The 57,285-nt window shown below is 66.0% G+C and carries 49 protein-coding genes, 3 tRNA genes and 1 pseudogene (1 of these 53 cut by a window edge); 24 read left to right on the forward strand and 29 right to left on the reverse strand.

Annotated features, from left to right (window positions below; genetic code table 11):
- The 7 genes from lepB to folK all read right to left on the reverse strand — a co-directional run.
- Window positions 1-866, reverse strand: partial view of a signal peptidase I gene (gene lepB / locus ACW18C_RS09450; RefSeq protein ID WP_292148440.1) — the 5' portion only. It extends 100 nt beyond the left edge of the window; 866 of the gene's 966 nt are visible here — the first part of the coding sequence; the start codon lies at window positions 864-866; the stop codon falls past the left edge of the window.
- 58 nt (window positions 867-924) lie between these two features.
- Complete coding sequence (acpS, locus tag ACW18C_RS09455; RefSeq protein WP_154726192.1) at window positions 925-1,326, reverse strand: holo-ACP synthase; 402 nt, start codon at window positions 1,324-1,326, stop codon at window positions 925-927.
- On the reverse strand, window positions 1,323-2,063 hold the full coding sequence (locus ACW18C_RS09460; RefSeq protein ID WP_492070626.1) for a pyridoxine 5'-phosphate synthase: 741 nt from the start codon (window positions 2,061-2,063) through the stop codon (window positions 1,323-1,325). Before ACW18C_RS09460 ends, acpS begins: the two co-directional genes overlap by 4 nt.
- A gap of 24 nt (window positions 2,064-2,087) precedes the next feature.
- Window positions 2,088-2,672, reverse strand: coding sequence for an orotate phosphoribosyltransferase (gene pyrE, locus ACW18C_RS09465; protein WP_492070627.1), 585 nt, complete (start codon window positions 2,670-2,672; stop codon window positions 2,088-2,090).
- Window positions 2,673-2,710: 38 nt separating this feature from the next.
- A complete protein-coding gene (locus ACW18C_RS09470; RefSeq protein WP_492073997.1) occupies window positions 2,711-4,864 on the reverse strand; it encodes a RelA/SpoT family protein in 2,154 nt (717 codons plus the stop codon).
- Window positions 4,865-5,001: 137 nt separating this feature from the next.
- The gene (gene rpoZ, locus ACW18C_RS09475) at window positions 5,002-5,361 is read right to left on the reverse strand and encodes a DNA-directed RNA polymerase subunit omega (protein WP_008259724.1); all 360 of its coding nucleotides are present in this window, start codon (window positions 5,359-5,361) and stop codon (window positions 5,002-5,004) included.
- 84 nt (window positions 5,362-5,445) lie between these two features.
- A complete protein-coding gene (gene folK, locus ACW18C_RS09480; protein WP_492070628.1) occupies window positions 5,446-6,021 on the reverse strand; it encodes a 2-amino-4-hydroxy-6-hydroxymethyldihydropteridine diphosphokinase in 576 nt (191 codons plus the stop codon).
- On the opposite strand from folK, the gene ACW18C_RS09485 reads away from it, so the two are divergent.
- From ACW18C_RS09485 to ACW18C_RS09495, 3 genes are all read left to right on the forward strand, one after another.
- Complete coding sequence (locus ACW18C_RS09485; RefSeq protein WP_292148436.1) at window positions 6,020-6,562, forward strand: LabA-like NYN domain-containing protein; 543 nt, start codon at window positions 6,020-6,022, stop codon at window positions 6,560-6,562. The genes folK and ACW18C_RS09485 overlap by 2 nt on opposite strands.
- The gene (locus ACW18C_RS09490) at window positions 6,559-7,197 is read left to right on the forward strand and encodes a uracil-DNA glycosylase (protein WP_492070629.1); all 639 of its coding nucleotides are present in this window, start codon (window positions 6,559-6,561) and stop codon (window positions 7,195-7,197) included. The genes ACW18C_RS09485 and ACW18C_RS09490 overlap by 4 nt, the downstream gene beginning before the upstream one ends.
- 100 nt (window positions 7,198-7,297) lie before the next feature.
- Window positions 7,298-7,492: a hypothetical protein gene (locus ACW18C_RS09495; protein ID WP_492070631.1), complete on the forward strand. Its 195-nt coding sequence runs from the start codon at window positions 7,298-7,300 to the stop codon at window positions 7,490-7,492.
- 10 nt (window positions 7,493-7,502) lie between these two features.
- Here ACW18C_RS09495 and smpB read toward each other — a convergent pair whose 3' ends face one another.
- Both smpB and dapA read right to left on the reverse strand, forming a co-directional pair.
- Window positions 7,503-7,976, reverse strand: coding sequence for an SsrA-binding protein SmpB (gene smpB / locus ACW18C_RS09500; RefSeq protein WP_492070632.1), 474 nt, complete (start codon window positions 7,974-7,976; stop codon window positions 7,503-7,505).
- A complete protein-coding gene (gene dapA, locus ACW18C_RS09505; protein ID WP_008260157.1) occupies window positions 7,976-8,860 on the reverse strand; it encodes a 4-hydroxy-tetrahydrodipicolinate synthase in 885 nt (294 codons plus the stop codon). The genes smpB and dapA overlap by 1 nt, the downstream gene beginning before the upstream one ends.
- Before the next feature lie 125 nt (window positions 8,861-8,985).
- Between dapA and ACW18C_RS09510 the strand changes: the two genes are divergently transcribed.
- Entirely contained in the window at window positions 8,986-11,046 is a 2,061-nt protein-coding gene (locus ACW18C_RS09510; protein ID WP_492070633.1) for a lytic transglycosylase domain-containing protein, read from the forward strand.
- Here the strand turns inward: ACW18C_RS09510 and ACW18C_RS09515 are convergent.
- Genes ACW18C_RS09515 through ACW18C_RS09530 form a run of 4 tightly spaced genes read right to left on the reverse strand, consistent with a single transcriptional unit; the run spans window position 11,040 to window position 14,210 of the window.
- The gene (locus tag ACW18C_RS09515; protein ID WP_492070634.1) at window positions 11,040-11,795 is read right to left on the reverse strand and encodes an ABC transporter ATP-binding protein; all 756 of its coding nucleotides are present in this window, start codon (window positions 11,793-11,795) and stop codon (window positions 11,040-11,042) included. The two genes, ACW18C_RS09510 and ACW18C_RS09515, sit on opposite strands and share 7 nt — an antisense overlap.
- Window positions 11,792-12,781: a FecCD family ABC transporter permease gene (locus ACW18C_RS09520; RefSeq protein WP_492070636.1), complete on the reverse strand. Its 990-nt coding sequence runs from the start codon at window positions 12,779-12,781 to the stop codon at window positions 11,792-11,794. The genes ACW18C_RS09515 and ACW18C_RS09520 overlap by 4 nt, the downstream gene beginning before the upstream one ends.
- Complete coding sequence (locus tag ACW18C_RS09525) at window positions 12,778-13,584, reverse strand: ABC transporter substrate-binding protein (RefSeq protein ID WP_492070638.1); 807 nt, start codon at window positions 13,582-13,584, stop codon at window positions 12,778-12,780. The genes ACW18C_RS09520 and ACW18C_RS09525 overlap by 4 nt, the downstream gene beginning before the upstream one ends.
- Window positions 13,581-14,210 (reverse strand): TetR/AcrR family transcriptional regulator, encoded by a 630-nt coding sequence (locus ACW18C_RS09530; RefSeq protein ID WP_292148429.1) that lies wholly within the window; start codon window positions 14,208-14,210, stop codon window positions 13,581-13,583. Before ACW18C_RS09530 ends, ACW18C_RS09525 begins: the two co-directional genes overlap by 4 nt.
- A gap of 131 nt (window positions 14,211-14,341) precedes the next feature.
- On the opposite strand from ACW18C_RS09530, the gene ACW18C_RS09535 reads away from it, so the two are divergent.
- Genes ACW18C_RS09535 through ACW18C_RS09545 form a run of 3 tightly spaced genes read left to right on the forward strand, consistent with a single transcriptional unit; the run spans window position 14,342 to window position 17,463 of the window.
- Window positions 14,342-15,727, forward strand: coding sequence for a glycosyltransferase family 2 protein (locus ACW18C_RS09535; RefSeq protein WP_492070639.1), 1,386 nt, complete (start codon window positions 14,342-14,344; stop codon window positions 15,725-15,727).
- An 18-nt stretch (window positions 15,728-15,745) separates the two neighbouring features.
- Entirely contained in the window at window positions 15,746-16,657 is a 912-nt protein-coding gene (locus ACW18C_RS09540; RefSeq protein WP_492070641.1) for an RsmD family RNA methyltransferase, read from the forward strand.
- Entirely contained in the window at window positions 16,654-17,463 is an 810-nt protein-coding gene (locus ACW18C_RS09545; RefSeq protein WP_035309507.1) for a TrmH family RNA methyltransferase, read from the forward strand. Before ACW18C_RS09540 ends, ACW18C_RS09545 begins: the two co-directional genes overlap by 4 nt.
- Here the strand turns inward: ACW18C_RS09545 and ACW18C_RS09550 are convergent.
- On the reverse strand, window positions 17,460-18,746 hold the full coding sequence (locus ACW18C_RS09550; protein WP_492070643.1) for an MFS transporter: 1,287 nt from the start codon (window positions 18,744-18,746) through the stop codon (window positions 17,460-17,462). The two genes, ACW18C_RS09545 and ACW18C_RS09550, sit on opposite strands and share 4 nt — an antisense overlap.
- Before the next feature lie 63 nt (window positions 18,747-18,809).
- The gene (hrpB, locus tag ACW18C_RS09555; protein ID WP_492070644.1) at window positions 18,810-21,245 is read right to left on the reverse strand and encodes an ATP-dependent helicase HrpB; all 2,436 of its coding nucleotides are present in this window, start codon (window positions 21,243-21,245) and stop codon (window positions 18,810-18,812) included.
- A gap of 166 nt (window positions 21,246-21,411) precedes the next feature.
- Between hrpB and ACW18C_RS09560 the strand changes: the two genes are divergently transcribed.
- Window positions 21,412-23,022 (forward strand): amino acid permease, encoded by a 1,611-nt coding sequence (locus ACW18C_RS09560; protein WP_492070645.1) that lies wholly within the window; start codon window positions 21,412-21,414, stop codon window positions 23,020-23,022.
- Window positions 23,023-23,140: 118 nt separating this feature from the next.
- Here the strand turns inward: ACW18C_RS09560 and ACW18C_RS09565 are convergent.
- Window positions 23,141-23,225: transfer RNA gene (locus tag ACW18C_RS09565), tRNA-Leu, on the reverse strand.
- A gap of 153 nt (window positions 23,226-23,378) precedes the next feature.
- On the opposite strand from ACW18C_RS09565, the gene ACW18C_RS09570 reads away from it, so the two are divergent.
- Window positions 23,379-24,320, forward strand: a complete 942-nt coding sequence (locus ACW18C_RS09570; protein ID WP_492070646.1) for a helix-turn-helix domain-containing protein — start codon at window positions 23,379-23,381, stop codon at window positions 24,318-24,320.
- A gap of 1,114 nt (window positions 24,321-25,434) precedes the next feature.
- Here the strand turns inward: ACW18C_RS09570 and ACW18C_RS09575 are convergent.
- The gene (locus tag ACW18C_RS09575; RefSeq protein WP_492070647.1) at window positions 25,435-25,674 is read right to left on the reverse strand and encodes a hypothetical protein; all 240 of its coding nucleotides are present in this window, start codon (window positions 25,672-25,674) and stop codon (window positions 25,435-25,437) included.
- A 121-nt stretch (window positions 25,675-25,795) separates the two neighbouring features.
- Here ACW18C_RS09575 and ACW18C_RS09580 point away from each other — a divergent pair, with 121 nt between their 5' ends.
- The 3 genes and pseudogenes from ACW18C_RS09580 to ACW18C_RS09590 all read left to right on the forward strand — a co-directional run.
- The gene (locus tag ACW18C_RS09580; protein ID WP_492070649.1) at window positions 25,796-27,040 is read left to right on the forward strand and encodes a beta-barrel domain-containing protein; all 1,245 of its coding nucleotides are present in this window, start codon (window positions 25,796-25,798) and stop codon (window positions 27,038-27,040) included.
- Entirely contained in the window at window positions 26,998-29,163 is a 2,166-nt protein-coding gene (locus ACW18C_RS09585) for a peptidase domain-containing ABC transporter (RefSeq protein ID WP_492070651.1), read from the forward strand. Before ACW18C_RS09580 ends, ACW18C_RS09585 begins: the two co-directional genes overlap by 43 nt.
- 230 nt (window positions 29,164-29,393) lie before the next feature.
- A pseudogene (locus ACW18C_RS09590) lies at window positions 29,394-29,980 on the forward strand (transposase); the annotation flags it as partial.
- Between the two features lie 37 nt (window positions 29,981-30,017).
- On the opposite strand, the gene ACW18C_RS09595 reads toward ACW18C_RS09590, so the two are convergent.
- Together ACW18C_RS09595 and eruA are read right to left on the reverse strand one after the other, a co-directional pair.
- The gene (locus ACW18C_RS09595; RefSeq protein ID WP_492070652.1) at window positions 30,018-31,217 is read right to left on the reverse strand and encodes a DUF8612 domain-containing protein; all 1,200 of its coding nucleotides are present in this window, start codon (window positions 31,215-31,217) and stop codon (window positions 30,018-30,020) included.
- On the reverse strand, window positions 31,217-35,158 hold the full coding sequence (gene eruA, locus ACW18C_RS09600) for an NACHT domain-containing antiphage protein EruA (RefSeq protein ID WP_492070654.1): 3,942 nt from the start codon (window positions 35,156-35,158) through the stop codon (window positions 31,217-31,219). Before eruA ends, ACW18C_RS09595 begins: the two co-directional genes overlap by 1 nt.
- A 632-nt stretch (window positions 35,159-35,790) precedes the next feature.
- Between eruA and ACW18C_RS09605 the strand changes: the two genes are divergently transcribed.
- On the forward strand, window positions 35,791-36,486 hold the full coding sequence (locus ACW18C_RS09605) for a hypothetical protein (protein ID WP_492070656.1): 696 nt from the start codon (window positions 35,791-35,793) through the stop codon (window positions 36,484-36,486).
- 168 nt (window positions 36,487-36,654) lie between these two features.
- Window positions 36,655-37,749: a tyrosine-type recombinase/integrase gene (locus tag ACW18C_RS09610; protein WP_492070658.1), complete on the forward strand. Its 1,095-nt coding sequence runs from the start codon at window positions 36,655-36,657 to the stop codon at window positions 37,747-37,749.
- 105 nt (window positions 37,750-37,854) lie between these two features.
- Here the strand turns inward: ACW18C_RS09610 and ACW18C_RS09615 are convergent, their stop codons facing one another.
- Window positions 37,855-38,223: a hypothetical protein gene (locus tag ACW18C_RS09615; protein WP_008258840.1), complete on the reverse strand. Its 369-nt coding sequence runs from the start codon at window positions 38,221-38,223 to the stop codon at window positions 37,855-37,857.
- A gap of 82 nt (window positions 38,224-38,305) precedes the next feature.
- Complete coding sequence (locus ACW18C_RS09620) at window positions 38,306-38,821, reverse strand: Dps family protein (RefSeq protein ID WP_197019716.1); 516 nt, start codon at window positions 38,819-38,821, stop codon at window positions 38,306-38,308.
- A gap of 283 nt (window positions 38,822-39,104) precedes the next feature.
- Between ACW18C_RS09620 and ACW18C_RS09625 the strand changes: the two genes are divergently transcribed.
- The 6 genes from ACW18C_RS09625 to ACW18C_RS09650 all read left to right on the forward strand — a co-directional run bounded on the left by ACW18C_RS09625 (window position 39,105) and on the right by ACW18C_RS09650 (window position 45,523).
- Window positions 39,105-39,515: a chemotaxis protein CheD gene (locus ACW18C_RS09625; protein WP_492070660.1), complete on the forward strand. Its 411-nt coding sequence runs from the start codon at window positions 39,105-39,107 to the stop codon at window positions 39,513-39,515.
- A gap of 97 nt (window positions 39,516-39,612) precedes the next feature.
- Window positions 39,613-39,753: a hypothetical protein gene (locus ACW18C_RS09630; protein ID WP_492070662.1), complete on the forward strand. Its 141-nt coding sequence runs from the start codon at window positions 39,613-39,615 to the stop codon at window positions 39,751-39,753.
- A 46-nt stretch (window positions 39,754-39,799) separates the two neighbouring features.
- Window positions 39,800-40,408 (forward strand): RNA polymerase sigma factor, encoded by a 609-nt coding sequence (locus tag ACW18C_RS09635; RefSeq protein WP_492070664.1) that lies wholly within the window; start codon window positions 39,800-39,802, stop codon window positions 40,406-40,408.
- A complete protein-coding gene (locus ACW18C_RS09640; RefSeq protein WP_492070666.1) occupies window positions 40,408-41,358 on the forward strand; it encodes a FecR family protein in 951 nt (316 codons plus the stop codon). The genes ACW18C_RS09635 and ACW18C_RS09640 overlap by 1 nt, the downstream gene beginning before the upstream one ends.
- A gap of 89 nt (window positions 41,359-41,447) precedes the next feature.
- A complete protein-coding gene (locus tag ACW18C_RS09645; protein ID WP_492070668.1) occupies window positions 41,448-44,114 on the forward strand; it encodes a TonB-dependent receptor domain-containing protein in 2,667 nt (888 codons plus the stop codon).
- Between the two features lie 104 nt (window positions 44,115-44,218).
- On the forward strand, window positions 44,219-45,523 hold the full coding sequence (locus ACW18C_RS09650; RefSeq protein ID WP_492070670.1) for an aminotransferase class V-fold PLP-dependent enzyme: 1,305 nt from the start codon (window positions 44,219-44,221) through the stop codon (window positions 45,521-45,523).
- Window positions 45,524-45,583: 60 nt separating this feature from the next.
- On the opposite strand, the gene ACW18C_RS09655 is transcribed toward ACW18C_RS09650, so the two are convergent.
- The 5 genes from ACW18C_RS09655 to ACW18C_RS09675 all read right to left on the reverse strand — a co-directional run bounded on the left by ACW18C_RS09655 (window position 45,584) and on the right by ACW18C_RS09675 (window position 51,431).
- Window positions 45,584-46,321, reverse strand: coding sequence for an energy transducer TonB family protein (locus ACW18C_RS09655; protein WP_492070672.1), 738 nt, complete (start codon window positions 46,319-46,321; stop codon window positions 45,584-45,586).
- Complete coding sequence (locus ACW18C_RS09660; protein WP_492070674.1) at window positions 46,318-46,926, reverse strand: biliverdin-producing heme oxygenase; 609 nt, start codon at window positions 46,924-46,926, stop codon at window positions 46,318-46,320. The genes ACW18C_RS09655 and ACW18C_RS09660 overlap by 4 nt, the downstream gene beginning before the upstream one ends.
- Window positions 46,927-46,933: 7 nt before the next feature.
- Window positions 46,934-49,843, reverse strand: a complete 2,910-nt coding sequence (locus ACW18C_RS09665; protein WP_492073999.1) for a TonB-dependent receptor — start codon at window positions 49,841-49,843, stop codon at window positions 46,934-46,936.
- Between the two features lie 146 nt (window positions 49,844-49,989).
- Window positions 49,990-50,955, reverse strand: a complete 966-nt coding sequence (locus ACW18C_RS09670) for a FecR family protein (protein WP_492070676.1) — start codon at window positions 50,953-50,955, stop codon at window positions 49,990-49,992.
- The gene (locus ACW18C_RS09675; protein ID WP_492070678.1) at window positions 50,952-51,431 is read right to left on the reverse strand and encodes an RNA polymerase sigma factor; all 480 of its coding nucleotides are present in this window, start codon (window positions 51,429-51,431) and stop codon (window positions 50,952-50,954) included. Before ACW18C_RS09675 ends, ACW18C_RS09670 begins: the two co-directional genes overlap by 4 nt.
- A gap of 439 nt (window positions 51,432-51,870) precedes the next feature.
- Here ACW18C_RS09675 and ACW18C_RS09680 point away from each other — a divergent pair, with 439 nt between their 5' ends.
- A complete protein-coding gene (locus tag ACW18C_RS09680; RefSeq protein WP_492070680.1) occupies window positions 51,871-53,079 on the forward strand; it encodes an erythromycin esterase family protein in 1,209 nt (402 codons plus the stop codon).
- A gap of 221 nt (window positions 53,080-53,300) precedes the next feature.
- On the opposite strand, the gene ACW18C_RS09685 is transcribed toward ACW18C_RS09680, so the two are convergent.
- Window positions 53,301-53,374, reverse strand: a tRNA-Gln gene (locus ACW18C_RS09685).
- A 199-nt stretch (window positions 53,375-53,573) separates the two neighbouring features.
- Between ACW18C_RS09685 and ACW18C_RS09690 the strand changes: the two genes are divergently transcribed.
- Window positions 53,574-53,650: transfer RNA gene (locus ACW18C_RS09690), tRNA-Pro, on the forward strand.
- Between the two features lie 67 nt (window positions 53,651-53,717).
- Here ACW18C_RS09690 and ilvC read toward each other — a convergent pair.
- Entirely contained in the window at window positions 53,718-54,752 is a 1,035-nt protein-coding gene (ilvC, locus tag ACW18C_RS09695; protein ID WP_492070681.1) for a ketol-acid reductoisomerase, read from the reverse strand.
- Here ilvC and ACW18C_RS09700 point away from each other — a divergent pair.
- Window positions 54,751-55,293 (forward strand): DUF924 family protein, encoded by a 543-nt coding sequence (locus tag ACW18C_RS09700; RefSeq protein ID WP_492070682.1) that lies wholly within the window; start codon window positions 54,751-54,753, stop codon window positions 55,291-55,293. The genes ilvC and ACW18C_RS09700 overlap by 2 nt on opposite strands.
- Before the next feature lie 756 nt (window positions 55,294-56,049).
- A complete protein-coding gene (locus ACW18C_RS09705; RefSeq protein ID WP_008260443.1) occupies window positions 56,050-56,343 on the forward strand; it encodes a hypothetical protein in 294 nt (97 codons plus the stop codon).
- Here ACW18C_RS09705 and ACW18C_RS09710 read toward each other — a convergent pair.
- Window positions 56,327-57,127, reverse strand: a complete 801-nt coding sequence (locus ACW18C_RS09710) for a class I SAM-dependent methyltransferase (protein ID WP_292150105.1) — start codon at window positions 57,125-57,127, stop codon at window positions 56,327-56,329. The genes ACW18C_RS09705 and ACW18C_RS09710 overlap by 17 nt on opposite strands.
- Window positions 57,128-57,285 lie beyond the last annotated feature (158 nt).

Here is a 57,285-nt window from a genome sequence, read left to right on the forward strand (position 1 = left end):
GCCTTGCCGACCAGGTTCTCGGCCGGGACCATGCCCACGCCGCTGGACTGTTCGACACGGCTGTCGATGGAGTTGTCGCGGTTGTCGCCCATCATGAAGTAGTGGCCGACCGGCACCTCATAGACCGGGGTGTCGTCCAGGTCGTTGCCGGGGCCGAAGTCCTGGGTCATGAAGCTCTTTCCTTCCGGCAGGGTCTCGCGGACCTCGGCGATCGGGTGCGCGCCGAAGATGTCGTCGATCTCACCCTGGCTGACGACGACGTCCTGAACCGGCTTGTCGTTGATATACAGCTTGTTGGCGATCATCTGGATGCGGTCGCCCGGCAGGCCGATCACTCGCTTGATGAAGTCGGTCTTGTCGTCACGCGGCAGCTTGAACACCACGATATCGCCGCGCTTGGGCGCCGAACCCATGATGCGGCCGTCGAACAGCGGCGGGCTGAACGGGATCGAGTGTTTCGAATAGCCGTAGGACCATTTCGACACGACGATATAGTCGCCTTCGTACAGGTTCGGCTCCATCGAGGCCGACGGGATGGTGAAGGGCTGGAACAGGAAGATCCGCAGCACCATGGCGATCAGCAGGGCGAAGAAGATCGTCTTGACGATCTCGACCGTTTCGTCGCCGGCGCTCTGTTCGCCCTTGGCCTTCTTGGCGGACTTGCGCGCATAGACCGGAGTCGTCGGCTCGTCCTCGAACGGCGCATCCCCCTTGTCGCTCCAGACCGGGCGCTTTTCGGCGGCGGGATCCTTCACCGCCTCCACAGGCGCATCGGCCTCGGACGCGGCGAAGACTTCCTCCGGCGTGGCGTCGGTCGCGTTGGTCTGGGCAGCATCGGCGTCGTGCGGCTTCTGGTCTTCGCTCATGCGATCAAGCATCCCCTTGCCGCGTCTGCGCGGTCGTCCCGTGACGGGTATATCGCGATTACGACAGCGGCAAGGCTTCGATCACCACGAAGGCGAGTGCATAGGGGTGTTCATCGCTGAGGGTCAGGTGAATCCTCGCCTCATGACCCGCCGGCGTCAGTCGCGCCAGATGGTCGGCGGCGTGGCCCGTCAGGGCCAGGGTCGGCTGGCCGGAGCGCAGATTCACCACTCCCATGTCGCGCCAGTAGACATCGGCTCTCATCCCGGTGCCCAGGGCCTTGGCGCAGGCCTCCTTGGCGGCGAACCGCTTGGCGTAACTCCAGGCGGGATCGGGCTTGCGATCCGACCGCGTCCGCTCCAGATCGGTGAAACAGCGCTGTTTGAACCGCTCGCCGAACCGATCCAGCGAGGCCTGGATTCTCCGAATATCCGACAGGTCCGCGCCGACGCCCAGGATCACAAGGCGGCGTCCATCGCCGCCCGCATGCGGCGAATGGCGGAATCCAGGCCGACGAAGATGGATTCGCCGATCAGGAAATGGCCGATGTTCAGCTCGCGAATTTCGGGGATCGCCAGCATGCGCGGCGCCGTGTCGTAGTCCAGCCCGTGCCCGGCATGGACCTCGAGCCCCAGGATGTCGGCCTGGGCGGCGGCGGCGGCGATCCGTTCGAACTCGACCTCCCGCTCGCCGGGATCGGTCAGCAGGCAGTAGCGGCCCGTGTGGAACTCCACCACCTGGGCGCCGACGGCGGCGGCGGCCTCGACCTGGTCTTCCGACGGTTCGATGAACAGGGACACCCGGATGCCCGCCTCGGCCAGGGCCTGGGCGACAGGCGCGATCCGCGCCTCGTGCCCCGCGACGGCCAGACCGCCCTCGGTCGTGACCTCCTCGCGCCGTTCGGGCACCAGACAGGCGGCGTGGGGCCGATGGCGCAGGGCGATGGCCAGCATCTCCTCCGTCACCGCCATCTCGAAATTCAGGGGCTTGCCCGCCCGGGCGCACAGGGCGCTCAGAACATCGATGTCGGCGTCGGTGATATGGCGACGGTCCTCGCGCAGATGGGCCGTGATGCCGTCGGCGCCGGCGGCCAGCGCCGCCTCGGCGGCACGGGCCGGATCAGGATGCGTCCCGCCCCGCGCGTTCCGCACGGTGGCGACATGATCGATGTTGACGCCCAGCCTGACCCGTTCGCGCATCTCAGCTCCTCGCCAAACCGAATATCACTTCGAAAGTCTGCGGCTGCCCGGATCTTCGATCGGCAGAGCCGCCAATTCCGACGGCAAGGCGTCGGCCGGATAGGCCGGCACTTCCAGCGACGCCAGGGCGATCAGGGGCACGCCGACGTCCGCCTTGCCGCCCGACCGATCCACGATACAGGCGGCCGCGACCACTTCGCCTCCCGCAGCCTGGATGGCGGCGATACACTCGCGCGACGACAGGCCCGTGGTGACGATGTCCTCGACCATCACCACCTTCTGCCCCGGCTCGACCGAGAACCCGCGCCGCAGCTTGAACTGCCCGCCTTCCCGCTCGACATACATCGACGGCACGCCCAGGTGACGTGCGGTCTCATATCCCGGAATAATCCCGCCGACCGCCGGCGAAATGGCGACATCCACCGGCCCCACAGTCGCGACGATCTTGTCCGCCAGCGCCTTGCACAGGCGTTCGCAGCGGTCGGTCTGCATGAAGACCAGGTTCTTCTGCAGGAAGACCGGGCTGTGCAGGCCGGACGACAGGACGAAATGGCCTTCGCGCAGGGCGCCGGCGTCACGGAATTCGTTGAGGACGTCTTGGGTGTTCATGGCGCGGTCTTAGCGCCTGGAAGCGTCGTGTCAAAGGCTCAGCCTCGACCGCGATCGACGTTGTCGACGGATGGATTGGCCCGCAGCGCCGCCATGAGCATGGTCGCGTGTTTGGCGTCCTCGACCTCGACGTCGATGGTCACATCGAAGAAGTCCTGCTGGCGATAGGCCATCGACAGGTTGATGATATTGCCGCCCGCCTCGCCGATCAAGGTCGTCACCTGGCCCAACACGCCCGGCGCGTTGCGAATGGTCGCATTCAGACGAACCGCCGCCACGGCGTCGGTCTCGGCCTGGGGCGTCCATTGCAGGTCGTGCCAGACCGAGTCGTCATCGGCGAAGGCCGCCAGGGACTGGCAGTCGATCGTATGGACCGTCAGGCCGATCTCCGGCTCCAGGATGCCGACGATCCGATCGCCCGGCACCGGGGTGCAGCACTGCCCGAAGTGAACGCTGACGCCCGGCGTCAGTCCGCCGCCGCGCACGAACAGACGGGCGGTATCGCTTTCGATCCGTTGTTTCTCGGGTCCGGCCTTCAGCCGCCCCTTCATGGCGGGGAACAGGGTCTCAGCCACCGTCGTCGGCGACAGTCGGCCGCGACCCAGGCTTTCGAACACATCATCGTCACCGGCGACCGCCAGGGTCTCCAGAATCGGCTTCAGCGACACCTCGGCCAGGGTCTTGTCTATTCGGGCCAGGGTCTGCTGCAGGGCGATTCGGCCCAGTTTGACGAACTCCTCGCGTTCCGAAGTCCGGATGTGGCGGCGGATGGCTGAACGGGCCCGGCCCGTCACCGTCAGGCTGCGCCAGTCGGCGGGCACTTCGCGTTTGGCCCCGCGGATGATCTCGATCACGTCGCCGTTCTGAAGCAGCGTCCGCATCGGCTTCAGTTCGCCGTTGACCTTGACCCCCACGGCCGTGTCCCCGACCTCGGTGTGGACCGCATAGGCGAAGTCCAGCGGCATGCCGCCGCGCGGCAGGGTCACCAGCCGCCCCTTGGGCGTGAAGACGAACACCTGGTCCAGGTACATTTCGAGCTTGGCGTGCTCGACCCAATCTTCGCCGCCCTCGCCGTGCTCGATCACCTGAACGAGATGGCGCAGGTTCTGCAGCGGATCGCGTCCGCCGCCCTTGGCCATGGCCTCGCGGTCGAATCCATAGGACTGGTTCTTGTAGCGCCAATGGGCCGCCACGCCGTCTTCCGCCACGCGATCCATCGCCTCTGTGCGGATCTGCATCTCGATCCGGAGGCCGCGCGGCCCGACCACAGTGGTGTGAAGCGAGCGATAGTTGTTCGACTTGGGCGTCGAGATGAAATCCTTGAACCGTTCCGGCACCATCGGCCATTCGCGGTGGATGACGCCCAGAGCGCGATAACAGTCGTCCTCGGCTTCCACGATCACGCGGAAACCATAGATGTCGGACAGGGACGAGAAACCGACCGACTTGCGCTGCAGCTTGCGCCAGATCGAATAGGGGGTCTTTTGCCGCCCGAACACATGGGCGCCCACGCCCGCCTCGGACAGAACCCGCTCGACCTCGCCGGACACGCCTTCGATGGCGCGGCCATGCTCCAGCTTCAGCGCCTCCAGCCGCCGTTCGATGGCCGTCTTCGCCGTCGGATTCAGATAGGTGAAGGCCAGTTCTTCCAACTCGGACGCAATCGAGTGGATGCCGATCGACCGTCCCAGCGGGGCATAGACTTCCAGCGTCTCGCGGCTGATCCGTTCGCGCTTCTCCGGCTTGACGTACTGGAGCGTGCGCATGTTGTGCAGACGGTCCGCCAGCTTGACCAGCAGCACCCGGACGTCCCGGCTGATGGCCAGGATGAATTTCCGCAGGTTCTCCGCCTGGCGGGTGTGCTCCGCCTGAAGCTCCAGCCGGCTCAGCTTGGTCACGCCTTCGACTAGGACCGCGACCTCCTCGCCGAACATCTGGGCGATGTCGTCGCGCGTCGCCGAGGTGTCCTCGACCACATCGTGCAGCAGAGCCGTGACGATGGTGGCGGTGTCGAGCTTGTAGTCGGTCAGTATGCCCGCGACCTGGATCGGGTGGGCGAAATAGGGATCGCCCGAAGCCCGCATCTGCGAGCCGTGCATCTTCATCGCATAGACATAGGCCCGGTTCAGGAGCGCTTCGTCAGCGGTGGGGTCATAGGCCTTGACGGCCTCGATCAGTTCGAACTGACGCAGAACGGGCGCACGCTTGGGGGCGGGCTCAGGTTCGGATGCTGTCGAAACAGGTTCGTTTTTGTTTGCAGTTCGGGGCGCCGGCGGAACCGTCTCGGTCCGCGCCGGCAGGATAGTGACGCCAGGGGCTCCCTCGGGCGTCAGTACCGCTCCTCCTGACCGCCGTCGCGGTCGCTTTGCAGCGCGCGGATCAGCTCGGCCTCGGCCATGTTCATGTGTTGCGGTTCGGCCAGCAGGGCGACGGTTTCGGCCTCGTCCTCGGCTTCGGTGCGCTCATCGACGCGTTGCAGCGTGGTGATGATGGTCTCGCGCAGTTCGTCCGGCACGACGGTGTCGTCGGCGATTTCGCGCAGGGCCACGACCGGGTTCTTGTCGTTGTCGCGGTCGATCGTCAGGGCGGCGCCGTTGGCGATGCTGCGGGCGCGGTGGCCGGCCATCAGCACCAGACCAAAGCGGTTCGGTACCTTTTCGATGCAGTCTTCGACGGTGACGCGGGCCATGAAATTCCTCGAACGCGGGGGAGAACCGCGTGAAATACAGATAGGGACTGACTTTTGCAACGCCAGAGCGGCGAAAGTGCGGCCTCAGACCGGATGGGCGTCGCGCCCCACCGTCGCCGAAGCCGCCAGGGCCTGGGCCAGCCCGCCGTGGGGATGGACCCAGTCCGGTGCGATCTCCGCAATCGGCCCCATCACGAAGCGGCGCTCGGCCGCGCGTGGGTGCGGCAGGATCAGCCCGTCCAGGTCCCCGCTCAGTCGACCATAGGCGATCAGGTCCAGATCCAGCGTGCGCGGGGCGTTGCGGACCGACCGCTGACGGCCGAAGACATCCTCGATCCGCCCCAGGGCCGCCATCAGCGCGTGGGGGTCATGGCGCGTGGCGACAATGACCACCCCGTTCAGGAACGGCGGGTCCTGCGGATCGGGCCAGGCCATGGACGACCACCACGACGATCGCGCCACCACATCGACGCCCTCGCTGCGAAAACGCGCCAAGGCGGCCTCCAGCGCCTCGCGGCAGGAGGCCCAGACCCCCTTGTCATTGCAGCCCAGCGCCACGATGACTGCAGCGTCCAGATCGGGCGCGCCGTCGATTCCCACATCGACTGCAGCGTCCGGCCGGGCGCCATTTTCTTCATTTCTTTTGACGGCCTCGACCATGTTTCATTCCACCGACCGCCTGGCGATCTTCATCGACGGCTCGAACCTGTATTCCGCCGCCCGCGCCTTGCAGCACGATATGGACTTCAAGCGGATGCTGGACTGGTTCCGCGAGAAATCCGTCCTGACGCGCGCCTATTATTACACGGCGGTGGTCGAGGGCGAAGAGTTCTCGCCGGTGAAGCCTCTGGTGGACTGGCTGGACTACAACGGCTTTTCGGTCGTGACCAAGCCGGTGAAGCGCTTCACCGACGGCCAGGGCCACAGCCGGATCAAGGGAAATATGGATATCGAGATCGCGGTGGACATGCTGGAACTGGCCCCCCGCCTGGATCACGCCGTGCTGTTTTCCGGCGACGGGGACTTTCGGCGACTGGTGCAGGCGGTGCAGGCGCAAGGCGTGCGCGTCACTGTCGTCTCGACCCAGAAGACCCAGCCGCCGCATATCGCCGACGAACTGCGTCGCCAGGCCGACGCCTTCCTTGATCTGAACGACCTGATGGCCGAGTTCGGCCGTCCCAAGACGGGCGCCGGTCAATGAGCCTGAGACCCGAGCCCCCCCGAGACTGCCCCCTGTGCCCGCGCCTGGTCGAGTATCGCCAGGAGAACGCCCGCCAGAACCCCGACTGGTGGAACGGCCCCGCCCCGTCCTTCGGCGATCCGAACGCCCGGCTGCTGGTCGCGGGTCTCGCGCCCGGCCGCACCGGCGCCAATCGCACGGGGCGGCCCTTCACCGGCGATCACGCCGGCTGGCTGCTGTACGACACCCTGAAAAAGGCCGGCTTCGCCCAGGGCCACTATGATCCGAACGGCGACGACGACCTGACGCTGGTGGACTGCATGATCACCAACGCGGTCCGCTGCGCCCCGCCCGGCAACAAGCCGCTGCCGGTCGAAGAGACGACCTGCCGCCCCTTCCTGATCGACCGCCTGGCCTTGCTGCCCAATCTGAAGGTCATCGTGACCCTGGGCGACGTCTCTCGCCGCAACATCCTGAAGGCGTTCGGCCGGCCGGCCTCGGCCATGCCGGCCGGCCATGGCGCCGAGGGTGAGGCCGGCGGATACGTCATCCTGAACTCGTATCACTGCTCCCGATTGAACACGAACACCGGCCGGCTGACCCCGGCCATGTTCGAGGCGGTGTTTGACCGGGCGCGCGAGATCATCGCCCGCTAACCCTCTACTGTTGCGTGCGTGTCGCACGACTCTGCCATGCTGAAATAAGGCGGAACAGAGGCGAGCGTTCGGCGTTCGTCTCCCAGCGGGAGGCTGGACGATGCGACGCACTGACGGATTATTCACGCGACGCGAGCGCAGGATCGCGATCCTGGCCGCGGTCCTCGTGATTGTGATCACGGCCCTGGCCCTGATCTCAGGCGGCCTTTTCCATCCGTCCACAGGGACCGGAGGCGCGGGCGGCTATGGTTTCGCCGATCTGCCGGGCGTCACGGACGCCCGGCCGCTGGGGTAGCGCTCGGACCTCAGCCCTTGTCGCGCATCAGACGGGCCTTGTCGCGCTGCCAGTCCCGTTCGGCCGAGGCCTCGCGCTTGTCGTGCAGCTTCTTGCCCTTGGCCAGGGCGATCTCCAGCTTCGCCTTGCCCGCGTCGTTCAGATACAGCTTCAGCGGAATGATCGTCTGACCGTCGCGCTGCACCGCCCCGATCAACCGGTCGATCTGCTTCCTGTGCAGCAGCAGTTTGCGTGGTCGGCGCGGCTCGTGATTGAAGCGGTTGGCCTGCTTGTACGGCGGGATGTCGGCGTTGATCAGGACGATCTCGCGCCCCTCCACCGCCGCATAGCTTTCGGCGATATTGGCCCGTCCGTCCCGCAGCGCCTTGATCTCGGTGCCGAGCAGTTGAATGCCCGCCTCGATATTGTCCTCTAGGAAATAGTCGAACCGCGCGCGGCGGTTCTCGGCGATGACCTTGGACTTCGGCTGCGGCTGCGGCGCCATCAGACGACGCCCGCATCCGCCATGGCGCGGTCGATCAGCGGCTTGACCCCTTCCGACGTCGGCGACAACGGCAGCCGCGCCTCCTCGCTGCACAGGCCCAACCGGGCCAGGGCGTATTTGGTCGGAGCCGGAGAATTGTCAAGGAACAGCGCCTTGCACAGGCCGATCAGTCGATTCTGCCAGTCGCGGGCGGTGGCGTAATCGCCGGCCGCCGCCGCATTGTGCAGGGCGACCATGGCCTCGGGCGCGACATTGGACGCCACCGAGATCAGTCCGACCCCGCCACAGGCGTGATAACCCAGATAGCTGGAATCATCGCCCGAGATCAGGTCGAATTGGCCGTCGATATTGGCGCGCATCCAGCTGACCCGGCTCATGTCGCCGGTGGCGTCCTTGACGCCGACGATGTTCGGATGGGCCGCCAGCCGCGCTACCGTCTCATTGGCCAGATCGACTCCCGTACGCGACGGGACGTTGTAGAGCAGGATCGGCAGCTGAACGGCGTCGGCGATAGCCTCGAAATGCGCCGCCATGCCCGCCTGCGAGGGGCGGATATAATAGGGGGTGACGATCAACGCCCCATCCGCACCCACCGCCTTGGCGTGCCGGGTCAGGTCGATGGCTTCCTTGGTGTAGGGCGATCCGGTTCCAGCAATGACGCTGACGCGTCCCGCCACCAGCCGTACGCACAGGTCGATCACATGCTTGTGCTCGTCCAGGTCCATGCTGGCGCCCTCGCCCGTCGTGCCGACGGGCACCAGCCCGTCGACGCCTGCGGCGATCTGTCTTTCGATGAGCGTGGCGAATGCGGCTTCGTCCACGTTTCCGTCATGAAGTGGTGTGATCAGGGCGGTGATCACGCCCTTGAACAAGGGGGCGGTCATGGGACTAGCTAGCCTGCGTGGGGAGGGGCGATGGACGGATGTCCAGAACCTCTGTCTTGAGAGCGCGGGACGTTAGGTCGCCAGCGGCCTCGCCGCAACCGGGATGAATGAGAACAGGAAATATCATGATCGCGACCAGTCTGGCTGCGGCCCTCGCCGTCATCGCCCCGACCCCGCAGGACGCCCTTCCCGGCCAACCTGTTCCCTATTCCGCCGTTTCACAATCCGTGCCGGGTTACAGCCCCACCTATCAGGGCCGCGTGCTCGATGACCAGGACACGGCCCTGTTCCGTCAGGGCCTGGCGGCGGCGCGGGCGCGCGACATCCCCGGCGCCCAGGCTGCGATCTCGCAGATGCGCGACCCCACGGCGCGCAAGCTGATCGAGTGGGCCCTGATCGACACCTCGGGCGAACAACTCTCCTACGCCGAACTCGCCCAGGCCCAGACGGCCTTGAAGGACTGGCCGCGCGCCGAATCACGTCGCGCCGCCGCAGAATCGGTTCTGGACCGCGTCGGCGCCACGCCGGACGCCGTCATGGCCCTCTTCTCCGACCACCCGCCCGAAACCGTACAAGGCGCCATCGCCAACGCCTCGGCGCTCGAACAGCGCGGACGTCACCGCGAGGCCCGCGCCCTGATTCGCGACTGGTGGCGGACCCGATCCTTCGACGCCGAGCCGCAATCGCGCATCCTCGCGCGCTGGGGCGGGGAACTGACCCCGGCCGATCACGAGGCGCGACTGAACATGCTGTTGCTCGGTCCGCACGGCCCGGCGACGCGCGCCATGCTCGATCTAGTCTCGCCGGAACGGGCGGCCGTCGCCAATGCGGTCATGAGCCTGCGCACCGCCTACAGCCCGGACGCCGTGGTCGCCGCCCTGACGCCCGCCCAGGCCGCCGATCCGGCGGTGACGCTGGAACGGGTGCGCATCCTGCGCTCTCAGAACCGCCAGTCGGAAGCCTTCCCCCTGCTGGCCAACCTGCCGCCCGCCCCGGCTCATACCGCAGGCGACAACACCCTGTGGACCGAGCGCCGCAACTATTACCTCGACGCCCTGCAACAGGGGAATTGGCGCGCCGCCTATGACGCCATGAACGGCCACGGCTTCACCTCCGGCGACCGGATGGTGGACGCGGAGTTCTTCGCCGGCTGGGTCGCCCTGACCAAGCTGAACCAGCCCGAGGTCGCCGCCCGCCATTTCGAGGCCCTGCGCACCGCCTCCTCCACCCCGATCACCCAGGGTCGGGCCTATTACTGGCTGGGCCGGGCGGCCGAGGCGCGGGGCGAGCGCGACGCCGCACTCGGCTATTACCGCAACGGCGCCCAGCATTGGCAGACCTTCTACGGCCAACTGGCGGCCGAGAAAGCCGGGATGACCACCCTGACCCTGCCCGGCGAACCGGCCCCGACCCAGGCCGACGTCGCCCGGTTCGAATCCAACGAGCTCGTCCGCGCCACGCGAATCCTGGGCGAGACCGGCGAGACCAGCCTGCTGCGGGTCTTCGCCTATCAGCTCGACAACGACCTGCCGACCATCGAGGATCTGGCCCTGCTGATGGACCTGACCCGCAGCTATGGCGAAGGCTTCACCGCCATGATGGTCGGCCGCGCCGCCAGCCAGCGCGGCTTCGTCCTGCCCGAACGCATGTACCCCGTGCGCGTCCCGCCCCAGGTCGCCGGCGCCGCGCCGCTGGAATTCACCCAGGCCATCACCCGCCAGGAATCCAGCTTCGACCCGCGCGCCCGCTCCGGCGCCGATGCGCGCGGCATGATGCAGTTCCTGCCCGCCACGGGTTCGGGCGTCGCCCGTCGTCTGGGCATGGGCTTCTCGGCCGAACAGCTGTGGGATCCGGACTACAACATGACCCTGGGCAGCTATCACCTGGGCGAGCTTATGGCGGCCAACAACGGCTCCATGCTGCTGGCGACGGTCGGCTACAACGCCGGCCCGGCCCGTCCGAGCCAGTGGATCGCCCGCTGTGGCGACCCCCGCGGCGATTCCAATGCGGCCATCGACTTCATCGAATGCGCGCCCTTCACCGAGACGCGCAACTATATGATGCGGGTGATGGAGAATATGGCGGTCTACAAGGCCCGGCTGAACGGGGGATCGGCCCCGCTGACGACCTCGGCCGACATCGCCCGCGGCGCGGCCGCCGGTCCCCGTCCCTACGCCGCCTACTGAGCCCGGCGGGCCGCCAGCAGCGGCCCGTCCGGCCCCTCGATCCAGGTCCCGTCCAGGCCGAAGACCTGGCGCAACACGGGTTGCGCCAGGGCGTCCAGGGGCGCGGCGTCGGCGACGATGCGTCCGCCGTCCAGCACGACCACCCGGTCCGCAAAGGCGGCGGCCAGGGTCAGGTCATGCAGGCTGACCAGCACCCCGGCGGCGGCTCTAGACCGCGCCCGCAGTTGTTCCAGCACCAGCCGCTGAGCGTCCGGGTCCAGACCCGCCGTCGGCTCGTCGGCCAGCAGAAGCGGCGCATCGACCACCAGAGCCCGCGCCAGCAGAACCCGCGCCCGCTCGCCGCCCGACATTTCGGCCACCCCTCGATCCGCCAGATGGCCCGCCCCGACGGCGAGCAGCGCTTCCTTGGCCCGATCCAGAGCCGCCTCTCCCGCCAGGAAGGGCGCGCCCAGGGCGGCCACCTCCACCGCAGGCAGATTCCAGGCGATCCGCCGCTCCTGCGGCAGATAGGACAGGCGTTCGGCTCTCTGACGCGGCGATAGACGGCCGATGTCGTCGTCGCCCAGTCGCACCGCGCCGCTTTCTGCCGCCAGCAGTCCCCCCGCCGCTCGGATGACGCTGCTCTTGCCCGCCCCGTTCGGGCCGCAAAGGGCCACGACCTCGCCGGCCGAGACGGTCAGGCTGACCCCGTCCAGCACCCGCTCGCGCCCGATCTTGGCCCGGACGGCGTTCAACGACAACAGGCTCACAGCCGCCACTCCCGCGCCGCGCGCCAGGCGATCAAGGCGAACAGGGGCGCGCCGATCAGGGCGGTGAACACCCCCAGCTTCAGTTCCTGATCCGTGGGCGTCAACCGCGCCAGCAGGTCGGCGACCACCAGCGTCAAGCCGCCCGCCAGGGCCGAGGGCGCCAGGATCCGCCCCGGATCGCCCCGCACCGCCGCCCGCACCAGATGGGGCGCCGCCAGACCGACGAAGCCGATCACGCCGGCCACGGCCACCGCCGCCCCCGTCGCCACCGCCGCCGCGACCAGAGCCAAGGCGCGAACCCGCCCCATGGACAGACCCGACGCAGCCGCCGCCTCGTCGCCCAGGGTCAGCATCCGCAGCCCTCCCGCCGACAGGCCGGCGAAGACCGCCGCGACGACCACCGCCGGCGTGACCCAGGCCACATCGACCCAGCTGCGGTTCTGCACCGACCCCAGCAGCCAGGACATCACCTCGGCCTGGGCGATGGGCGACGGCGACAGGTTGAAGATCAAGGCCGTGGCCGCCCCGGCGAAACTGGACAGGGCCACGCCGAACAGGATCAGAGCCTCCGGCGCCCGCATCAGGCCCGAGGCGACGATCAGCAGACCGCCCGCCGCCGCCGCCCCCAACAGGGCGGACATCTCGACCACGCCCGCCACCCCGGCGCCGCCCAGGACAATGGCCAGGGCCGCCCCCAGGGCCGCTGTCGCCGACACCCCCAGAACGCCGGGATCGGCCAGCGGATTGCGCAACAATCCCTGCATCACCGCCCCGGCCAGACCGAGTGCGGCGCCGACCGCCAGGGCGCAGACCGCGCGCGGCGCGCGCACCTGCCACAGGACCACCCATGGACCGGACGACGGATCGCTGAAGGCCGCCGCATACTGGGCGGCGTCAAAGGGCGTCTCGCCGATCATCACAGCCGCCGCCAGGGCCGCGAGGATGAGCAGTCCCAGGATCAGGCAAAGCCTCAACATCCGGCTCATGGCCGCCCTCTCGCCATCATCTCGACCCCGTCGGCCGCGAACCAGGCCGGACAGGTCAGCACCGCCGCCGGCAGTTTCGCCGCCGTCCGTCCCTGGGCTGCGCGCCGGACCACCGGATGCCGGCCCGGTCCGCGCCAGTCGGCCCGCAACTGATCGAAGAAGCCCAGTACGAACCGGATCGGCGGCTCCATCGCAATCCGCTCGACGCTGATGGCGCCGAACCCCGGCGCCGCCGTCAGATTGCGAAACCCGGCGGCCCGGATCATCGCATCCATCAGGGTGCCGGGTCCGGAGGTGAACCCGCCCGAGGTCAGATAGACCGCGCCCGGCCGGGGGCGGTCCGGCGCCGCCGCCCGGTCAAGTTTGGCCTGCATGGCCCGCTCCAGCCGTGCGCCGCGTTCCACCTGGCCCAATTCCCGGGCCGCCGTGCGGATATTGGCGCGGACCCCGTCCATATCGGTCGCGTCCGCAATGGTGACCACCGTGACGCCCCGTGTTTGCAGAAAGCTCAGCAGCCTGGGCTCCCCGCCCCAGTAGCGCACGACCACATCCGGCCTGAACCCCACGGCCGCCTCCAGCGTCGGCCGCAGACGCCTGTGGCCCGCCGCTTCGCGCCTTAACCAGGCGTCGGGATCGTCGGCGCGCGGCGACAGGGCCAGATCGGCGTCCGGGGCCAGGGCCAGCACGTACTGGTCGGCGCACTGGTCCAAGGCCATGACCCGCAAAGGACGCGCCTGCGCGCCCTGGGCGACGGCGACGGCCATGGCCGCGACCGCCGCCGCCAGCCCCCAAGCACGGTTCACGATTTCAGCAGGCCGGAAAAGACGGCGTCCAGGGTGGTCTTCACCAACACCTCGCGCTCCGCCCAAGGGAAATAGGGTTTGGTGATCATCAGGGAGACGACGCCATGGGCCGAGGCCCAGATCGATTGGGCGATCGTGCGGGGATCCCCTTCCATCCGCCCTGCGGCCACGGTTTCACCGACCAGGGTCTCGAAGGCCGCGAAGACCCCCGCCCCCAGTTCCTGCGACAGGCTCTGGGCGCCGTCCCGGGCCTCGACGGGGCGGGTCAGATAGATCAGGCGATAGGCGTTCGGATTGGCGAATCCGAAATCGACGTAGACCTCGATCATGCGCCGAAGGCGAACCTCGGGCGGACCATCGAGGGCGGACAGGGATTCAGCCGCCGAGATCAGCTCACCGAACGCGTGGCGGCAGATTTCCTGCAGGATCGCGCCCTTGTCGGAGAAATGCATATAGAGGGCGGTCGAAGACAGGCCGACCTCGTCGGCGATCTTGCGGATCGTCGCCCCTTCATAGCCGTACTCGACGAAGATGCGTTCGGCCGCAGCGAGGATCTCGCCACGCCGTGAATGGCCCTCGCCCTTGGGTTTGCGACTGGAACGCGAGGATGGCGAAACGACGGGCAACGGCGACTCCGGATCTGTCCCGCACTGAATAGCGACAATCTGTCATCGACGCCAATCGCCGCCTCGAAGAACGAGGTTGCGCGAAATGCGTATTTCTAGTTGTGTTGCGCCGGGCGCAGGGGCGAACGGACATGACGACGAGGGATGCGGCGCAAACCGGCGCGGCGCGGCGAATGCCGACCTTGGGGCAGGCGATCATGGTCGCGAGCCTGGCGACGGCGCTTGTGGCCGCAGGAATCGTCTGGCCCCGCTCGACGCTTTCGGCGTCGTTCATCGGGATTCAGATGGGCTTCGTCGCCTCGGCCCTGTGGCGCGCGGCCCTGGTCATCGCCAGTCTTCGTCCTACCCCGTCGTCGCCCAAACCCTCCCGGTGGCCGCGTTACACAATTCTGGCCGCCCTTCATGACGAGGCGGCCGTCGTGCCCCAGCTTATCCAGCGCCTGTCGAAAATCGACTATCCGCGGCGCCAGCTCGAAGGTTTTCTCGTGCTGGAAGCCCATGATCAGGCCACCATAAATGCGGCGAAGGCCGCGCGCCGGCCGAGCTGGCTCCGGATCCTCGTGGTCCCGCCGGGCGCTCCGCAGACCAAACCCCGCGCGCTGAACCACGCCCTGGCTTTCGCGACAGGCGAGCTCCTGACCATCTATGACGCCGAGGACGAACCGGATCCCGGCCAATTGCGCGAGGCGGCCTCACGTTTCGCCGGCCAGCCGCGATTGGGTTGCCTTCAGGCCCCCCTGCGGATTCGCCGGCGCAACGCCGAACTCTCGACCTTCCTCGACCGCCAGTTCGCCTTCGAATACGCCGCCCTGTTCGAGGTCAATCTTCCCGGCATGGCGAAGCTGAACCTGCCCTTCCCCCTGGGGGGCACCAGCAATCACCTGCGAACCGCCGCCCTTCGTCGGGTCGGGGGCTGGGACGCCTACAACGTCACGGAAGACGCCGATCTGGGCTTCAGGCTCTGGTCCGCGGGATGGCGGCTGGGGGTGCTCGAAAGCCCGACCTGGGAAGCCCCGCCGGGGGCGCTGGAACGCTGGCTGCCGCAACGCACCCGTTGGCTGAAAGGCTATATGCAGACCTGGGGCGTCCACACGCGGACGCCTCTGGCCCTGGGTCCGCGCGGCCAGCTGTCGCTGGTCATGACGCTGGGCGCGGCCATCGTCTCGGCCGCTTCCCACGCGCCCACCTTGGCCTGGCTCATTGTGGCCCTGATGGTCGCCCTGAACATCGGCATGGCTCCAGTCGTGCCTTTGGCCTCCTTCGCCGTCCTGGCCGTGGGCGTCATCGCCGCCTGGATGGGCTGTGCGGTGGGCGCAAAACGGGCCGGGCAGGACTACAGGCTGACCGACATGTTGGCCGCGCCCGCCTATTGGTCCCTGCTCAGCCTGGCCTTCATCCATGCCCTTTGGCGGCTGATCGTCGCCCCCTATGCGTGGGACAAGACGGCCCACGACGCCGAGATCGACGCCGAATGCACGTCCGTGATGACGGTGGACGCTGGACGCGAGGCCGCCTGACCGCCTATCAGCCGCACGATGGCGCCCCTGCTCTCCCCCACCCCCGAAACCCTCGTGACCCGCGGCTGGTCGGACTACGCCCTGTTGGACAGTGGCGACGGCAAGAAGCTGGAGCGCTACGGCCGCTACACCGTGGTCCGCCCCGAGCCCCAGTGTTTCTGGTCCCCGCGCGATCCGACCGCCTTTGACAAGGCCACGGCCACCTTCGATCCCCAGCAGGAGGAGGAAGACTCCGGCCGCTGGCGGTTCGACCAGCACGGCCCCGTCGACGCCTTCCCCCTGAAATGGCGCGACGTGAAATTCACCGGCCGCTTCACCCCCTTCCGCCACCTGGCCTTCTTCCCCGAACAGGCCGCCAACTGGGAATGGCTGGACAACCGCGTGCGCAGCTTCTCTCGCGAAGCCGGCAGAGCCCCTAAGATCCTCAACCTGTTCGGTTACACCGGCGTCGCCAGCCTGGCCGCCGCCGCCGCCGGGGCCGAGGTCACCCACGTCGACGCCTCGAAGAAATCGGTCGCCTACGCCCGCGAGAACGCCGAACAGTCCGGCCTGTCCCAGCACCCGATCCGCTGGATCGTCGAAGACGCCCGCAAATATGTCGCCCGCGAGGTTCGTCGCGGCTCCAAGTACGACGGCATTATCCTCGACCCGCCCAAATACGGGCGCGGCCCGACCGGCGAGGTCTGGCGCCTGTTCGAGGACATGCCGCTACTGCTGAAGGACTGCGCCGCCCTGCTGGCCGACGACGCCGACTTCCTGTTGCTGAACGCCTATGCCGCCCGCGTCTCGGGCCTGTCCCTGGCCCATCTGATGGCCGAGGCGACCCATGATCGCGGCGGCCGCATCGACTGGGGCGAACTGGCCCTGTCCGAGGACGGGCCGGACGCCCGCGCCATCGGCCTGTCCTTCTTCGCGCGGTGGAGCCGATGAGCGCCCGAGACGAATATCGCGTCATCACCTCCCTGACGAACGACACGATCAAGAGCGTCCGCGCCCTGCACATGCGCAAGGAACGCGACCTCACCGGCGCCTTCCTGGCCGAAGGTCTGAAATTCATCGGCGAGGCCCTGGACCTGGGTCGCGCGCCGCGCATGCTGCTGGTCGGCGAGGAGGCCCGACCCCATCCCCTGCTGGACCGGGCCAAGGCCGAGACGCGCAAGGCCGGCGGCGACATCATCATCGTCACCCACGCCATCCTCGAAAAGATCAGCCGTCGCGACAATCCCCAGACCGTGCTGGGCGTGTTCGATCAGGCCTATGCCCCGCTGGACAGCCTGGATCCGGCCTCGGCGCCCTGCTGGGTGGCCCTGGAACAGGTGCGCGATCCCGGCAATCTGGGCACCATCATCCGCACCGCCGACGCGGCCGGCTGCGGCGGCGTCATCCTGATCGGCGACTGCGTCGATCCCTATTCGGTCGAGGCCGTTCGCGCGACCATGGGCTCGGTCTTCGCCGTCTCGATCACCAGGACCGACCCCGAGGCCTTCCTGGCCTGGCGCAAGACCTGGCCCGGCAGCGTCGTCGGCACCCGCCTGGACGCGACCGTCAGCCACCGCTCTGCAGTGATGCAAAAGCCGTCGCTGATCCTGATGGGCAATGAACAGGCGGGCCTGACCGACCAACTGGCCGCCGCCTGCGACGTCAACGTCAAGATCCCGATGCGCGGCCGGGCCGACAGCCTGAACCTGGCCATCGCCACGGGCATCATGGTCTACGCCGCCACGGACGAGGCTTAAAGCTCGGTCTCCGGGCTGACCCGTCCCATGCCCCACAGGGCCAGGATGGTCACCACCGCCGACAGGGCCAGATAACCGCCGACCGCAGCCAGCCCATAGTTTCGCGCCAGCCAGGTCGCCAGATAGGGCGCCAGCGACGCCCCCACGATCCCCGCCAGATTGAAGGCCATGGACGCCCCCGTATAGCGGACCGTCGTCGGGAAGGGCCGCGCCATGGCCGCGCCTATGGGGCCATAGGTGCAGCCCATCAGGGCGAAGCCCAGGGCAAAGAAGATCAGCAGCCCCGTCAGGCCCGCTCCGAACAGGGGCGCGAACAGGCCGCCGAACAGGGCGATGCCGACCGATGAAGCGATCAGCACCTTCACCTGCCCGTACCGGTCCGCCAGCAGGGCCGTCACCGGGATGAAGGCGGCGAAGAACAGCACCCCGATCAACTGGACCGGCAGGATGTCCGCCCGCTCATATCCCATGCCCGTCGTGGCCCAGCCCAGGGCGAAGACGGTCATCAGATAGAACAGCGAGAAGGTCGTCACCCCGCTGAATGTCCCCAGAAACAGCGCCATCTTGTGATGAGCGAACAGGGTGACGGCCGGCGCCTTGACCCGCTCGTTGCGATCCACCGCCTTCTGGAACTCGGGCGTCTCGGTGATCTTCAACCGCACCCAGAGACCGACGAACACCAGGATGGCGCTGGCCAGGAAGGGGATGCGCCACCCCCAGGCCTCGAACTGGGTCTCGCTCATGGTCGAGGTCAGGACGATGAAGGAGGCGGTCGACAGGATGAATCCGATCGGCGCGCCCAGCTGCGGGAACATGCCGAACCAGGCCTTCTTGCCCGGAGGGGCGTTCTCGGTCGCCAGCAGCACCGCCCCGCCCCATTCGCCGCCCAGACCCAGTCCCTGTCCGAACCGGCACAGGGCCAGCAACAGGGGCGCGATCACCCCGACCGCCGCATGGGTCGGCAGCAGGCCGATGGCCACGGTCGACAGGCCCATGGTCATCAGGGCCGCCACCAGCGTCGCCTTGCGCCCGACCCGGTCCCCGAAATGCCCGAAGGCCAGGGCGCCGACCGGCCGCGCGAAGAAGGCGATTGAGAAGGTGGCGAAGGACGACAGCATGGCCGTCGTCGGATCGGCGCCGGGGAAGAACAGCCGCGGAAACACCAGCACCGCCGCCGTGGCGTAGATGTAGAAGTCGTAGAATTCGATCGTGGTGCCGATCAGGCTGGCGAAAAGAACCCGCCCCTTCCGAGCGGTCGGCGAAACAATCTTTGCGTCAGACACGGTGAAATCCTGCTTGGGAGCAAAGCCAATGCTTTGCCCGTCCCGCGCGGTCAAGTCCGGCGCTCAGGTGCCGCGCGGCTTGACCCGGTTGGTGGGCTGGGCCTCGGCCGGGTTCTCGGGCCAGGGATGGCGCGGATAACGGCCCCGCATGTCCGACCGCACCCCCGCCCAGGACCCGGCCCAGAAACCCGGCAGATCCTTCGTCACCTGTACCGGCCGCCGCGCCGGGGACAGCAGCGACAGGGTCAGGGGAACCCTTCCGCCGCCGACGGTCGGATGGGTGACGACGCCGAACAGCTCCTGCACGCGGATCTCCACGCGCGGCCCGCCTTCGGCGCCATAGTCGATCCCCGCCGACCCCAGGGGCGTGTCCAGCCGATTGGGCGCCAACTCATCCAGCTTGCGCTGCAAATCCCAGGGAACCAGCCCCCGCAGCGCCTCGGCCAATCGACCGTCGCTGATCGTTTCCAGCGACTTCGCCCCATCCAACACCGGCCACAGCCAGTCCGCCCGCGTCTCCAGCAAAGCTGCGTCCGAAACGTCCGGCCAGCCAGCATCCAACCCGTGCAGAAAGGCCAGCCGCGCCCGCAACCCCGTCGCGTGCTCGCCCCAACGCAGGGCGCCCAGCCCCTCGGCCTCGATCTCGGCGCGCAAGGCCGCCGTCATGGTCTTGGCGTCGGGCGCCCCGATCACCTTTTCATCCAGCACCAGGGCCCCGATGCGGCGCGCGCGCCGGATCACCATCCGGCCCGACGGCTCCTTGACCAGCCGATCCTCGATCTCGATCAACCGCCCCAGGTCCGCCTCGATACGCGCGCCGTCCAGCGCCGCCGCCAGCCGCACCCGGTCGCGCGCTTCCCCGCCGCCCAGCTCGGCGACCGCCAACCACGGTTCGCGCGCCAGGTGATCGGTCGCCTCCAACATCGCGCCCCGCCCGCTGGCCAGCAGCAGGTCGCCGGTCTTGCCCCGCGCCTTGGCGATTCGCTCTGGAAAGGCTTCGGCCAGCAGCAGGCCTGGATCGACCGTCTCGCCCGTGCCGCCGCCTGCGGCCCGCGCCCAACGGTCGGCCAACTTCAAGGCGTCCCGCGCGCGCGGCGACCGATCCCGCTCCAACCCGACCAGCCGATCCGCCAGATCGATCCCGTTTCCACCCAGCCCCGGCTCGCTCAGCACCGCCGCGATCCGCGCGCCCGTCATCGCATCGCCCCCGTCCGACGCCACGGCGACCATATGGGCCAACCGCGGCGACAGGGGGATGCGCGTCAGCCGCCGCCCATGCGCCGACAGCCCGCCCTCCGCATCCAGCGCTCCAAGACGGCTCAGCACCTTGCGCGCCTCCGCCATGGCTCCGGCCGGCGGCGGGTCCAGCAGGGCCAACCCTTCGACCGACCGCGCGCCCCACCGCGCCAGATCCAGCGCCAGACCGGTCAGGTCCGCCTCCTGGATCTCCGGCCGTTGATGCGGGACCAGCCCCCGTGTCTGTTCCTCGTCCCACAGGCGATAGCAGACGCCCGGTTCGGTCCGCCCGGCCCGGCCCCGCCTCTGTTCCGCCGACGACCGGCTGACCCGCACAGTCGCCAACCGAGTCAGGCCGCTGGACGGCTCGAACCGGGGCACGCGCGACAGACCGCCGTCCAGCACCACCAGCACCCCGTCGATGGTCAGACTGGTCTCCGCCACCGAGGTCGCCAGAACCAGCTTGCGCCGTCCCGCCGCCGCTGGCTCGATGGCCCGATCCTGTTCCGCCCGGTCCAGCCCTCCGTACAGCGGAACCACATCGACGTTCGGCAGTCGCAGCCGCTCGCTGACGAGCCGCGCTACCCGGTGAATCTCGCCCTGCCCCGGCAGGAAGGCCAGCACCGAGCCGGTCTCTTCGCCCAGCGCCGTCAGACACCCCCGCGCCATCGCCTCTTCGAACCGTTCGGCCGGATTGCGCCCCAGATAGCGGGTCTCGACCGGATAGGCCCGGCCCTCCGCCTCGATCACCGGCGCGCCGTCCAGCAGTCTCGACACCCCCGCCACGTCCAGCGTCGCCGACATGACCAGCAGCCGCAGGTCCTCCCGCAGCACCCCTTGCGTCTCCCGCGCCAGGGCCAGCCCCAGGTCGGCGTCCAGGCTGCGCTCGTGGAATTCGTCGAACAGGACGGCGCCCACCCCCTCCAGACCGGGGTCGTCCAGGATCATCCGGGTGAAGACCCCCTCGGTGATCACCTCGATCCGCGTCTTCGGTCCGATCCGGCTTTGCAGCCGGGTGCGATAGCCGACGGTCCCGCCCGCCGTCTCCCCCAGGGTGCTGGCCATCCGGTCCGCCGCCGCCCGTGCGGCGATACGGCGCGGCTCCAGCACCAGGATCCGCCCGCCGCCCAGCCAGGCCTGATCCAGCAGCGCCAGGGGCACGACCGTCGTCTTGCCGGCGCCCGGCGGCGCGGCCAGAATCGCCGTATTTCCACTCGCGAGGGCGGCCTGCAGGGGTTCGAGAACAGCGTGGATCGGCAACATCACCCGCCTCTAACCCGATGCGCCCCCGATGCGCCACCGATGCGCGGTGATCACGAAAGCGTCGTGAGGGCTTTACCGCCTCGTCATGCGCGTTGCGCGCCATTCGATCCGCCGCTAGCGTCCGGCCAACGCGGCCGAGGGGCCGCTGTAAACGTGGGGGTATTCTATGTGGCGCGTTAAGTCGCTCGACGCGATTCTGGCCACGGCCGAGAAGAAATCGCTTCATCGGTCGCTCGGACCTATTCAACTGACCTTGCTGGGGATCGGCGCCATCATCGGCACCGGCATCTTCGTGCTGACGGCCGCCGCCTCGCAGAAGGCCGGCCCCGGCATGATGGTCAGCTTCGTCATCGCCGGCGCGGTCTGCGCCGTCGCGGCGCTCTGCTATTCGGAACTGGCCGCCATGGCCCCGGTCTCGGGCTCGGCCTATACCTATACCTACGCCGTCATGGGCGAGCTTCTGGCCTGGTGCGTGGGCTGGGCTCTGATCCTGGAATACGCCGTCGCGGCCTCGGCCGTTTCGGTGGGCTGGTCCGGCTATGTCATGGGGCTGCTGGAGAACGGTTTAGGCTTCGACTGGCCTGACCTGTTCCAGGCGGGCCCGACCTGGGCCATGAACGGCTTCATCCCGACGCCTGACTTCTCGATGGGCATCATCAATATCCCGGCCATCATCGTCGCACTCGGCGTCACCGCCCTGCTGATGGTCGGCACCACGGAATCGGCCCGCGTCAACGCCGTCCTTGTGGCGATCAAGGTCGCCGCCCTGACCGTCTTCATCGTCCTGACCCTGCCGGTCATCAAGACGGCGAACTTCACGCCCTTCGCGCCCAATGGCCTGTTCGGCGCATCGTCGGGCATGGGCGTGGTCGGCGCCGCCGCTTCGATCTTCTTCGCCTATGTCGGTTTCGACGCGGTCTCCACCGCAGCGGAGGAAACCAAGAATCCCCAGCGCAACGTCCCCATCGGCCTGATCGGTTCGCTGGCGATCTGCACCATCTTCTATCTGCTGGTCGCCATCGGCGCGGTCGGCGCCATCGGGGCCCAACCGGTCGTCGGCGCGGCGGGCGAAGCCGTCCAACCCGGTTCGCCGGCCTTCGTCGCCGCCTGCGCCCTGGCTGAGAACGCCGACCGTCTGGTCTGTTCGAACGAAGCCCTGGCTCACGTCCTGCGCGAGATCAACTGGCCGATCGTCGGCAACGCTCTGGGCACCGCCGCCCTGCTGGCCCTGCCCTCGGTCATCCTGATGATGATCTATGGTCAGACCCGCATCTTCTTCGTGATGGCGCGCGACGGCCTGCTGCCGGAAGGCCTGACCAAGATCCACTCCAAGTGGAAGACGCCCTATATTGTGACCGCCTTCACCGGCATCGCGGTCGCCATCGCGGGCGCCCTGTTCCCGGTCGGTCAGCTGGCCGACATCTCCAACTCGGGCACGCTGTTCGCCTTCTTCATGGTGTCGATCGCCGTGCTGATCCTGCGGGTCAAGGAGCCCAACCGTAAGCGCCCGTTCAAGACGCCTTTGATCTGGCTGTTTGCTCCGCTCTCGGCCTTCGGCTGCGCCTTCCTGTTCTGGAACCTGCCGCACGACGCCAAGATGGTGCTGCCGATCTGGGGCGGCATCGGCCTAGTGATCTACATGCTGTACGGCTACCGCAAGAGCCACGTCGGCCGAGGCGTCTTCGACGTGCCGGAACTGTCCCCCGACGCGCCTCCCGGACCGGTCCCGCCCATGCCCGGCGCGCCCGCTCCCGGTTCCAAGGAAGAACGCGACTGACAGTCCGGGGCCGTCCAGGCGGCCCCGGAGCACCGTCCCCATCTCGCCTCAAGCAGCCCGAAGGGCGGTAGGCCCTGACAAAGAAAAGGCCCCGGAGCGATCCGGGGCCTTTTTGCTTTGGTGCGGATGAGAGGACTCGAACCTCCACGCCTTGCGGCGCTGGAACCTAAATCCAGTGCGTCTACCAGTTCCGCCACATCCGCGTGTAGGCAGGACGGGCCTTCTAGGGGCGTTTCAGCGCCTTAGCAATAGCCCTCAAATCGGAACAAACCGGGCCTATACGGCACGAACCGGAAGGTCTGCGTCACAAAATTCCCCACAGTCTGTTCCGCAGGCGTTCTCATCAGGCGAAGCCAATGTCTGACCGCTTCACCGTCGAGAAGCTGGACTGGCTGGATCAAGTCACAACCGATGTCGGCTTGAGCCCCGTCGGAGCCCGCCTCTGCACGCTCCTTGCCCTGCGGTTCCTCAATCGGGAGACCGGTACCGCCTGGCCTTCTCAGAGCGTCCTTACAGAAATGCTGGGCATCAGTGAGACCACCCTAAAGCGCGTGGTGAAAGAACTGCGAGAGCGGCGGCATATCGAGGTGATCGTCAGTTCAGGGCGCGGGAGAGCTAACGAGTACCGCCCCCTAATGCACTCGCTAAAAGGGTCCACTGACGAGCCCATTTCACGCGATAAAAGGGGCCATCAGCGGCCCCCATCTAATGAACAAAAGGGGCCATTCCTGACGGATAAAAGGGTTCATCAGCGGCCCCTCAACCCTATGAAAGAACCCTTTGAAAGATCTGCAGCCGTCTTGCCGCAATGCGAAATCGAATCGTCAGCGATATTCACATTGATCCCGTCAGCGTCTGCCAGTTGGTCGAATCGAGCGAGGGTGCGTCAAGCCGTGTCATTGCTGGAGGCCGAGGGAATCGATCCGAGGGCACTCCGGATCGCCGTAGCAGCCTTCGTCGCGGACAGCCCGAACGCTAAGGACCAGAACGGTCGCTTCATGGGGCCGGCTCACTCTTGGCTAACCGAGAAGCGCGGATGGGAGGCTTACATGCCAAATTCGGACAACATATTCCTTGCCGACAAACCGCAAGCTGCGAAGGTGTGGCTGTGGAGGGTTCGTGCATGGCAACGATATCCCCGTCTCTGGAAAACCGACGAACACGGCCCAGCTCCTGACACCCCCAACAGTCGGGTGCCGAGGGACATTCTGGCTTACTGCATCGCCAATCCGGACGTAACTATTCAGCCCGCAAACGATCCGCGACAAGCCGGAATTAAGGCCGCCTCATGGGCCTGAGCGACAATCATCCACCGAAGTCCGACTCAGCCAGTCCAAGCGGCTAGCAACACCTGCCCGCACTTGGCGCAAGCCAAGGCGATCAGTTTGGCGCCCAGACACCGTGAAGCCCTTCCAAGCGCGCCAAGCAAGCCTCGCGGGGAGCCTTCTGACCGCCGATGCGGTACCGGGAGCCCCGCGGCTCTGCTCGGTGGAAGCGTAATATCTGCTGCGACCGCGCCTAACTTGCCGCTCCAGCATCCGAAACATCCCATTGAACGGCGCCCCGTTTATAAGGACGATATCACTCAGAAGGCGGGCGCTTCTCGTCTGACGACGGGTAACCGAATATCAGGTTGCGCGCGAGGTATACGAGGCCCCCGCCTACAATGAGAGTGCAGAGAAAGATTGCATATCCCGTTATGGCGGATCTCCTTCGAGGGGCGCTGAAGAAAGCTGTATAGCTCCAAAGTAAGTGACTCGTCACCATTCCACATGCGGCCATGCACCTGATCACCGGCGGTCAGGTCAACTGTACGGCGATGGTCAACTGAACTGGACGCTCTGCGCCAGCGAAGTGGTCCCTGGCGTAGGGATTTCGCAGAAGTCAGTCGGTGTGGGCCTTTATCAATCGCCGCATCGACTCTCCCTTCAACTGAAGGCAGGGCGGACGTGAGCCAGAGTAAACCTCTGCGCGAATTACTGGTGGGGGCTGACGAGATCAGTTTCTGCAACCTCAAGGATCTGTGCAGGCACGACGCGCCTGAAGGCCTACTGCCTCACAAGACACTGAAGAAGCGCCGGAGCGAGGCAGGCCTAACCCGTCCGGATGAAGGACGGCCTGCTTCTCGCCCAGGGTAAGCGCGGTCCTCAACTCGAGTAACCGGTCTTATGGCTAGAACCACTTCATGCGCGACCCGAGCTTAATTCCGTAAACAACAATTAACCCAAAAATACCCACATAAACTGCAACTCGATCTATCCCCACAAAACCGCTCGTCGTCCTATCGCTCAAAACAAGGGCAACCAAGGCTCCAATAACAGTAAAGACCACAGTCGATATGATGAAAAGCTTTTGCATAAACATGGACCTCAAAATTTGTCCCGCCCGAACAGTTCGGGCGGGACATAGAACTTATTTCTCGACAGCACCCTTGCCCATAATATAGCCGCCAGCCGCACCAGCCAAGGATACGCCACCAACCGCTGCTACAGCGGCGACTACGGGAAGGCTTACAGGAAGCGTCGCCGCTGCAACAAGCGCCCCGCCGACGATAGCAGCGCCGGTGGCCACTTTCTCCCAATTTACCGCCCCCGAGACCATATCGATCTCGTCAAAGCTCAGCTCACGAACGTCCATAGCCAGAGTCGTCATGACTCCCTCCTAATACAACATTGATACGTGCGGTCCGGAACGCTCGTAGAGGTTGATATTTGAGAGGCGCTGAGTCAACGTCATAAAGTGAAATTTTCGCGCGTTTTGATATGAGGCATTGTTGTCTGAGTTGTTCCGCAAGGAAGCCGTCCACCACGCCACGCGCCGCCTGGCGGGCGAGGTTGTGCTGGCATCCAGCCTATCATCTCGTCTGCTCGCGGGCATTTCAGTCGTGGTCGTTATTGTGGCTGTCGTGTTCGCGGCGACGGCTTCCTATGCCCGCAAAGAGACTGTCGCTGGCTGGCTGGCGCCTTCTGGCGGCTTGATTCGCCTGGAGGCCCGCCAGGGTGGAATCGTCGAGACGGTCCTAGTGAGTGAAGGCGACATAGTTCGCTCCGGCCAGCCCATCGCCACTGTACGCTTGTCTCAAGCGTTGACAGACGGCGATAGCTTCGCCGCCCTGAGCCGCAGCCTAAAATCCCAGACCGAGGCAGCAGCTTCGCGAGCCCGATCAACTCGGGCTGCTTTGGACGCGGAACGAACGCAGTTGACAGCGCGGCGCCAGGCCCTGTCCCGGGAGCTCTCGCAGGCGCAACGGCGGGCAACACTTCAGGTAGATCGCGTTCGACTGGCTCGCTCAGAAGTGGCGCGCGCCGAAGCTCTCGCAACTCAAGGCTATCTTCCTCGTCGCGAGCTTGAGGCGCGTCAGGCCACGCTCCTATCTATAGAACAGGAACAGGCGGAGTTGGCAGGCGCCGCCCTGTCCTATCAACGTGAGATTGGGGAAGTCTCTGCGCGTCTGGCCGCCATTCCCATTGACCTTCAGACTGCGGACGCGGAAGCCGCATCGGCTATGGCTGGCCTGGAGCAGCAGCAGACCCAGACCGAAGCCCAGTCGTCCTACGTCGTCGTCGCCACTGTCGATGGGCGTGTCGCGGCTCTTCCTGTTCACAAGGGGCAGGGCGTTCCAGCGGGCGCTGCCGTGGCCGTCCTAACCGCAGGCGATACGCCACTGGAGGCTGAGCTCTATGCGCCCTCGCGCGCTTCGGGCTTTATCCGCGACGGCCAAGACGTGCGACTCATGTACCAGGCCTTTCCCTATCAGAAATTCGGCGCGGGAGAGGGCCGGGTCAGCTCCGTGTCGCGCACCGTCTTGGCCCCGGCCGAGGTAGCGATTCCTGGTCTTCAGGTTCAGGAGCCGGTGTTTCGGGTTCGGGTGAAGCTGTCCCGCGACCAAGTCGCGGCCTATGGCCGATCAGTGTCGCTCCAGCCTGGCATGTTATTGACCGCCGATGTCGTGATCGACCGACGCAGCCTTCTGGAGTGGCTGCTCGACCCCCTCTATGCGGCGGGACGACGCGCTTGAGTAACTTGTCGGAATTGAACTTCGCCCGACGGCGTCGCCTGCCGATCATCCAGGCGGCCGAGGCGGCGGAATGCGGCCTGGCCTGTATGGCGATGATCGCGCGGTGGCATGGTCATGACGTCGATCTGAACGGCCTGCGCCAGCGGTTCTCCTTATCGATGGCCGGGGCGACGCTTCGCAGCCTAATGACGATGGGTGACCAGTTGGGCCTGTCGCCTAGGGCGCTGCGCGTCGAGCTCTCGGCGCTCGAAAAGGTCAGGACGCCCGCTATTCTGCATTGGGACCTGAACCACTTCGTTGTGTTGAAGTCCGTAGCGCGCGGCAAGGCTGTGATCCACGATCCCGCCATGGGCTCGCGAACCTATTCGCTTGACGAACTGTCCCGGCATTTCACCGGTGTCGTGCTGGAGTTGTCTCCCTCCGCCTCGTTCCAGAAGGTGACCCAGAAAGCGCCGATCCGGTTGACCAGCCTATGGTCGCGGATGACAGGGTTCTGGCCCGCCTTCTTCCAGATTCTGGCCCTTTCCCTGGCGCTTCAGGTCGCCGCCTTCGCCATGCCCTTCCAGATGCAGTTGGTGGTGGACGAGGCCATCCTGCGTGGCGACGGCGACCTCCTGACGGTGCTGGCTCTGGGATTTGGCGCTCTAGTCATCGTCCAGGCTCTCATCGAGGCGCTGCGCGGCTGGGCGCTTCAGGTCTTCGGATACATGCTCAGTTTCCAGATGGTCGGAAATCTGGTGCGTCATCTGATGCGGCTGCCGTCCCCCTGGTTCGAGAAGCGGCACGTTGGCGATATCCTCTCGCGCATCGGTTCGGCATCATCCATTCAGGACGTGCTGACGCGCGGAGTGATCGCCGCCATCATCGATGGGCTAATGGCTGTCGTCGCCGTCATCATCCTCTGGGTCTATTCGCCCACTCTAACGACTGTGGTCGTCTTCGCCGTCCTCATCAGTTTGGGACTGACCATGGCCGTCTTCCCCGCGCTCCGTGCCCGCACGGAAGAACAGATCATCGAAAGCGCCCGCGAGCAGTCACACATCATGGAGACGGTGAGGGCTGCGACCACCATCAAGATCATGGGCCGCGAGGCCGAGCGGGAGAGTTCCTGGCGCAACCTCTACGCCAATGTCGTCAACGCTTCCGTCTCCGTCGGCAAATTTCAGATCTCACTTGGCCTGGTTCAGTCCATCGTCAGCGGCCTCCAGACTGTCATTGTCATCTATCTGGGCGCTCGCACTATCCTGGCCGGCGATGGTTTTTCGGTCGGGATGCTTATCGCCTTCCTGTCTTTCCGCCAGACCTTCACAGACAGGGTCATAGCCCTCATTAACCAAGCTATCCAGTTCCGCTTTCTCGGTTTGCATCTGGAGCGTCTGGCCGACATCGTCGCGACTGAGCCCGAGACTACGGACGAGATCTTGCCGCAGTTGGAGGTCCGGGGTGCGATGCGTCTCCAAGACCTAGATTTCCAGTATGGCCCGGCCGACCGTCCGATTTTGTCCCAACTTAACCTGACCATTGAGCCCGGCGAGTTCATCGCCATCACCGGCGCTTCCGGCGGCGGGAAGACGACCCTGCTGAAGCTAATGCTTGGTCTTCAGGCGCCCACCGGCGGGCGGATTGAACTGGACGGCCAGCCCGCCACCCCGGCGCTGTGGCGAGCGTGGCGAGAGAAAGTCGGCTTGGTGGCTCAGGACGACCGATTGCTGTCCGGCACCATCGCCGACAACATCGCCTTCTTCGACCCTGACTTGGACATGGCGCGCGTCCAACATGCGGCGATGGCGGCCCAGGTGCATGAAGACATCGCGCGGTTGCCGATGCAGTATCTGTCTCTGGTCGGCGATATGGGCTCGACCTTGTCAGGCGGCCAGAGGCAACGCGTCCTTCTGGCCCGCGCCCTCTATCGTCAGCCTCGTATCCTCGTCCTTGATGAAGGCACCGCCAATCTCGACGTGCAGACTGAGGAGGTGATCGCCGAGTTGATCGCCGCCTTGCCCATTACCCGAATTGTGGTTGCACATCGCCCCGCTCTGTTGGCCCGCGCCGGGCGGGTCATGGTGATGACTGATGGGGGATTGGAAGAGGCGAAAGTGACGCTACAGAACGAAGCCGCATAGTTTCCTGCGAAAATGCAGGGCATCGCTCAAAAGCCGCCGCTGCGAACGCGTCGTTAGAGGCTCACAACTGGACGGGAGCGAACAGATCGTCCTCGAAATCGAGAACCTCTTTGACGCTCGCCCAAGCGCGCGACTTTTGGATCGACGGCCAGCACCCGGTTACGGCTGACGTGCCCCTGAGAATTTCCTCCACGCGGAGCTAGAGTCCGGCCCTTGAAAGGACGGACGGAATGAAACGAGCGAGGTTCACGGAAGAGCAGATCATCGGGATCCTGCGGGAGAACGAGGCTGGCGCCAAAGCGGGCGAGCTGGCGCGCAAGCACGGCGTGTCGGAGGGCACGATCTACGCCTGGAAAGCCAAGTTCGGCGGGATGAGCGTGTCGGACGCCCAGCGGCTGCGCGCCCTGGAAGACGAGAACGGCAGGCTGAAGCGTCTTTTGGCCGACGCCATGCTGGACAAGGCGGCGCTGAACGATCTGCTTTCAAAAAAGTGGTAGGGCCCGCTGCGATGCGCCAGGCCGTCGCTCATTTGAAGGCGGCGTTTGGCGTCAGCGAACGGCGGGCCTGCTCCATCATCAAGGCCGACCGCAAGTCGGTGCGCTATCGGTCCTGCCGTCCGCCGGACACGGCGCTGCGGGAGCGGCTGCGCGTACTTGCCGCTGAGCGGCGACGGTTGGGCTATCGCCGGCTGTTCGTGTTGTTTTGACGTGCCGGCGAGCTTTCGAGCAAGAACCGGATCTACCGGGTCTATCGCGAGGAAGGCCTGACGGTGCGTAAGCGCCGCTCCCATCGTCGCGCCATCGGCACGCGGGGCCCGAAAGCCTGAGTTCGACATGCCTCTTCGCGCACTCTGCCTAAGGGAGGTCCGCGACTAGAGACCTCACGCGCTGGACGGCAGCGGCGAGATGAAGCCGTGGCGGATCGGCATTAGAAACAGACATAGCTCCAGAGTGGACCACAAATCCCTCGGAGGCTTTAATCGCTCTCACGGCCTCGTGAAAACCCTGTCGCACCTGGTTGTTGGGGTTGAGCTTGCATTCGATCGCAACGACAGGACCGCAACGGGGTCTGAAATCGAGAACAAGATCGATCTCGCGATTGTCGTGTCGGTAGAACTGAGGGATCCCTTTGTCATCCGCCGCCAGGATCAGGCTCTCAATCGCATAGCCTTCCCACCACGGACCAGCCCTCGACGGCGTGCGCAACTGCTCCACTGTCTCAACACCGAGCAGGGCGTTGAGGACGCCGCTGTCCCGAACGTAGACCTTGCGCTTCTTTCCCAAGCCGACATTTCCGCCCTCAGGGTGGTTCGACAGCCGCCGCGTCAGGCCCAGGTCGTCGAAGACGGTCAACGCCGTTCTGAGTTCGTCTTTGGAGGCGAAGGTGCAGCTTCCTTCGTCCAGCTCATCGCCTTGTTTGTTGGCGATCCACCTCAGAAGGTCCGGCAGGCGCTGTCCGGGTGAGATGTTCAGGCTTGAATAGTCATGCGCGAGAAGATTCCGGATCATCGCCCGACGTCGAACCAGGCTGATCTCATCGCTCTCTGCATCGAGGCTGTTGGGCAGACCGCCCCTCAGCCAATGGACATCCGGGTCAAACGCTGGCGCGTTGGTGGCGCTCGCCTGGGGGGAGCGATCGTCGGACGGCTCCCGAGGATCATGGCTTCCCAACTGCTCGGCGGCGTAGTCTTCGGCCTGAAGCGGGGCCAAGTGCACAAGACCCACGGTGCCTGTCAGCCGGCGTTGAAGCGCGCGCGTTGTCGCCAGATCGATAGGAGCCACGACGAACCGCGCTCCCCCGCCCCGCCTCTCGAGGTCGCGAAACCCCTCAACGAAATCGTCGAGCTGACTGAATTCGAAATGGTCGAGAATTTGGATCGGCGCGGCACGCTCCACGTTCCCGGCCAGGCGCTCGATCCACTGAGCATCGTCCCGCTCATCGCACCACTGCGCTAATAGCCTCGATCGTCCCGCACAGGGCAGGCCGCTGAGGATGACCACCCGGTGGCCACGTACCCCCGCATCGAGCGCCGCCATCGCCCGCTGGCGACGCACTACTTCGGTCTCACAAGATCGAGAACCACGACCCTCACCCGGCCGGCCCGCGTCTGGGCGCTGCCCGCAGCCAGAGCACCCTGCAGTGCATCGGGTGTCGTCGGGATGGCCGCTTTGCCTGGCGGGCGCTTGAGCGGCTTGGTCGTCCCGGCGCCGAACCACAGAACGAGGTAGATTCCGGCCTCCGCTCTCCAGTCGTTGACGTATAGACGATCAAGCTGATGGTCGGCGGCGGTCCAGAGTTCGGGATGCCACTGCCCCTTGATCTCGATAGGCGTCATCATGGCGCCCAGCTGGCAGATGATGTCGGCCCGCTTGTCGTCGGCCAGATGTCCTTCTGGATCGGCGTGGATCTCGAAAGCCACGGGTCGCAACATCTTGAGGATCTCGTCGCGGCAATGCTCCTCGTCTCGAGGAGCATTGCCGTCCCAGAAGGCCTTATAGTAGTCCACGTCGGCGCCGCGCAGCTTGCGCTGCAGCACTTCTAGCTCCTCGAGCATTACCTGCTGCAGCTGGAGCGCCGTGGTGGGAGGCCCGTCGGTCACCGCCGCGCGAACGGTCGCCAGCGCCGGCGCCCTCCAGTCGGTCTCGACGGCCTTCCGCTTCTGCTCGGCGGCGGCGGACTTCAGGCGATCCGAATAGCCGTCAGGCTCCTGCTCGCTCAGGGTCTTCATGGCGGCGATCGCCGCCGGGGAGATGTCGTTGCCGAGCCGGTTGATCAGCGCGACGACGAAGTCGGCAGCGTCCCACGCATTCGTATCGCCCGAGGTCACGCCGGAGGGCCGCGAGCACATCGGATAGCGGCTTCGGAACTGGTCCAGCAGCCAGTGGAGCTGTGCGGCGTCGAGCTGCAGCCGGCCCGGATCTTCGCGGCGCCCGCCAAGACGCGCCCGAATGTGCCAGAGCAGTTCTTCCTCAACCGTTCCGCCGCCGACGAGCTCAGGCGCGACCTGGTCAAAATCGATCAGGATTCCGACAGCATCCCAGTTCCGACGCCGTTCGTCGTCCAAACCAGACCCAGCACGCCGTGCGCGCATGATGTCACGGAGCGCATCGCGCGCAGCAGGCGTGACGAGGGCCATATCGATCAGTTCCCCCTCCGGATCACACGCCATGGCGGGGAAGCGCTTCAGCCATTCGATCGCCAGCGCCACGGCCAGGCTCTTGTCCCGTTCCTCCCGAACAAGGGCATAGAGACCCGACACATGCGCCTTGCCCGCGGCGAGCTGCGGCTCCAAGAAAAGGCGCTGCACCGCTTCCCAGCAATCCCGTCCACGCACAGCGTCAGCGAGCGCCTTGTCCAGATTGGGAAGCCCGGCATGATCGTGGATCGGTGCGTGCATCAGCTCGCACAGCCCCGCCATCAGCCGCTCGTCTGGAAGATCGTCGAAACCCCTGGCCGTCCTGAGCCGCTCGGCCAGGGCAGCCACGACGATGTAGGCCGCGTCCCAGTGTCGGCTTTCAGCGTGGCTCTCAGCGATATCGGCGGCCGTCGGCTTGGCAGGCGCGGCTTCGAGAAAGGCCTCAAAGCCGGCAAGGCAGGCCGCGCAGATCTCGTCACCAAGCCATTCGGTGAGGCGGCCCGGGCCGTCGTCAGTCTTATCGCCGATGTCGTGGAAGAGATTGAGGTAGGCCTTCGCGGGTTCGACGATGGCGCCGTAATGTCCCGCGCGGATCTGCTCGATGCGGCCGGCGTAGCCCTTGCGGTGCTTGGCCCAGGAAGCTTCGCGCTCTCGCCGTCGCTGATACTCCCTCTCCTGCTGCTTCAGCTTCCATTCCGGAACGACCGGGATTGGGAGGTCGGCGAGCCAAGCGAGCGCCTCCTCGTCGACCCCGGCGAACCTCAGGGCCGCCTCACGGCTCCTGGCACCCTCAGTTTCGCTATGCTGGCCAAGCTTGACCACGTCGCGCCAACGCGGATCGCCGCTTTCCAGATGATCGAGCAGGGCGATGACGTCATCTTCGTTGACCTGAAGGCCGTTCGATCGATCGACCATCCGCCAGTAGCGCCCCCAAACCTCCAGCTCACCCGGCTGGTCAAGAACCACATAGCGTTGGACGGCGCGTCGCAAGGAGACGTCTTGCACGAAATGGCGGCTAACCCCGTCGCGAGCTTCACGATCGACGCCGGAGTGCATATTGAACGGTGCCAGCCAGGAAGCGACCTTCTCCGGCGTGGTCGGACCATGCGCCAAGCGACGCGCCAGCAACTCGTAGGCAAGGTCGGTGATGGCGCGATCAGGATCATAGTCGTCCCGATCGGCGTCGCCGGCTTCCAGCGCAGCGATAGCGTCGAGGATAACGTCGATCCTCTCGCCAGGAAGATTGCGCACGAAGCTGAAGAACAGTCCGATCGTACGGGTCGACTGAGCAAGCTGGGCGACCACCATCCTAACCAGCAGATCGTTTTCGAAGGCCGCGTAGCCGATCAGCTCCGTCAGCTCGAGCGCCAGGCGAACACCGTCCTCGCCTTCCTCGGCTACAAGCTGGGAGACGATTTCCGGCCAGTCTTCCGCCCTTGCCGCCTCGACAAGCCGTTCAGCCGCGTCGCTGCGAATACCGAAGGGCTCGCCTTGATCGAGGGCGAGCTTGCACAGCAGGTCGGCGAGTTCGTCGATCAGAGACGAGCCCTGGAACGCCCGCAGCAGGATCCGCTTCAGCGCCCACGCCGTGTCCGCGCCGCCGAGAAGCGCCCGCACCTTGGGCACCAGGGCAGGCTGGGCGAAGCCGCCGATCACAATTTCGCTCCATCCGACGAAGTTCGGATGAGCCTCGGAAAGATTTTCCAGCCCACTCAGGAGCGCTTGCGCCTGGGTTTTACTCAGGACTCCCACGTCGCCGTACTGCACCACCCCTAGCGGATCGGCGGCGATGGCGATTACGGCCAGTTCCGGGCTGTGCCAGGCCAGCCAGGCGTGAAGTCCTCGCAGGCTCGCCGGCACGAGATCGTCTTCGACGAAGAGGGCGTGAAGGCGTCTGCGCTTGCGACCAGTATCCGCCTGGCGCGCCAGCCAGCGAGCGCCGAGATACTCGCCGATCGCTCGGTGAGCATAGGTGAAACGCTCCGGCTCCGACGCCACGAACAGCCGCGACCCCAGAACATCCGTGATCGCGAGGCCGGCCGGCAGCCCCTTGACCTCGCTCGCCGCGACATCCTCGTCGCCGACGCTCGCCTTGGTCGATATCGCTTCCTTGCCAGTCAGGATCAGGGCCGCGAAGGCGGCGCCGGCAGCGTCCAACACGTCCGCTTCAGAGATCTGGGCGAGCCGATCCCCCGCCTTTTCCTCGCGGTGCTCTCGCCTGAGCAACTTCGTCGCTTCGTTGAACAGCTCGCCCTTGGATGTTGGGAGCCGATTGGCGCGCGCCACCTCCTGGACTAGGCTCAGGGTTTGAGGGTTGCTCCACAGACCGGTCAGCCCCTTCTCCTCAAGACCCCGGGTCGTCGCCTCAGCCTGCTCGTCGCCCAGGGTCTCCGTCAGGAACGTCACGGCGTCAGGCCGCTCGAGCGGCTCGATATGCAGTTGCAGAGGGTCGGTCTCGTAGAGATCGCGCAAGCCCTGGAGCGCGGTGGCGCTGCGCCAATCGGCGACCCGGCAGGCGAGGATGAACCTGGGAAGCTTCAGGGCCGCGAGCTTGGCGACCACCCGATCAACGGCGTCCCCCGCGCCGTGTGCGGGCACCTCGTCGAGAGCGTCGATCACGAGCGTCTGAGTGTCGCTGAACCGTTCGACGACATCCGGCCAATTGATGAGTGCCCGCGCCGTGCAGCGCGCGTAGCCGTCTACACCGTCGAGCTTGGCCAGAAGCGTGGACTTGCCCATCCCCGCCTCCCCGAGGACGATGAGCGAGCGCGGGTCCGTCTGGAGAAAGCTCTCATCTACAACATGGGTCTGGCTTCCATCGCTGTACCAGAGGGTCCGTTGCAGAATCGAGTTCGTCACGCGGGCAAGTTGCCGAATTTATCCGGCACTTGCCAGCCCCTCGACGCAGCCGATGGCGGCGATCGTCTAGGCCACTCTTCGAGCGTCTGCCGACTTCAACGACCCTTTGATATCGGCGCAGCACTTCATCATGAAGCCCTTCTCGTAGACCCGACGGATGTTGATCAGAGGCGTCAGCTGGTCCTGATTGAGCGACCGATAGTCGAAAGTGTGGATTACCCACACTCAGGTCCAATGACCCCCGGCCCCGGACGCGGTTGCGGGCTTCTTTGAAACGCCCAAAAGCGAGCACACACTACGCACACCTGCGAACTTCGATAAGCCATTGTACTAAAATGCAAAACGATTTTGCCCCCCTTGGGTGACTAGTCGCACACTTTTTGCTCGGGGCAATATTTTCAATGGGTTAACCTGGGTGACTAGTCACACACTTATGGACGATAGGTGTCAAATGAAGCACGCGAATATGGGCCTGCTCGGCTCCCCAAAACTTGGACGACCGCGCACCAACTAGCATTAAAGCCGCCCCTCCCTGGAACAAGTCGAGGCCGCCATCCTGGAGTGCGAGAGTCGCAAACCACTTGCCTAAATCGATAGGATGTGAAATCTACATCCTATAGACCGGTAAATCGATGCGCGCCAAAGAACTCATCCCTATCCTCGCTGAGATCTACAGCTTCCCGTTCGAGACGGCGTTCATGATCGACCGCTCGCTTGCAGAGAATGGCCTACGGGCGAAGGGTCGAGGCAAGACCATCCCGCAGATGACACGCCGTGAGGCGATCATTTTCTTGGTCGCCTGCATGGTGAATCAGCGAACAACGCGCGGTGCCGATGACGTCATTCCTTGGCTCAGCGCGGAGGGGCAACTGCAGGATTACTTCAGCGGGGTGCCGGACGAGGTCGCGGCTGCAGCCCTCGGGATTGATGCGGCCAAGTTCAATCGCCCCAAAATTCAAGATAGTCCGCTTGCCTACAATTATTCTGTCGATGAAGTGCTGAGGACATTGGGCTACGGCAACGACCGCAAGCCTGATGACATCAATCTGATCGACTTTCTGGAGGCGACTTGCGATTTCATCGAAAGCGCCCCTTCAGAAGCAGAAGGGTTCCGCCTGGAAATTAGTCTATCGCACGGCTGGGCTACTCTTACCTGGCCGGGCGTGAGCCTACTGAAATCCCGTATCGAGTTTTCTGCCAAAGACAAAGTCCTGACCTTTGACAAGCGTGTTCAGATCAGCCGGTCAACTTCAATCGAGGGTGGGGCGCTTTTGGCGCTGACGTCCCGAACCCCGTCACGGCAGGGGACAAATGCAAACCCGTCCTGAAACCGGCCTCCCTACCCTCCTCACGCTAAAGGAAGTCTGCGCCGCGCTCCGCCTTTCCGAGAAGACGGTGATGACCCTCATCCACGACCGGTACATCCGGGCCATCAAAACCGGCCGCCAGTGGCGCATCCGCTCTGACGACCTCGACAGCTACACACGAGGCGAAACATGTCCCTCCATCGGCGCGGTGATACCTGGCATTACGATTTCTGGTTCGCAGGCGAGCGATTTCGCGGCACCACGCGCTGCAGGAAAAAGGGCGATGCCCAAAAGGTCGTCGACAACCTCCGCCGAGATCTTGCCTTGGGAGCATCTGACGCGGCCCAAGACCAGACGCTGAAAGAGGTTTCAGTGGAGTGGTTCAAGGCCAAGGTGGCTGGGACCAAGGCCGAGGCCACTGTAGCTTTCCGACTGAATATCATGCTGCGCCATTTTGACGGCGAAGCCTTGATCTCGACCATCGGCGCGGCTGAGGTTCAGACCGCCATCGGTCGGCGGCGGGTCGAGACAACGCGCCAAGGAAAACTGCCCTCCAACAGCACCGTCAACCGCGACTTGATCGACACCACGCTGCGCCCGATCCTGCGGTTCGCTCGCCGAAACCTCGAGCTGAAGGTACGCGAAATCCCCTGGAGCGATCTGCGGCTAAAGGAGCCCAAGGGTCGAACCAGAACCTTCAGTGCTGATGAGATCGACGCATGGCGTGGAAGCATGCCCGAGTGGCATCGCCCGCTGTTCGACTTCATAAATCGCTATGGTGTGCGCCTGACTGAGGCCTTCTTCCCCCTCGACGCAATCGACGTCGCCGGCGGCCGGGTGGCGCTGAGGGCGCGCAAGAACGGCGGCACCCATTACCTCCCTCTCCTCCCCGACGATCTGTCTGACATGAAAGCCCGATTGGGCCGCGCGCGTGAGGCCGATCTGGACACTGTCTGGTTCAGGCAGAAGCGGAACGGCGAGCTGCAGGCGATTACGCCCAGGGGCCACCAATCCGCGTCTCAGGCCGCCCTCAAGACCGCGAAGATCACCGACGCCCGGCCAGTCCATGATAGGCGCCACCATGCGGCGACGACCGCTCTGAAGACCTCAGGTAATCTCGCCGTAGTGAAGCAGCTCCTCGGGCATGAAAGCATCACTTCTACAGCGCGCTACGCCCACGTTTCAGATGCCGACGTGCTTGCCGCACTCGGTCACAAAATCCCCCACACAGAGGCCCACATGTCCGAAAATAACAAGGATAACAACGCGCAGGATGCGGGATGACCCGAAACCTAAATCCAGTGCGTCTACCAGTTCCGCCACATCCGCTTGGGCAGGTGGTGGGCTCTAGAGGGCCGGACGCCGCCTGACAAGAGCCTCCAGCGGCCTTCAGCGGCGTCCGGCGACCAGTTCGTTGCGGATCGTCCGTCCCAGGGGATCGCGAGCCTGCCAGCTTTGACCGATGTCGGCCTCGACCATGCGGCTACAGAAGCGTGGCAGAATCTGGCGTGGCCTGAACCCGGTCAAACAGATCTTGTCGCCCTCCCGGCTCCAGCGCGCGCTCAACTGACGCCCGTCCGAGAACTGGGACACATAGCGGCCGTCCGGCTCGAAAAAATGCTTCACCCACTGGCCGTTGGGATAGTGAGACACGATGGTGTTGCCAAAGGCCTCCGCCATATCGGCCCGCGCCGGGGCCGTAGAGGCGACGACGACGCCCAGCGCCAGGCCGCAACCGATCAGGACCGTCCGCATCATCCCCTCCGCGTCTTTCCGACCAGATATTACCGATCGTTAAGACTTTGCAAGCCGGAGGGTTCCGGACGGTCCGTGCGTCGGATCAGACGTTGCCGCGGCGGCTCGATTCGAACAGGAACCAGACGCGCTTCTCGCTCTCGTCGATCCAGTTCTCCAGCAGGCTGGCGGTCGCCACGTCGTTGTGCTCGTCGCAAAGATCGTGGACCTCGCGCATACGCCCGACCAGGTCGTTGTTGTCGTCCCGCAGTTCGGCCAGCATGTCGAGCGCATCCACGAACTCGGCGTCATTGTCGAGAACGCGCGATTCGCGGGCGATCTGACCGACAGAGCGCAGAGTGGTCCCGCCGATCTTGCGCGCCCGTTCGGCGATCAGATCGGTCATGGCCAGGATCTCGGCCGATTGTTCGTCCAGCATCAGGTGATAGTCGCGGAAATGCGGGCCGGACACGTGCCAGTGGAAATTCTTGGTCTTGATATAGAGCGCGAAGACATCCGCCAGCAGGGTCGTCAGAGCGGCGGAAATATCCCGCGTCGCGGCCTCCGACAGGCTGGTGGGGGTTTTCAACGGCGCCAGACGTTTCTCGTGGGCGGTGGCCATGGTCATTCTCCTCAGCTGAAGCACCGCTTAGCTAGGGAGCGTGAGGTCCCAGCGAAAGCCCCGGCGCCCTTCATTTTTGCCGTTGCGTACATTGTCCGTATACCAATGTTCGCTACAGTCGAAGCTTGCGACTTCAGACACGACCCCGGACTGGGTCCAGATCCCGGCTCAGATCGTCATGAGATACAATATTTGCAGTCGCACCTGGGACCAGGGCGAGCGGCCCGTCCACCTTACCTCCATATCGCAGGGCCAATACAGCATCAGCGACGACCCGGACGCGGTGATCACGACGGTCCTCGGCTCGTGTGTCGCAGCCTGTATTCGCGACCCCAAGCGAGGCGTGGGCGGCATGAACCATTTCGTTCTCCCCGAATCTCCGACGCCGCTTTCGGAGCAGGACGACCCGTCGCGCTACGGCTCCTACCTCATGCAGCGTCTGGTCGACGACCTGCTGGAAGCCGGAGCCAATCCCCACCGTCTCGAAGCCATGGTGTTCGGCGGCGCCAGTCCCGGCGATTCGTTCTACAATGTGGGGGCGCGCAATGTGGCCTTCGCCGAGGGTTTCCTCGCTGACCGGGGCATAGCGATCGTCGATTCGATCTGCGGCGGGCGTTCAGGATGCAAGGTGGAATACTGGCCGGCGTCCGGCAAACTGATCCATACGCCTTTGGGGCAAGACGGGAAGGCCTGAGCCGCCGCCCACAAGCTTCGCCGGGTTCTGCCCCTAGCAGCCGTTGGTCCCAAGTCCTGAACCTAGAGCCGCGGCGGGGAGCCGGCGGGCCGCGATGATGGATGACCGACCAATCGACCAGTCGGCTCGGTTATCGCTGGAGCGGTATGTGCTGGCGCCTCCCCTGCTGACGCCGATCGACCGGTTCACGCAACGGAACAGGCCAGCGGCGCGCCTGGCGTTGTTCGACGCCAGCTGAACCAGCAGGAGATCTCGTGGGCGCTGCTGTGTGTCGCCAACTGGACATGTCCGGGACACTCAAGCTTCACAGGGCCCCGCTAAACCGCGCCGAACAGACAGCAGGCACGCCTTTCGGCGGGGGCGCGGACGTGGCGTACGACGGGGATCAGAAGCTGGCGACGGTTACGTGGTCGCCGGTCCGCGACTTCGTCCGTCGACTGGCCCATCGACGGCTGGGGCGCGCGGATATGGCGGACGATGTGGCGCAGGAAACCTTGCTGCGGCTTATCGAGTACCAACGCGGCGGCCGGATCGACAACCTGTACGGCCTCGCCACGCGCATCGCGGAGAATCTCGTGAACGAGGAGTATCGGCGTGAGCGACGTTGGAGGGTCGAAGGGTTGAGCGAAACGCTCGCCAGCGGCCAACCTTCGCCCGAAAGGGTTGTGGAGGGCCGCGAGGCCGTGGAGGTCCTGAAACGCGCGCTCAAGCGCATGCCGCGCCTGCGTCGAGAGATCATAATCCGGCGACGCATCCACCGCCAGAGTTGCGCCGCCATCGCCGAGGACCTTGGCCTGAGCGTCAAGGCGGTGGAGAAACATGTGACCCGAGGTCTGCTGGACCTGAATGAGGCCTGCGGTCAGAAGCGGCGCGGGCGGAGGACGGCGCTCTGATGACGAATGATAGACGCATCATGGCGGAGGCCGCCGCCTGGGCGGACCGAGCCTCGCACCCGGATGCGGATCTCGATGACGCCGCAGCGTTCGAGAGCTGGATGAACGCGAGTCCCGCTCACCGCGCGGCTTTCGCCGAGATGATCGCCTTGTGGCGCTCCGACGCCTTGAGCCAGGCGGCGGCTGAGGTGGAGCAGCGGGCCGATCTCCGGCGCCCCCTTCGGGTTCCGTGGCGTCTGGCGGCGCCCTCCGCCCTGGCGATGGCGGCCGTCTGCATCGCCGCCGTGCTTGTCGCGCCCTGGATGGACCACCGAACCCTGGAGACCCGGCGCGGCGAGACCCGGACGGTGGCGCTGGCGGACGGCACCTCGATCCGGCTGAATGGCGACGCCCGCCTGTCGATCCGGCAGAGCCCTCTCTGGCGCGCCGCGACGCTCGAGCGCGGCGAGGCCTGGTTCGAAGTGCGGCACGACGGTCGGCCGTTCGTCGTCGACGCGGGCGAAGGCGAGGTACGGGTCATGGGGACCGCTTTCAATGTGGATCGGATGGACTGCGGCCGGGCGGAAGTCACTCTCTATCGAGGCGCGGTCCGACTGCGTACGCGCGGAGGCCAGGTCCTCGACCTGGAGCCTGGTGACCGCGCGATGTTGGAACACGGCCGTATCCGCCCGACGACACACAGTCTCTCGACCCGGCCCGACTGGACCGACGGCTGGTTCGACGCGGAGGAAACGACCCTGGGACGCCTCGTGGCCGAAATCGACCGCTTCTCGAGAACGCCCGTCGTCATTGATGGCCAGGCCAGCCGTATCCCGGTCAGCGGACGCTTCCGCCTGACGGACCCGCCTGCCACGCTGGCGCTGATCGAGAGAGCCTATGACGTGCGCATTGACACGACGGGAGAGACGATCGTCGTCCGCAGCGGATCTCGCCAGCCGGACCGTCGCTAAGGTTTCACAAAAAGAAATGTCGGGTTCGGCCCTGGCCGGACATCGAACCGATGTCGACCGAAGTCGACGATTCACCGGGGGATACCGACATGACTTCCACACGGGCGCTCAGCGCCTCCGTTTTCGCGCTCGCGGCCGCTCTGGCCGTGACGCCGGCCGTGGCCACGGCCCAGGCCGCGCACCAGGCCTTCTCTATTCCCGCCCAGGATCTGGGCCGGGCGCTGACGGCCTATTCGCGCGCCACCGGCCTGCAGGTCGCGGCGCGCCCCGCCCTGCTCCAGGGTCGCCGCAGCCAGGCCGTCGAAGGTCGTTTCAGCCATGCTGACGCCCTCGCCCGACTGGTCGGCGGCAGTGGACTGACCGCCCGCATCGTCGGCGACGCTGTGCTGATCGAAGCCGCTCCCGCGGCGCCGGTCCGCGCGGCACCCGCCAGACCGGCCGCGAGCGCCGCGACCCGGTCTGAGCCGCCCCCGCTGGGAACGCCAGGCGGCGTGGACGCGCTGGATGAAGTGATCGTGACCGGCACCCGACAAGCCTCGCGCACGGCCGCCGAGCCCCTGTCGCCCGTCGACGTCCTGTCTCAGGAAGAGATCCGCGAGAGCGTATCCGGCGATCTTCAGGACACGCTGACCACGCTCGCCCCGTCCTTCAACGTGCAGCGCCTGCACGCCGACCCGCCCGCCTTCGTGCGCCCGACGACCATGCGCGGCATGCCGGGCAAATACGTCCTCGCGCTGGTGAACGGCCGGCGTTACCACAACTCCGCGCAGGGTCAGGCCCCCGACCTGTCCACCATCCCCTCCGCCTCGATCCGTCGCACGGAAATCCTGCGTGACGGCGCGTCCGCCCAGTACGGCTCGGACGCCATCGCCGGCGTGATCAACATCATCCTCGACGACCGGCCGGGGCTGCGCGCCTTCAGCCAGTTCTCGCGCTACTATCAGGGGGACGGCGAAGAGTATCGCTTCGGTCTCGGCGGCGGTCTCGCGCTCGGCGAAAATGGCTCGATCAGCGGCGCTCTGGAGTACAACCGGCAAGGCCGCACGGGCCGGCAGGTCCAGCGGCCGGACGCCCTCGCCTTTGAACTCGCCCACCCCGGCGTTGAACTGCGCGATCCGGTGCAGAAGTGGGGCCAGCCGGAAGAGGAACGGCTCAAGGGCTCGCTCAACGCCAACTATCGCCTGTCCGGCAACCACGAGCTCTACGCGTTCGGCCTGTTCAACGACAGCGAGGGGATGACGGATTTCAACTGGCGCAATCCGGACGCCACCAGCAACGTCTACAAGGCGACGGCCGCCTTCCCGGGCTTCTCCTTCCTGTCGATCTTCCCGGGCGGCTTCACGCCCCAGTTCGGGTCGAAGATCGAGGACTACCACCTGTCAGGCGGCGTCCGGGGCGACCTGTCGGATCGCCTGACCTATGACCTCGCCCTGACCTGGGGCGCCAGCCGCGTCGCCTTCAGCCTGGACGACACGGTCAACGCCTCGCTCGGTCCGAAGAGCCCGACCAGTTTCTTCCTCGGCCGCGAGTATCAGGACGACTTCGTCGCCAACGCCGACTTCGTCTATCGGCTTCCGGTTGGCGGCAGCGAGCCGCTGAACATCGCCTTCGGCGCCGAGGCCCGCGTCGTGACCTATGGCGTACAGGTCGGTGACAAGGCCTCGTGGGAGATCGGACCGGGGGCCGCCTACGGTCTGGCCGTGGGATCCAACGGCATGCCGGGCTACAGCCCGGCGCGCGCCGGCGAATGGGACGCCCGCAGCTACGCCGCCTATGTGGACCTGGAATGGCGACCTGTCGAAGCGCTGACGCTCGGGGCCGCTGGCCGCTACGAGGACCACGATTCGTTTGGCGGCAACTTCGACTACCGTCTGGCGGCCCGCTATGAACTGCCGGTCGGTCTGGCCTTGCGCGGCACCTACTCCACCGGGTTCCGCGCCCCGAAGCCGTTCGACCTCTACTCGTCCGCCTTCAGCCAGAGCCTGAACCTGACCAACGGCTCGGTCAACAACAGCGGTCGCCTGAACGTCAACGATCCGCTGGCGATCTCCCTCGGGGCCCAGCCGCTGAAACCCGAGACATCGAAAAACAGCGCCCTGGGGATCGTCTATAACAATCACGGGCTGACTCTGAGCGTCGATGTCTACCGTGTCGACTCCAAGGACCGCCTGACGACCCGTTCGATGTCAGTTCCCGCAGGCACGCCCAACCCCCAGAACTTCACGTCCCTGAGCTACTTCATGAACGCGTATGAAGCGCGGACCCAGGGCGTAGACATCGTCGCCGCCTACCGCAGGGACGTCGGTCCGGGGCGGTTCAACACCAGCCTGTCCTACAACCAGAATGAGACCGAGGTTCTGGATGACCGTCTCGAGCCGCTGAACCCGCTCAACAAGGAGTTGTTCGCTCGCGGTTCGCGGCCGGGCGCGGGCATCTCCGCGGGTTTCGGCTATAACCTGGGTGCGTTCTCGATCTCGTCGCGTATCCGCTACTACGGGACCTGGATCGACAGGGGCACCGACCCGGACGACGCCGACCGCCTGTGGCAGGAATTCGATCCGATGGTGCTGGCCAATCTCAATGTCTCGTACGATTTCGCCAACGGCGTGAATGTGAAAGTCGGGGCGGAGAATATCTTCGATTCCTATCCCGACCGGGCCACGCACGACGCCAATCGCGGCCTGCTCTACTCGCGCAACGCCCCGTTCGACACCGACGGCGGGCAATACTGGATGCGTCTGGGCTATAATTTCTGACGCAGATCCCGATCAGGATCCCATGGGGCGTGGCGGCTGGACCGCCACGCCCTTCCTGCCCTTTGCGGATGTGAAGCAGCGTCCGTTCCATCGCCGAGATTGTCATGCTTGAGCTCAACCGTCGTGCGCTGCTGGCCGGGGGCGCCGCCCTCCCCGTCGGAACCGCCCTGCCACCCCCTGCAACCGGCGCAGCCTTCGATGACGACGCCGTCTGGCGCGCGATCGCCGCCGAGTACGACGTCACTCGGGACGTCATCCAGCTCGAGAACGGCAACTGGGGCATGATGCCCAGGCCGGTCCACGCGCACTATGTCGAAGTCCTGTCCCGCGTGAACCGCGAGACGAGCTACTACGCCCGTCGCGGCATGGGCCGGGATCTGATGGACGTGAGAAGCCAGATCGCCGAGACCCTGGGCGTCCCCGATGACGAGATCGCCTTCACACGCAATGCGACCGAAGCGCTGAAGGCGCTGATCGGCGGCTACAACCGTCTCACCCCCGGCGACGCTGTCCTCTATGCGGATCTGGATTACGACAGCATGCAGCACGGCATGGATCGACTGGCCCTGCGCGAGCGGGCCGAGGTCGTGAGGATCGCCCTGCCCGAACCGGCCACAAGAACGCGGCTGATCGACGCCTATGCCGAGGCCTTCGACAGACATCCGCACGTGCGCCTGGTGCTGTTGACCCATGTCAGTCACAGAACCGGTCTCGTCCTGCCTGTCCGGGAAATAGCGGCCCTGGCGCGTGAACGCGGCATCGATGTGATCGTCGACGCCGCCCACAGCTGGCGTCAACTCGACTTCACCCTGCCCGACCTGGATTGCGACTTCGTCGGTCTGAACGGGCACAAATGGCTGGCCGCGCCCCTGGGCGTCGGCGTCCTGCATATTCGCAAGAGCGCCCTTGATCGCATCGACCATGACCTGGCGACAGCGTCCGACGCTCCGGACGTCATCAGCGAACGGATCCATACCGGCACGCTGAACGCCGCCGCCTTCCTGACCGTGCCATCAGCCCTCGCGTTCGAGACCCGCATCGGCCTGGACCGCAAGAGCGCGCGCCTGCGCGCCCTGCGCGATCGCTGGGTCGAACCCGCACGGGCTATTCCAGGAATCGAAATTCTCACCCCTGACGAACCCGGCCTGTATGGCGCGATCACAGCCTTCAGAATCACAGGACAGACCTCGATGCGCGCCAATGAGGCCATCGCGCGCCAGCTGCTGGATCGCCACAGCATCTTCACCGTGGCTCGAGGGGGCGTTGATCGCGGCGGCTGTGTCCGGGTGACCCCCAACCTGTTCAACACCATGCAGGAGATGGACTTCCTGGCAGGCGCAATCGCCAATGTCGTTCGCACCCTTCCCGACTTGCCAACTCCGATAGCGTCGCGGGACTCCAGGGGTTGAAGATGAACTGGCGCGTTGTCGAAAGATGTCCAGGCGCGGGACACGTCTTGGGGCTGCCGCTCAGCGCGCCAGGAAGAACTCGACCGGGGTCGTGAGCTCGATCGTGGCGCCGGAGATTTCAGGCGGGGGCGCGGGTAGAGGTTGGGCCCGCGCCAGCATGGCGAGGGCCTCGCGGTCGAGCAGGGCGCGGCCGGAACTGCGTTCAATCCTTGAGGCCAGGACGCGGCCGGCGCGGTCCATCGTGAACCGCACATGGACCACGCCCTCCTGACGCAGGCGCTGGGCGCCGGGCGGATAGCGCTTCTTGCTGTCCAGATGGGCCAGGAGGCGGGCTTTCCAGTCTTGAGGCGCGGTCGAGGCGCTGGGCGAAGGCGGCGCAGGGCGCGAGACGGGGGCCGTGGTGGCGGGCGCCGGCGGCTGGCGTTCGGCTGCGCGCGGGACGGGAGGCGCGACCGGGATGGCCACGGCTTCGGGCGCCTCGGCGTGAACGCGGAGCGGGACTGGCGGGCGCGGGAGGGGGCGGCTGGACACGGCCTGGATCTGTTTGGGACCATCGACCTGTTCGGATGGCGGTCGGGGCGGTGCGGCGTTGCTGCGGACCAGCGCCACGACGATCACGGGCGGCTCCTCCAGCGGCATGGGCGCCGGGACGACGAAATGAATCAGAAGCAGCAGGGGCGCGGCGTGAAGGGCCAGGGCGGCGCCCAGGGCCAGGGCGCGACGGGCGCGCGCCCTGGGACGCCGGGGGGCAAGGCCCCCGACGTCGTTCAGGATCGTGGCGCGCGGCACGGCTGTCATGCCGGGTCGGCGGCTCCATGGCGAAAGCCGACATCGACTAGGCCGCGCACGCGGGTGAAGGCGGCCGAGGCGCCGGCCAAGACGCGGGCCTCTTCCTCGTCTGTCAGATCCGGGGCGTCGAGGGCGGCGGTGAATCTGCGCCAGTGGTTGGCGCGGCCTTCGGGCGAGGCGGCCAGATGGCGGGCGCCGAATTGGGCCGACAGGCCCAGCGCCGCCGCCGCCTTGATCAGGAAGGCGGCGCCCAGGTTCGACCCTTCGGCGACGTAGAGCCATCCCAGGGCCGTCGGCAGATCCACCGCCTCGCCCGCCACGAAGCGCGGGACCGGCGTTTCATCGGCCGGCGCAGCGCCCAGATCGGCGAGATCGGCCTTCACCTGTTCGTAGCGGCGACGTCCGGACAGATCCGGGAACAGGGCCGCCAGTTCCGGCGCCGCGTACAGGGCGGCGATGTCGCGGTGGAACATCTGCTGGATGCGCAGGAACTCGGCATAGGTCTCGCGGCTGCTGAACGGTTTGGCGGCCATGATGGCCTTGTCCAGACCTTCGTGGACGCCATGGCTGGCGGATTTCAGACGTTTCGCGCGGCTTGTTTCGACTTGGATCATGACGGCCTCAGTAACGATAGGTCAGGGCGAGGCGAACGGTGCGGCCGGGCGCGGGCATGACGCCCAGAGCCAGGGGGTCGAGGTAGTATTCGTCCATCACATTGTCGATGTTGAGGTCCAGCGCCGTCTGGTCCGTAACCTTCAGGCTTGCGAAGGCGTCATAGACGGTCGTCTCAAGATACAGTTGCTGGATCGCCGACAGGCCGACGTTCCAGGCCTTGTCCAGCTTGCTGATCGGACCCGAGTTGTGGACCGCCCGACCGCCGAGGGTCAGGCGATCGTCGAACAGGTGCGCGCCCAGAGTCAGGTTCAGATTGAAGCGCGGCGGGTTCTGGGTGTTGGTGTAGGCGCCGACGAAGCCGCCGTCGACACAGTCGGGCGTGGCCATCAGTTCGGCGTTGTTGCGGCTGGCGCCATAGGCGCGGCGTTCGGCGGCGATGTCGGGCGCGCAGGTCTTGGCCTCGAAATAATAGTGGGCCGACAGGTCGCCGAAGACGACGCCGTTGTCGTAGTTCGACTGGAGTTCGACGCCCGACACCTTGAACGTGTCGATGTTGCGGATCAGGCCCGCCGAAATGCTGCGGTAGTCGCGGGTGATCAGATCGTCGATCACGGTGTTGAAATAGGCGACCTTGAAGGCGGTGCGGTCGCCGCCGGCGAGCAGATCGCGGCGAATTGTGCTCGCGCCGACTTCCCAGGTGCGGGCGCGCTCAGGCTTCATGCCCTCGGTCGGACGCGCGGCGCTGAACAGGCCCAGGGTGGTTTCGAACAGGCTGGGCAGCTTCACACCCTCGGCGTACTTCACATAGACGAGGGTGTCCTCGTCGAAGTGGTAGGTGACGCTTCCGGTCGGCATGAAGGCGTCGTCGGTGCGCCGGATGGGGTCGGACCAGGTCCAGGTGACCGGGACCTTGAGATCTTCGGGCGCGTCGGCGTCGTAGAAGTTCCAGCCGACGATATCGGCCACCGTGCCGTGTTCGTAGGGCGAGGCCAGCAGCGAGGCCTTGGTGAACTGGCCGTTGGCGTCGGGATACCAGTTCAGCAGGGCGATCCGTTTCGCCAGGTAGGCGGGGCGGCTCGGGTCGCCGTTCAGCAGTTCGGTATAGCGATACTGACCGATCACCTCGTAGGTGGCGGGCGTGGCCAGACGGTTGCGGTCCTTGACCTCGACACGGTTGAAGCGCCCCCCGGCCATCAGCTCCCAGTGTGTGTCGGGCTCCCACTTCACCGAGGCGACGGCGCTGTATTCCTGACGTTCGGCGTTGCGCAGGAAGCGGTTGTTGACCAGATCGTCGTGCATGATCGGCGAGTTCGGACCGGGAGCGATGTCCTCGTCGCTGAAGGACAGGCCATAGTTCAGGGTGAACTTGCCTGCGCCGGTGAACAGGAGCGAGGTATTGGTGAGGTCGCCGCCGAACCGTTTCTGGGTCAGCTCGTTGCGATAGGCCTCCTTGTACCCCGGGTCGGTGTTGAAGGAGGGGCCGTCGTACCATTCGGTGCGGCGGTCATAATACCAGGGAGTGATGCCGGTCAGGCCGTTGTACATCAGGCTGTCGGCGTGCGTGTACCAGGCGTTGACCTTGAGATCGATCAGATCGCCCTGGGGCTTGTAGCGGTAGCGCAGACTATAGGCGTCCATATCGACGGTCCCCAGGTCCCATTGCGGGACCTGGTCGCGATCTACGCGGATGATCTGCGAGGCCATGATCTCGCCCTGCTCGCCCTGATAGCGGCGATAGCCGGCCTCCAGCGTCTGCGCGTCGGTGATGCGCCACGTCCCCTTCAGCAGCAGGGATTCCGACTGGGACGAGGTGTTGAAAACCTCCGCATTCGTGGGGTTCAGCGTCGCCAGGACCCGTCGTCCCTGGGGGAAGGCGTTGTAGTTCCGGTGGCCCGAGAAATAGTTGCCCGTGTCGCGCCAGGCGTAGGCGGCGACCAGGTCGAACCGATCCCAGCGTCCTGCGCCGGCGATGTTGAAGAATTGCCCGCCCGGACGGGTCAGGTCGCCCCGGTCGGTCCGCGACTTGTCGCTATAGGCCGGAAGGCTGCGGGCGCTGGCGTCGGACACGCCGGTGCGGACGCGCAGGCCCAGGTCGCGGCCTTCGCTCAGGACGTCGTCGACGTTCAGCGTCTCCATCACGACCACGCCGCCGATGCCGCCAGAGGCGTTGGCCTCCAGGCTGGGGCCCTTGTTGATGGTGATGCTCGAGATCAGATCGGGATCCAGATAGGTCCGCTGCGACTGACCGGCGTAACCGCGGTAGGCCTCCATGGTCGACTGGCCGCCGTCGATGATGATCGGCACCCGGCTCTGGCCCTGAATACCGCGGATATTGACGTCCAGAGCGTTGGCGACGCGCGGGTCGCCGGCGGTCACGCCCGCCACGCCCTTGATGATGTCGGCGGTCGAGGCGCCGCGAAACCGTTCGATGGCGTCCTGCGCGATATAGGCGCTGGATCCGGTCGTGCGGTAGGGCGCTTCCACAGGATCGCCCGCCTCGCCGGCGCCGGTGGCGCTGAGCCCGCCTGCGCCGCCTTCGGTCGCGCCCTGCACCCTGATCGGACCCAGGGCGAGGGTTCCGTCGGCGACGGCGGGGGCGGCGGACAGGGTCGCCGTGCGGCCCGACAGACGATAGGTCACGCCGGTGCCGGACAGCAGACGCGACAGCCCCTCTGACGCGCCGTATCGCCCCCGCAGTCCGCGTGTCGAAACGCCGCGCGTCAGGCCGGCGTCGTAGGCCATTTCGATATCAGCCTGGCGGGCGAAGGCGGCCAGGGCCGGCGACAGGGGGCCGGCCGGTATGTCGAACTGCGTCGCGGCAGACTGCGCCTGGGCGGTCGGTGCGAGGATGATGGTCGGAACCACGGCGGCCGTCGCCATGAGGAAGAGACGCAGGGCCCCCAGTTCGTGTCTCACCTTGGTCAATTTCGCCTCTCGTGGCGCGCTCCGCGCCGGTCCGGTTGGTTCGCAAGTCATGCGAATGAGAATGGTTCTCTGTAGATAGACGCGCCAGGAGGCCGAACCGGGACTGTCCGAATTCAGAAAAAATCCTGGAGATCCGCTCAGCCGTGGATGATCACCGCGCCGCCGGGCAGGCGGGTGGCGCGAACACCCAGGGTCTGTTCCAATCGCGCGAGGGTGCGGGACGGTTGATCGATCCGGAAGGCGCCGCTGACGCGACGGTTTCGAACGGCGCGTCCAAACACCGTGATCGGCGTCGGCGAGTAGCGGGCGATCTCCTCGACCACCTCGGCCAGGGGGCGATCTTCGAACACCAGCCAGCCCTGGGTCCAGGCGTCGACGTCCGGCGACGACGGCGTCGGGGCGGACGGCGCCTGATCCGGACGGTAGGTCGAGGTCATGGTCTCGGGCGTCGTCACCGATCCCGAGCGGGTCGCAATTCGAACCCTGTGTTCGGTCACCGAGACCTGGGTCAGGGCGGCGCGACGGCGAACGACGAACCGCGTGCCCAGGGCTGTGGTGGAGCCGCCGCCGGCCTCGACCGTGAAGGGCCGCTGGGCGTCGGGCGCGACCATGAAGGCGGCTTCTCCGCGCAGCAGTCGAACCGTTCTGCGGTCAGGCCTATAGGCCACGTCGATGGCGCTGTCGGTGTTCACCTGCACGACCGAGCCGTCGTCCAGCCTCACCGTCCTTTGCTCGCCCGGCCGGGTGAGCACGTCTGCGTTCAGACGGGTCGGAACGTCCAGCATCATGCAGGCCAGAACCACGGCGGCCGCCAGCCCGGTTGCGATCGATAGTCCCGACCGCCCAATGCGCGGAATCGATGTGCGTCGCGAACGCCGTTCCGACCTCGCGCGCCATGCGGGCGCGGCGGGGCGAGCCGCCTGGCCCATGTCCCGCCAAAGGGATTGCGCGCGTGCGAAGGCGCGGGCGTTCGCCGGCGTTTCCAGCCAGGTCTTCAGCCGGTCCTCGCCGACGGCGTCCAGCAAGCCGCCGTCCTGCTCAGCCAGCCAGCGTGCGGCCTCCCGGTCTATGGGGGCGACGTGTCTGGGCGCTCGCGACATCATCCAGCCTCCCGTTCCGCCAGTCGCGTTTGGCAGTGGTGCAAGGCGTGGCGGACGTGTTTGGCTACGGCGTTCGGCGTGATGCCCAGCCGTTCGGCGACCTCGGCCGGCGACAGCTCCTCGATACGCCGCAGCAGGAAGACCTCGCGGCAACGCGGCGGCAACTCGTCGATGGCTTCCGCCAGGAGGTCCAGCCTTTGCCGATGTATGATTCGGGCCTCGGTCGTGGGGGCGGCGTCGATCACGCCGGGATCCTCGATCTGGCCCTCGAAGAGGACCGCGCCACGCTTGCGGCGGCGCATCTGGTCCGAGGTCAGGTTGAGGGCCAATCGATAGAGATAGGCGCGCTTGTCCTTGATCGCGGCAGGGTCGGCGATCCGTTGCACACGCAGCCACAGGGTCTGGGCGATGTCCTCGGCCAAGCTGGTGTCGCCCAGAATACGTCGCGCCAGCCGCACCAGCGACGGACGTTCGATCATCAGCAATTGCGCGAAACTCTGCCCCGGCTGTGAGTCTGACTGTGCCATTGTCCAGCGCGATACACGCCCTGCGAATTGCTCGCAACAGCGTGAGGCGCGTGGGTCGAACTCGCCCTGCCAAGGTGACTCGGCGCCGAAAGGGCTTAAACCCTTATGGGGCGGATGGCTGGGGAACTAGGACTCGAACCTAGAATGACGGCAGCATAATCTCAGAGTCCTGACGAGGCTTCAGACACTCAGAACATAGAGCGCCCGCACCACGAACCCTATAGATTCAGCGGCTTATGCGCCATTTGTGAAATCGTAAAGCAGGTGATGTGATGAGGGGACAGGCGTCTATCGATGCCGTCATTCTGCACCCCAAGCTCGGAGAGTCATGGCCTAGACACGCGCGAAAGGATGCGCATAGGCTGCTCCTTAGTTGCAGAAGGACTAAATCATGAAAGCTGCGATGATCTGCGCTCTCAGCCTGATCGTGATCCTCCACGGGACAGAGAGCAAGGCGCTGTCGACTACAGAGGTCGATCACAAAACGGATGCACAGGTCCTTGACCAAACCGTCGCTGCGCTTTGCGACCGCCAGATCGCCATGCTCGGCGAGAACGGCTTTCATGGCGACGGCAAAACTGCCGCCTTCAAGGCCGATCTCGTCGGCGCATTGATTGACCGATGCGGCTTCGGCGTGGTGGCCTTCGAAAGCGGCGCCTACGATTTCATAGCCATCGAACGCTCGGTTCAGCGCGGTGAACCGATAACGCGAGACATGGTCGCCTCCGCCATCGGCGGTCTCTGGAACCAAAACGCAGAAATCCAGCCCCTGATCGATGATCTTCGCACACGGACGGCCTCGGGGCGGCTGCTGCTGGTTGGCCTGGACGATCAGCTCGGCAGTCTTGGAAGTTTCTATTCCTTGGAGGCTATGCCTGCGGAACTGGCGTCCGCTTTCGGGCCTGACCGCCAAATCGAATGCGCCGCCAGCCTCAAGCAGCGGATTTGGTGGGGTTACACGCGCGAAGCGCCTTACACCGAAGAAACGCGCGCAGACCTCGCCAGATGTCTCGAAGAGATCGAAGCGGCTGGCGTAGCCCGCCCAGACGATCGCGACGCCACGCGCCGGATCATCGCAAATTTTCGCCGGACGCTGGCGCGCGATTTCCAGCCCGGCCTTGAGCGCTTGGCGGGACGCGACGCCTCAATGCTCGAGAATCTCGAGGCGGCGGCTCGCGACAGCGACGGGCGCCCACGCAAGGTGATCGTCTGGGCGGGGAACAGCCATGTCGCGAAGGCGTCGCCGGACGGATCGCCGTATGAGACCCGACCGAACCTGGGCGCTCTCGCTGCCGAACGGTTCGGAAGCAGCGCATATGCGCTAGGGTTCTCCGCTGCGGGAGGCATGTTCCGATACACGGTTAGGACGGCGCGGGAGATCGCAGAAGCGGCCGCAGGCTCGCTGGAGCAACGTGCTCTCGCTGATTCTGCGGATCAGGAGATCGTGTTCCGGGACACGCACTGGCTGGATGTCCAGGACGCCATCGTCGGCAGCGCGTTCGGCGACCATAAGCCGGTCCTCTTCGACTGGGCGACGGCCTATGACGGAATCATCGTCTTTCGGCGCGAGCGGCCGCCCTTCCGTCTAGATGAGCAGTAATCAACTGGCGGGGAAGGCCGCCGCTCAAATAGCGTCGCCACGATTCTCGGCTGGGAACTCAAGCGCATGAGAGATCGCGCGCCGTTACGTCACCGTCGAAGCCATCGGATTGGGCATGGTCGCGCGGCTTCAGGAGATCAAGCACAGAAGGGCGACCGTAAAACCCCGCTCAGAAACCGCCCGCGGGCGGCTGAAAGAGGCTCAAATCCAGTGAGGGCGGATGGCTGGGGAACTAGGACTCGAACCTAGAATGACGGTACCAAAAACCGGAGTGTTACCATTACACCATTCCCCAGCAGGTCCGGCGACCGCAGCGCTCTCGCGCGGCGGAGGCGGTCAGATAGGCCAAACCGTTTTCGGATGCAACACCCTCTTTCAGGACTATTTTCGCCCCGTGCGAAGAAGGTCGAAATGGATGCTTGCGGGGTCCGAAACCCATGGCTATAAGCCGCGTCCTCACTTCGGGGCGACGCCGCCAGGCCAGCCCCCACGGTCGGAGTGTGGCTCAGCCTGGTAGAGCACTGCGTTCGGGACGCAGGGGTCGGAGGTTCGAATCCTCTCACTCCGACCATCTTCTCTTTTGACATCGACGGCAGGACGGCGGGTTTCAGACCCGCCTCCCCCCGCGCGGCCAGACGTCAGTCGTCGTTCGCCGCCGACTCCCGGGCCTTGCGCGCCACTTCGTTCAGATGCGCCCCCACCGACTCGATCGGCCGCCGCCCCAGCTCCCCGCGCCGCGCCAGCAGGTCGGGCGAGCCGGCGTCGTAATCCGCCATCAAGGCCCGTACGAACCCCCCGCCCTGTATCTCGGCCAGCACCCGGTCCATGGCGGCGCGCGAGGCGGCGTTGATCACGCGCGGCCCGGTCAGATAGGCCCCGTATTCCGCCGTGTTGGAGATCTTGGCGAAGGCGCCGGCTATGCCGCGCTCATACATCAGATCAGTGACCAGCTTGGCCTCGTAGAAACACTCGAACCAGGCCACCTCGGGCGGATAGCCGGCCTCGACCAGTTTCATGAAGGCCGAATCGATCAGTTCGGCGATCCCGCCGCACAGCACCACCTGTTCCCCGAACAGATCGCTCTCGCACTCGTCCCGCATCGTCGTCTCGAGGATGCCCTTGCGTCCGCAGCCCAGGGCCGCCGCATAGGACAGGCCGAGCGCATGGGCCCCGCCCGTGGCGTCCTGATGCACCCCGAACAGGCAGAAGACCCCCTCCCCGGCCTCGTACAGGTCGCGGATGCGCGGCCCGATCCCCTTGGGCGAGGCCAGGATGACGTCCAGGTCGGCGCGCGGCTCCACCAGCCCGAACCGCACCGACAGGCCGTGGGCGAAGACCAGGGCCGCCCCAGGCCGCACGTTCGGCGCCAGTTCGTCGCGCCACAGGTCGCGGTGCGCCTCGTCCGAGGTCATGACGGCGACGACATCCGCCCCCGCCGCCGCTTCGCCCGCGGTCATCACGGCGAATCCGTCGGCCTGGGCGCGTTCCCGCGTCTTCGATCCTGCCTTCAGCCCCACGACGATGTCGGTCACGCCCGAATCGCGCAGGTTCAGCGCATGGGTCCGCCCCTGGCTGCCGTAGCCGATCATGGCCACGCGCTTGCCGCGAATGATCGAAAGGTCGCAGTCGCGGTCATGGAAGACGGGCAACGGATTGGATAGGATCTTTGTCATGACCGCCTTCATAGCCCCATCCGACGTCGTCGCCTTCTGGAAAGCGGCCGGCCCCGACAAGTGGTTCGCCAAGGACGAGGCCTTCGACGCCGCGTTTCGCTCGCGGGGCCATGACCTGCACCTGTCCGCCGCCCGGCGCGAGCGCGACGACTGGATCGAGACGGCGGAGACCGCCCTCGCCCTCCTGATCCTGCTCGATCAGTATCCGAGGAACAGTTTCCGCGGCACGGCGCATCAGTTCGCCACCGATCCTCTGGCCCTGATGTTCGCGAACCAGGCCGTGGCGCGCGGCCACCATCTCCAGGTCGCGCCGGAACTGAAGAACTTCCTCCTCCTCCCGTTCGAACATTCCGAACGGCTTGAGGATCAGGACCGCTACATGGCCCTGATCGCCGGCGACGCCGAGCTCGAGAAATGGGGCCGCCTCCACCGCGACATCATCGTCCGCTTCGGCCGCTTCCCCCACCGCAACCCCGCCCTGGGCCGCGCCAGCACGCCCGAGGAACAGGCCTTCCTCGACGACGGCGGCTTCGGCGGCTGACGTCTCACCTCCCCACGCGCCTTCGCGCGCGGAGAGGTGACGCCGCCCTCCCTCTTTCGTCATTCCGGGCGAAGCGCAGCGGAGACCCGGAACCCAGCGGCGCGCGAGAGCGCGAAGTTGTCGCGGACTCAGCCTCCAGAAGCGGTGCGGCGGATAGATTTCGCCTTCGGCGCCGCTGGGTTCCGGGTCTGCGGGCCAAGCGGCCCTCCGCCCGGAATGACGAAAGTGATGATCGACAACCTAGGCCAACTGTCACAATGACGCTGGTCTGAATCGCACGATTTCAACGGCTTGCTAGATTCTCGCCCCTATTTGCCCGCCATACCCGCCGGCGCCCTTATCATCCTCTCATCCCCGCCGATGGGGAGGGCGTCGGATCCAGCGCCCTGACGGCGGCGGGGCTGTGGTCGAGCGATGAAGCCGGCGGGAAGGAGACCGCCGGGGTCCTTAGGGGCGGCGATGGATGCCGTCTCCTGCTCGCCGCACGCTTAGGAAAGCGGACCGCTGTCGACCTACGTCGACATGTCCGCCCCGGCGAAGCCGTCGCAAGGCGGCCCGCCGATCCGGCAAGGCTCGAAGAATAGGGCCGCCAGCCGGAGCGCGTGTGGAAAACGGCCTCTCGGGACGACGCCTGCGCCGAAACGGTAAAAACATATCCACTCCGGGCGCAGTCCCGGCGTCCCGAGCCCTCCCCGAACTTCGCTGGTCCGCCGCGAAGACAGAGCCAATTCACCCGAGCCCCGGAAGGAGCCTCCGATGCGCCCTCGCCGTCCGTCCAGCGCCCGCCATGACGACGCCTTCGTCTATACGCTTCAGCGACATCGGCTGGAGCTGATCGCCTCGGGCGAGGCCGAACCCCTGACGGAGCGCGAACGCCTGTTCCTGCGGCAGGTCAAGGCCCGTCGCCGTCCGGCCTATGCCGACTATATCGTCCCCGGCCCGCTTCTCCGGGCCGAGACCGGCGCCCTCAGACGGGCGCGGGAGGCGCGGGAGGCGAGCGCCCGCTCGACCGACGCTCCCGAACCTGAAGACCTCAGCCCGGCTTTCTGAAGCGATAGACGAATTGATCGGTCTTGCCGCGAATGGCGGCGTCGAAGACGTTCAGGCTGTGGTCGTCGGCCGGATTGGCCACGGCCGCGCTCTCGCCCTCAAAGACGAAGCCCGCCGCCTCGACCTCGCGCTTCAGATAATCGCCCTCGATCCGGTGCAGGGTCTGGACCGCCGAGATCCCGGTCCCCGCCGCCGCCTGGTGGTCGATCAGGATATAGCGCCCGCCGGGCTTCAGGGCCGCGAACACGGCGGCGTTCATCCGGGCCACATCGGTGTTGAAACCGGGGATGTGGAAGTCGTGGTATTCCTGGCTCATGAAGACCATGTCCAGCGGCTCAGCATAGGTCATGGAATCCAGCAGGCCGTTGACCCGCGTCACATTGGGATAGGCGGCGACCAGGGCGTCGGCCATCGGGTTCTCCCGCGCCATGGTCCGCTCGGGCACGAAGGCGTAGACCCGCCCCGTCGGCCCGACCACGTCCGAGAACAGGCGGGTGAAATAGCCGGCGCCGGGGCGCACATCGGCGACCTTGTCGCCCGGCGCCAGCTGGGCGAAGGCCAGGATCTCGGCCGGATGACGCAGGGGATCGCGCGCCACTTCTTCGGCCGGGCGTTTCGGATCGGCCACCGCATCCGTATAAAGCGAGACATAGGCCGGGGCGGCCAGAGGCGCGCTGTCCACGACCACCGTCCGCTCGCCGCCCTCCGACGCGATGATGATGCAGCCGGACAGCCCCGCCGCCAGGGCCACAACCGCCGCGCCCGCCGCCAACCGCTTCATCATCGCCGTCTCCCTGATTTCGTCGCGCCTGATTTCGTTGCGATAGGCTCGCATTTCGTCGCTCCGCGCAAGCCGGTATCACGCGCGAAACGATCTGACGCATCACGCGATTTGCGCCTCCGCCCCGGCGGCGCTAGTCCGGCGCCAGGTTTTCAAGGTCA

The sequence above is a fragment of the Brevundimonas sp. FV1ye7S genome, from assembly GCF_058680995.1.

Bases quoted from the DNA above. Each gene is read 5' to 3' on its own strand.
- ACW18C_RS09460 (WP_492070626.1), bottom strand. From the start codon at position 2,063: ATGCGCGAACGGGTCAGGCTGGGCGTCAACATCGATCATGTCGCCACC.
- pyrE (WP_492070627.1), bottom strand. From the start codon at position 2,672: ATGAACACCCAAGACGTCCTCAACGAATTCCGTGACGCCGGCGCCCTG.
- rpoZ (WP_008259724.1), bottom strand. From the start codon at position 5,361: ATGGCCCGCGTCACCGTCGAAGACTGCATCGAAAAGGTACCGAACCGC.
- ACW18C_RS09485 (WP_292148436.1), top strand. From the start codon at position 6,020: ATGTTTCATTCCACCGACCGCCTGGCGATCTTCATCGACGGCTCGAAC.
- folK (WP_492070628.1), bottom strand. From the start codon at position 6,021: ATGGTCGAGGCCGTCAAAAGAAATGAAGAAAATGGCGCCCGGCCGGAC.
- ACW18C_RS09490 (WP_492070629.1), top strand. From the start codon at position 6,559: ATGAGCCTGAGACCCGAGCCCCCCCGAGACTGCCCCCTGTGCCCGCGC.
- ACW18C_RS09495 (WP_492070631.1), top strand. From the start codon at position 7,298: ATGCGACGCACTGACGGATTATTCACGCGACGCGAGCGCAGGATCGCG.
- smpB (WP_492070632.1), bottom strand. From the start codon at position 7,976: ATGGCGCCGCAGCCGCAGCCGAAGTCCAAGGTCATCGCCGAGAACCGC.
- dapA (WP_008260157.1), bottom strand. From the start codon at position 8,860: ATGACCGCCCCCTTGTTCAAGGGCGTGATCACCGCCCTGATCACACCA.
- ACW18C_RS09510 (WP_492070633.1), top strand. From the start codon at position 8,986: ATGATCGCGACCAGTCTGGCTGCGGCCCTCGCCGTCATCGCCCCGACC.
- ACW18C_RS09520 (WP_492070636.1), bottom strand. From the start codon at position 12,781: ATGAGCCGGATGTTGAGGCTTTGCCTGATCCTGGGACTGCTCATCCTC.
- ACW18C_RS09535 (WP_492070639.1), top strand. From the start codon at position 14,342: ATGACGACGAGGGATGCGGCGCAAACCGGCGCGGCGCGGCGAATGCCG.
- ACW18C_RS09540 (WP_492070641.1), top strand. From the start codon at position 15,746: ATGGCGCCCCTGCTCTCCCCCACCCCCGAAACCCTCGTGACCCGCGGC.
- ACW18C_RS09545 (WP_035309507.1), top strand. From the start codon at position 16,654: ATGAGCGCCCGAGACGAATATCGCGTCATCACCTCCCTGACGAACGAC.
- hrpB (WP_492070644.1), bottom strand. From the start codon at position 21,245: ATGTTGCCGATCCACGCTGTTCTCGAACCCCTGCAGGCCGCCCTCGCG.
- ACW18C_RS09560 (WP_492070645.1), top strand. From the start codon at position 21,412: ATGTGGCGCGTTAAGTCGCTCGACGCGATTCTGGCCACGGCCGAGAAG.
- ACW18C_RS09570 (WP_492070646.1), top strand. From the start codon at position 23,379: ATGTCTGACCGCTTCACCGTCGAGAAGCTGGACTGGCTGGATCAAGTC.
- ACW18C_RS09575 (WP_492070647.1), bottom strand. From the start codon at position 25,674: ATGACGACTCTGGCTATGGACGTTCGTGAGCTGAGCTTTGACGAGATC.
- ACW18C_RS09605 (WP_492070656.1), top strand. From the start codon at position 35,791: ATGCGCGCCAAAGAACTCATCCCTATCCTCGCTGAGATCTACAGCTTC.
- ACW18C_RS09610 (WP_492070658.1), top strand. From the start codon at position 36,655: ATGTCCCTCCATCGGCGCGGTGATACCTGGCATTACGATTTCTGGTTC.
- ACW18C_RS09615 (WP_008258840.1), bottom strand. From the start codon at position 38,223: ATGATGCGGACGGTCCTGATCGGTTGCGGCCTGGCGCTGGGCGTCGTC.
- ACW18C_RS09620 (WP_197019716.1), bottom strand. From the start codon at position 38,821: ATGGCCACCGCCCACGAGAAACGTCTGGCGCCGTTGAAAACCCCCACC.
- ACW18C_RS09630 (WP_492070662.1), top strand. From the start codon at position 39,613: ATGGATGACCGACCAATCGACCAGTCGGCTCGGTTATCGCTGGAGCGG.
- ACW18C_RS09635 (WP_492070664.1), top strand. From the start codon at position 39,800: ATGTCCGGGACACTCAAGCTTCACAGGGCCCCGCTAAACCGCGCCGAA.
- ACW18C_RS09640 (WP_492070666.1), top strand. From the start codon at position 40,408: ATGACGAATGATAGACGCATCATGGCGGAGGCCGCCGCCTGGGCGGAC.
- ACW18C_RS09645 (WP_492070668.1), top strand. From the start codon at position 41,448: ATGACTTCCACACGGGCGCTCAGCGCCTCCGTTTTCGCGCTCGCGGCC.
- ACW18C_RS09650 (WP_492070670.1), top strand. From the start codon at position 44,219: ATGCTTGAGCTCAACCGTCGTGCGCTGCTGGCCGGGGGCGCCGCCCTC.
- ACW18C_RS09655 (WP_492070672.1), bottom strand. From the start codon at position 46,321: ATGACAGCCGTGCCGCGCGCCACGATCCTGAACGACGTCGGGGGCCTT.
- ACW18C_RS09660 (WP_492070674.1), bottom strand. From the start codon at position 46,926: ATGATCCAAGTCGAAACAAGCCGCGCGAAACGTCTGAAATCCGCCAGC.
- ACW18C_RS09670 (WP_492070676.1), bottom strand. From the start codon at position 50,955: ATGATGTCGCGAGCGCCCAGACACGTCGCCCCCATAGACCGGGAGGCC.
- ACW18C_RS09675 (WP_492070678.1), bottom strand. From the start codon at position 51,431: ATGATCGAACGTCCGTCGCTGGTGCGGCTGGCGCGACGTATTCTGGGC.
- ACW18C_RS09680 (WP_492070680.1), top strand. From the start codon at position 51,871: ATGAAAGCTGCGATGATCTGCGCTCTCAGCCTGATCGTGATCCTCCAC.
- ACW18C_RS09700 (WP_492070682.1), top strand. From the start codon at position 54,751: ATGACCGCCTTCATAGCCCCATCCGACGTCGTCGCCTTCTGGAAAGCG.
- ilvC (WP_492070681.1), bottom strand. From the start codon at position 54,752: ATGACAAAGATCCTATCCAATCCGTTGCCCGTCTTCCATGACCGCGAC.
- ACW18C_RS09705 (WP_008260443.1), top strand. From the start codon at position 56,050: ATGCGCCCTCGCCGTCCGTCCAGCGCCCGCCATGACGACGCCTTCGTC.
- ACW18C_RS09710 (WP_292150105.1), bottom strand. From the start codon at position 57,127: ATGATGAAGCGGTTGGCGGCGGGCGCGGCGGTTGTGGCCCTGGCGGCG.